Below are 52,261 nucleotides of genomic sequence, written 5' to 3'. Positions count from 1 at the left end.
TGCGTCCGCCGAGGATGCGCACGACTGGGTGACGCGCTTCGTGGATTGGTACAACACCGAGCACCTTCACTCCGCCATCCGCTTCGTCACGCCTGACGACAGGCACTTCGGTCGCGAGGCCTCGCTGATGGCTCGACGCCACCGGGTGTACCAGCGCGCCCAATCCCGTCACCCGGAGCGATGGAGCCGCGTCACGCGCAACTGGACTCCCGCGGGCTCCGTCCGCCTGGGCCCCTCGCCCAGCCTCATCCCGGCCGTGCAGGAGATGAAGCGCATCGGCTGAACCCTCTCACGCGACATCTACCTTGACGCTCACCGGTTTGACCGCCTGCGGCAACGTGGCTCCACCGGACGAGGTACAGAGCAGTACTCGCCAGGATGAGGTGGTCGCAGAGGCTGTGCCACTCCCGCTCCCTCTCGGCTGTCTCCTGACCTCACTGGATACAGACCAGGATGGCGTCTGCGACATCGTGGAGGTAGTGTTTGGCACCAATCCGAACAACGCTGACACGGACGGGGACCGCCTCAGCGACTACGTGGAGTTGTTCGGCTTCGGCGGCGTGGATTTGAGTGCCCTCGGCGCCAACCCGCGCAAGAAGGATATCTTCGTGGAAGTGGACTACCTTCCCGGCCTCCTGCCGACCCAGGACACGCTGAACAGCGTCATCACGGCTTTCGCCAAAGCGCCGGTGAGCAACCCGAATGGGTCCACGGGCATCACGCTGCACCTGGTGGTGAGTCAGGAGATCGCCGCCGCGGACGTGGACCTGGACTTGAGTCCTGTCTGGACCGACTTCGACAAGATCAAGGCCAAGTACTTCGCCGCGAGCCGCGCGCCGTACTTCCATTACATGCTGTTCGCGCACAGATACAACGGGGGCAACTCCAGCGGCATCTCGCGCGGGCTGCCTGCCCAGGACTTCGTGGTGTCACTGGGCTTTTGGGGCGGCGTACCGAACGTGGCGGTGGCTGGCACCCTGATGCACGAGTTGGGACACAACATCGGCCTGGACCACGGTGGCAATGACGGTGCCAACTACAAGCCCAACTACCTGAGCATCATGAACTACGAATACCAGTTTCATGGGTTCGTCATTGACAACATTGGCGGCGTGCTCGACTACTCGCGTGTGCGGGTTGCTGCCTTCAGTGAGCAGAATATCCTTGAGACTTCTGCGTTCGCGCCTATTGCGCCTACCACGGAAGCGGACCTTGACCGCATCGGCGGAGTGCGCGTCAACGGCGTCAATATTTTTGGCCATGCAGGCAACTTCCTCGACTTCAACAACAACGTCCAAGTCGACAACGGCGCCTATTCGTTGGATTTCAACCGCAACGGCTTCGCTGGGGATGTATTCCCCGCGGCGCAGAATGACTGGTTGGCCCTGATCTACGACGGCGGCGGCCAGATTGGCTTCGCCACGCCGGGCATCTCCCGGCACCTGGACCGCGAGGCGCCTTTCCTCGTGACCCCCGAGAAGATGGAGCCCTGCCTCACCGTGGACCTGGCGCGCGCTCCGTAAGTCCGCCTCCTGTCGCGGAAGAGTCGAATCCCACCGCCGGGGCGCCTGCACGGGCCCCGGCGGGTGTGTCTGCCTGGGAGCATCGAGGAGCGGACGCAACGGGCCCGCCACGGAGGTGGATGACCTGCCCCGCGGTTTTCGGACCCTCTGAAGCTCGCGAGGATGCCGTCTCCCGTCCCCACGGAGGCAGTCAGTCGACCTTCCACAGACGGAGGGCTTCCTCCGCGATGATGTCGGGGTTCTCCTCCTGGAAGAACAGCTTCCCGCCCGGCACGAAGCGAATCCCCCGGGAGCCGGGGAACGTGCGGTCGAGGTAGTGCGCGTCCTCGTTCGAGAAGATGTCGTCGCTTGCGCCCCAGACGATGCGGACCGGGATGTGGGCGCCAAGGAGCTTCGCCTCGATTCCCGCCAGCGGGTTGGGGAGAAACGCCTGGTGGAAGGCGTGGTACTGGGCCTGCCGCTTCGGCGAGCTCACGACGGGCGAGGCGTAGGTTTCGATGACCTCGTTGGTGAGGGTGTTGGGGTTCTGGAAGACAGCCGCGCCGAACGTCGCGCGAGCCATGGCGGGGTCGGTGAGCCACGCGGCGGTGTCGGCCGCGAGCGTCCCTGCGCGAGCCAGCTCGATGGCCGGCATGACCTTGGGTGGAGGGCTGTTCGGCTCGGTGTCGCAGTTCGTCAGGAGGAGTGTCCGTACCCGCGCTGGGAACTTGACCAGGAAGAGCTGGGCGACCGCGCCTCCGCTGTCACTGGCGACGATGTCGACCTGAGAGGCGCCGAGCGAGTCGAGCAGGGCCGCGAGCATGTCCACCTGGGCAGCGGCGGCCAGTGACTGGTGCTCGGGGACCTCCGAGTAGCCCAGGCCCATGAAGTCAGGAGCGATGCAGCGCCGGAGGTCGCACAGCCGGTCGAACGCGCCGCGCCACTGGAAGCCATTGAGGGGAGCGCCGTGGAGGAACAGGGCGACATCACCCGAGCCTCGCTCCACATAGGCAATCTTTCCGAACGAGAGCGGGGCGAAGCGTCGCGCCGCGCGCCAGGTCGCCGCGTCCGTCACCTGGACCGCCGTGACGCCAGCCGTGGTGGAGTGGGACTCCGGGTGGGATGCACAAGCGCCGAGCGTGCTGGCCGCGAGGGTCATGGCCGCGAACTTGAGGAAGAACCGACGTCTCATGGGGAAAACTCCAGTGGGAGAGAACGTGTCAATGATTGCAGTGAGCTCGCGTCGGCGCGCGCATTCCTGGCCGTTCTCGAGCACAAACGGATGATCTTCCGTGTTGCGGCACGGCAGCCCCAAGGAGATGTTTCCCGGGATGACTGATCGACCCTCGTGCTACCCAAGCCTTCCGGCCGCGCTGCTGAAGAGCCACGGTCCGGGGCGCACGCCGTTGCTCGACGTGCTCACGTCTCCGGTTCCGTCGGGTCGGTTCGACTCGCCGGTGGATGACCGCCATGTCCTCTGTCTGCATGTGGGGGAGCCGGTGCCGGTGACGTATCGCGTGGGGAAGGCCGAGCGTCAGGCGGCACGCATCCACGGTCAGTTCTGCGTGGTTCCGGCGGGGTCGAGCACCCGGTGGACGTTGTCGGGCCCGGCGCGGTCGTTGCTCCTGCGGCTGACGCCCGCGCTGATGAGGGAGGCCGCGGAGGCCAGGGGGTTGGGGGCGCAAGGGGCGGAACTGGATCCGGCCATCCACATCCGGGACGCGCAGGTCGAGCGCATCGGCTGGATGATGCAGGCCGAGGACCACGATGGATATCCGGGGGGGAGGCTCTTCGTGGACAGCCTGGCGACGGCGCTCGCCGCACGGCTGTTCGCGTTGCAGTCTCCCACGGAGGACTCGGCGCCCAGGCGTCGCCATGCATTGCCGGCGTGGCGGCTGCGGCAGGTGGTCGAATACATCGAGGCGCACCTGGACGAGGAGCTGACGCTGGTGGAACTGGCGGGGGTGGCGGGGTTCAGCCTGTCTCACTTCAAGCCGCTGTTCAAACAGGCCACGGGACTGCCTGTTCATCGATTCGTGCTGGAGCGTCGCGTGGAGCGCGCGCGGCTGCGCTTGATGGAAGGGCGCAAGAGCCTGACGGAGATTGCGATGGAGGCGGGCTTCTCACACCCAAGCCACATGGCTCGCTGCCTGCGCCGCTTCCTGGGCATGAGCCCGACGGAGATAGCCCGGGCGTCACAGTGAGGTCGCGGGAGAACGAGCGAAAGAGCCAGCGCTTCCGGAGGTCGCCACCCCGCAGGGAATGGCGCGGCTGCTCTCCGGGTGAATGTGGAGGAGCGTCAGGAGTGAGCAAGGACTCCCTGGAGAGCCTCCGTCGAGAAGCAGACAGGCCGCCACGCAGGCAGGGAGTTCCTGGCCCTTTGCTGCGAGAATGAGCGCACTGCTCTTCTTCCCTGGGGGGTTGAATGCAAGCCAGTCTGAAGCTTCATCCAACGCGGTTCTCCTCCGTGTCGCCTCGTTCCTTGCTGCTGGCGGGGACGGTGCTGGGGCTGTTGACGATGCCGTCCGTCGCGCACGCGCTCTTGCTCATCACCTGTCCGGCCGGAACGACGCAGATGACCTATTCGCCCGGATTGACGTATACGTCGAAGCTCATCCAATACATGGGAAGTGAGCTGTCAGGGGTTTGCACTGGAGTGGGGCTGCCCGCGGGCGTGAGCTCTTTCACGACCACCTTCACGGGCGAGACCACGGCGTCATGTGTGACGTTATTGGCCACCGATGAGGGTGACCAGACCTTTGTGTGGAACAACGGAGCAATCAGTACCTGGCATTTCACGACCATTGTGGGAACCAGCGCGAGTGGCCAACGCGTCCTTACCCTGAAAGGGCCCATCACGTCTGGGCTGTTTCAGGGGGCGCAGGTGACGCAGGTGGCGACCTTTCTGAACCTGGACCTGGCGGCATGTAGCACGGAGGAGGGACTCACCTCCGCGAGCGGGCCGTCGACGTATCTCTTCACGGCCCTGTAGCGACGCCGGGCCAGGCCCCGAACCATGTGGAGTGGGTTCGGAGAGGACGACTCAGGCCTGACGCCTGCTCCCGCCGCGCGAGCTGGCCGCGTCAGCGTGGCGTCGGGACGGGGTATGGCGAACGCTGATGTGAAACCCGTTGGACGTACGCTCCGCTGGCTGCGAGGGACAAGGTGCGGTAGGTATCGCAGTCCATCAATACGCGCTGGTCGGGACCGGTTGGCACCGGCGCATGACGCGGTGAATGGTGACCATGTCTTTGAATGCCTACGAACTCTCTGCTGGCCTGTTTGTCCGAGGACTGACCAACTTGAAAGCGCAGTTGGCGAAGGCCGAAGAACATGCCGCGGCCAGTGGCAGCGGTGAAGCGGTGTTGCTGGACGCGCGGATCTCCGCGGAAGGGCGCATGCACGGCGATGCGAGTAACTCGCCAGCGGACCTGCACATGTACACGCTCGCCGCTCAAGTCCACTGGGCCGCGGAGGGAGCCAGGTTGGCGATCGCGCAGTTGCTGGGCGCGCAACGGGGGCCGGCCGCGAACGATGCAAAGAGCTTCGCGGAGCTGCACCAGCGGCTCGATGCGACGATTGCGTATCTGCGAGAGCTCGCGCCAGGCGACCTCGAAGCCGGCCTCGAACGAGAGGTCGTGATTGAGCACCGCCGTGGCTCGATGCGCTCCAGTGGCCACCAGTTTCTGATCGCCTTCGCGATCCCTCACTTTTTCTATCACGTCACCACCGCCTACGGCATCTTGCGCAACCAAGGCGTGCGACTCACCATGGGCGACTTCTTGGGCAATTGGGGGGCGAGTTGAGTTGAACTCCGCCCTCGCGGCCCGCTGCCCTCGAACTCCTCGGCGCCCTCGAACCACTCCTGCGTCTCAACCCACTTCGACATTAAGGCCAGGGTCCACGACAGGTTCCGCAGGCGCCTTGCGGCCTCGGGACCACGGCGCTGTGGTTGTAGGGCCACGCTTCTCGTGCATGAGGTGCCCCCTTCGGCGTGGCACAGGCATCGCAAGGGTACCAGTTCATGGGCATTCCAAAGACAGGGTGGCGAGGAGCGTGTCTCGCCCTGGTCATCACCGTTGCCGCTGGCGCCCGCGCAGCGGCTGAGACGCCGTGCGCAGTGCCCGGCAATCCCTCGACGTTGGTCTGTCAGTCGAATCCCTCGTACCCCCGCTCCGTGTGCCAGGAGGTCTGTACGCAGGGGTTCTGCATCCGCACGGATGAGCAGCAGTTCCAGGCCGGGAAGCGCGGGCTGTGTGTGCTCGCGCTCGATGCCCGGACGCGAGCGGTGACCGGCTCCTGGTCGCTGGGCCCCGGAAGCTTCGGTCGCCCGGGCCTGGACGTGTCGGCGTCGGGCATGGTGGACCTGACCGTGCTCGTCGGTGGTGCTGTCGGCCATGTCCGGCTCATCCGCACCCAGGAAGGGAAGCTCCAAGCCTCGGAGTCCCTCACGTTCCGTCCGCCGCTCGAGGGCCCGCCGCGTCCACCGCCCGAGGGCCATTGCACCGTTCCGGGTCGCCGGCAGGAGGTCTTTGCCTGCACGGGCAGGGCGCCGTCCCCCGAAGTCGTCGACAAGGCCCGCGCCGCCTGCACGAGTCCCGAGCGCCCCGCATCGATACAGAAGCCGCCACAGGGCGCGTGCTCCGCACAGGGGTGTCTGACGGTCGTGCCCGTCAAGAGCGGCGCGCTGGATGCGGGCGAGTGGTGCCTGGTCTGGGTGGATGTGAAGGGGCCCGTTCATCGGCTCTCGCAACCTCTCGTGTATGGGAACGCCTTTCAATGGGACGTGCGGGGAGAGACGCTCTGCGCGCACGTGGACGGGGGCTGCACGAACCGGGAGGCCTGCCTGCGGGAGCTTTGCTACGCGGCGGTCCCACCTCACCGACTGCTGCTGCCGAACCAGGGCTCGCCGCTGGAGTCGGACGGGGTGTACTTCGTGGGCCCCGCGGTGTCTCCGGTGCGGGTGGATGGGACGCTCGATGACCCAGCGTGGGCCCAGGCTCGCGAGGTGGTGGCCGAGACGCGGGCCCACCTCCTGTACGGTCAGCGCGCGTGGCGCGGTCCTGAGGACTCTTCCGTCCGGCTCAAGCTGCTGCATGACGCGGACGGCATGCTCCTCGCCGCCCGTGTCCGGGACGACCGGGTGGTTCCGCTGGCGCAGGGCGTCCCAGCCGTCGGGACGGACCACCTGGAGCTCGACTTCGGCCGCAATGGAATCGAGGCCCCCCGGTACGCGCTGTTGCTGGGCGCGGACCGGAAGGTGTCCCTGCGGCAGTGGCGGGACCGGAGGGGACGTGAGGTCGACTGGCCCCTCGAGTCCCAGTGCGTCTGGGCCTCCGAGGACGGGGGCTATGCGGTCGAGTGCCGCATCCCGAATGGCGTCATCTTCTTCATCCCCGCGGTGCCCGGTCCGTCGTGGTTCTCCGTCTGGGTCTCGGACGCTGACCAGCCCGGGACGCAGGAGACGCTGATGGGACCGCTGCTGACTGAAAACTTCGTGAGCGAGGTGCCACCGACCCTTCAGGAGGCGCGCTCCATCGAGCAGCAGAAGCGGGCGAGGCTTCCATGAGTGGACAGCGAAGAATGGCGTTGCACTTCGCGCTGATGGGGTTCGTTGTCGTGGCTTCGCGCGCCTCCGCGGGCGAGGCCTGCCGCGACGTGGGCGAGGTGTCCGACGTGGTGTCGTGCATGACGGACCCCGAGGACTGGGAACACCTCTCATGTGACACGCGCTGCAAGAAGGACTACTGCGTCGCCCTGCGCAATGACTCCCCGCTGCCCGGCATGCCCGCGGACTGGTGCCTGGTGGTGACAGACCGGAAGGGCACGGTGACAGGGAGCCTGGCGCTCACTGGGACCGAGGACGCGAAGGTCACCCGGGCGAGCGAGGCGGGGGGCATCGACGTGCGGGGACGGGACGAAGCGCGTCGCACGTTCGTGCTGCGCTCGAAGCGCCGGAAGGACGGCTCTCTCGTGGAGCTGGCTCGGACGACCGAGCGCGGGCCCACGACGGCTCTCACGCCCCTACCCGAGCCGAGACCGCAGCCGAAGTCGAAGCCGCAGGAGGCCTACTGCTCCATCGAGCCGTCCAATAGCGAGCCCACGCTGGCGCCTCCCACCTGCACGGGGCGAAAGCCGGCGGCGAGCTTCCTCCAGGAGGCGGCGAAGCTCTGTGCCACGTCGGCGGGCGCGGGCGAGCAGCCGGTGTCCGCGGTGGGCTCCTGCTCGGCGTCGGCGTGCATCGCGCTCGGGGCCGATGAGGGGGTGTGGGAGTGCGTGGTGGGGCAGTCGGACGGAGGCGCTCCGCATGTCCTCAAGTTCGCGGAGGTGTTGGGGTCCTCTGGCCTGACCGGAGTCGCGCTGACGGGCACGACGGTGTGCGCGACCTTCGTCCAGGGCGGCGGGAGCGGTGGCGACATCGTCTCGAGCGCCTGTGTCCTCATCGGCTCGCCGGACCGCCTTGTGCTGCCGGCTCCGCCGTCACGGGTCGCCTTCCTGGACGAGGAGGGCTACCACACCGTCCCCATGAAGGCCGAGCCCACGGTGGATGGGGACATCGCGGGCGACGCGGCGTGGGGGCCGGTCCAGCCGCTCCCGGCGCTCACCGACTCGAATGTCATCCATGGCCTGGGTGCGTGGGAGGGTCCTTTGGATGCGTCCGTCACGTGGCGGCTGGCACAGGGGGCCGACGCGCTGTACCTGGCCGCGCAGGTGGGCGACGACCGGGTGACGCCGGCTCGGCCTGGCTTGAGTCCCGTCTTCGCGGACCACCTGGAGCTCCGTCCGTACTACGCGGTCGTCCTGGAGCCGGAGGGCCACGCGTCCCTGCGCCAGTGGAGGGACTTCCGGGGGACCCGTGTGGACTGGCCCGTACGCGGCGCACGGTGCCGGTGGCGGGCGCGGCAGGGAGGCCAGGACATCGAGTGCCGGCTTCCCTTCGGCGCGGTCGGTGCCCTTGCCGTGCCTCCGTCGCGCCAGGACCTCCTGCTGGTGTTCTCGGATGGGGACGGCGAGCCGCGCCAGAAGTCCCTGGTGGGGACGCGGGTCGATCTGTGGCTCTGGAAGGAATTGCCGCCCTCGGTGGAGGACGCCATCTTCCTGAAGCAGACCTACCCGTGAGCCTCAGGTCGCGGGGGTGGGGACCGTGGAGTTGCCCCTGTCAAAACACCAGGGCAATGGCGGCCCGGTTCGAGGCGCCGGACCGCATCGCCGGGTGTCGTCGGTGTGCTCGCTACTTCGAGCAGACCGTCACCTTGAACTCATCTTCGATGCCCGAGGAGTAGGAGAGCGGGGCATAGGTCCCCCCGCCCTTGTAGGTCCCCGAGAAGCCCACGTCGTCGTAGAGCCGGCAGAACCCGCCGTCGCTCGCGACGCGCACGAGCGCCGCGCCACGGGTCGACTGCGCGAGCGGGATGCCGAGGTCGTTCTTCTCGACCATCATCGTGCCGGAGGTGCGGAGCTTCGCCAGCGTACCGCCGAAGGACTTGACCTGTCCGGAGACCGAGCCGTTGAGCTTCGCGTCGCTCGTGGACCAGGCCTTGGGGAAGCGATCAACCCGGCTCGCGGCGGCCAGTACCTCCTTGAACTTCTTCGCCTGGGTCTCAAGCGGCTTGAAGTGCTCGGCGCCGAGAGTCACTCCCACCGAGGCGGTGAGTTCGGCGAACTCGCTGGCGACCTGCCTGACATGCGCGGCGGGATCCTTGAAGCGCGCGAGCCAGACGCTGGAGAGCGCGCCATGCTGCTCGAGTGCGGTGAGCGCCTCCTGGTCGACCTTGAGCTGATCCTCGAGGCGCGCCTTCGCCGCGAGCGACACGTAGGTTTCGGCGACCTTCTGATGGTTGCCGGCGAGTTCGCAGACCACCTTCGGCTGCTTCGCGCGCCCTTCGTCCTCGTAGTACTTCTGAATCGTCGGGTACTGGCGGTCCTCACACTCCTCGGCGAGGGCGGGGAGCGCGAGGATTGCCTCCATGTCCTCCCGGACATGGCCAAGCGCGCCGCGCACCTGTCCGTCGAGGGCCATGAGCCCGGCCTGGATGGCGGCGCCGTGGCGATCACCGATGGTCGTGAACCGGGCGCGGCGCTCCAGGTCGAGCTGCGCCTCGCCGCGGGTCGCGTTCACCTCCTCGCTCGCCTTCTTCCACTTCGCGCTGGACTCCGAGAAGAAGGTCTCGAAGCTCGAGGTGTCCCAGTCCTTGTCCTTCTCCTTGATGCGAGCGATGCGGGTCTCGACGTCATCGAGCATCTTCGCGATCTCGTCGAGCGTGTTGGAGTTCTTCCAGTCCGACTTCTCGAACTTCTTGGTGATGCTCTTCATCTTGACTTCGACCGTCTGGATGTCGACCTTGGCGGGGCTCTTGTTCGCGAGCGAAGGCGCGGCGAACGCCGTGCTCGCCGTCGCCAGGTGCATGACGACAGCAACAACAAGGGCGGCGCGCGCGCTTCGGCTGGCGCGGCGCAGCTCGGAAGAGGGACGGAAGTTGGATCGCTCGAGCGACGGGGTCGACAAGTAGGGACTCCTGCTGGTTGGAATGGCGAGGGGCCGGGGGGCAGCGAACCAGCGCTTTCGCGCCCACGTCGTCGCTGTGGCGCAGTCGTACGAACCCGGTGCTGGCCGTGGCGGAGATTAGCCACGGGGGCCCCGCGCGCCAGCGAAATCCGTACTCTGAGTACAAAGAACCCAGGAAGGCTCCTCCGAGGAGACTTCTTCCCTGATACAGGGTGGGGGCGGCCCACGATCGGCTCACGGCCCGGTGATGAGGTGGATGCCGCGTTCCCGTATCAAGGCGCTCTGGGCCTCTGCGGAAACCGCGGTTCCGCGCAGGTCGAGTTCCCGCAGGCGTGACAGTCTGAGCAGCTCCGGGAGGCCCGCGTCAGTGACTTTCGTGCGCGTCAGATAGAGGGTTCGGAGCGAACTGGGAAGGTGGCCGAGTATCTCGTCCCCGGTTTGGGCGCCGGCGAGGCTCAGCCAGACGAGTTTTGTGAATTCATGAAGCGCTTTCTGGCCCTCTGCGTCCAGCCTGGTCGCGCCGAGGTCGAGCGTCGTGAGTCGCGCAAGGGTGTGCAGGCTCGCGAGGCCGGTACCCCTGATGAGCGTCCCCGCGACATGGATTGCCTCCAGCTCTGTCAAGTGAGCGAACTGGCCCAGCCCCACGTCCGTCAGGAGGGTGCGTTCGGCTTTCAGTGAATGGAGGCCGGGAAAGGCCTGGCGTATGGCGGGCACCCATTCGTCAGTGAACCGGGTCTTGCTCAAGTCCAGGTGTCTCAGGCGTGGGCGGGCCCCCAGGTTGTTCAGCGCGTCCAATCCAATCGGCGTGTGGCTGAGCGCGAGCCGCGTCAGTTGGCTGAGGGGCGCGAGTGCCGTGAAGGACTCGTCAGTCAGCGCGAGCCCAGAGAGCCAGAGGGATTCGAGCGCCACCAAGGCACTCAACTCCTGAAGTCCCGTGCCCGTCACGAGCGTGTGCGAGAGGTCAAGCTCTCTCAACTCATTGAGTCCTCGAAGATGGCGCAGCGCTGAATCGCCCACGAGAGTGTCGTCGAGGTGAAGCGCTTCCAGTCGAGAGCTGCCTGCGAGGTGGCGAAGGCCTGGGCCTCGGATTCGCGCCTTGCTGAGGACCAGCGCACGAAGCGCGGGCAGCTTCGCGAGGTGGAGCAACCCAGCGTCCGTCACCCGCGTGCTGCCCAGGTGGAGGGCTTCCAGTTCACGTCGCCCCCCGACATGCACGAGGCTGGCGTTCGAGGCAGCAGTACGCGCGAGGCCCAGCCGCCTGAGGGAGGGCATGGCGTCAATGCAGCGGAGACCGGCATCCGAGACTTTCGTGCCGCTGAGGTTGAGCGTATGCAACGAAGCGCCCGGCAACAATGCGAGGACGGCGTCGTCCGCTGCGGTATCAGACAGGTCGAGTTCCTCCAGCCCCGGTTGCCTCGCGAGGAATCCAAGTCCTTGGGAGGTTACGGCCGTTCCGGCGAGGGATACTCGACGCAGGGTGGTGTGCTCCCAGAGCGACGCAAGGCCTGCGTCCGAGACGGACGTTTCGTCCAGCCGCAGCACCGCCAGTTGTCGCATTCGTTTGAGAGGAGCCAGCCCCGTGTTGGTGACCTGGGTGGCATTGAGGTACAGGGCCTCGAGTCGAGTCTCGTTTTCCAACGAGGCGAGGTGCGCATTGCCGAAGTCCGTGCCAGACAACTGAAGCGCGACGACGCCGGACCCTTGGAGAAGGGCCGCGAGCAGCCCGGGGGCTGGAACGCCGACCGAGCCAAAGCCCAATTCGGGCACTCGGTACTCACGCAACACGGCGGCGATTTCGCGAGCGTCCGCGTCGGTACGCACGGGGAGCAAGGGTTCTGCGTACCAGGTGCCTGTGTCAGGTGGGGTGAAGCCTTCGGGCCCTGGTGGTAACCGCCCGAACTCAGCGCTTGTCCCATCCGGTTCATGGCGGAACACCGTGAGCAGCGGCCTGGGAACCGTCACCACGACGGGACTCAAGAAAGGGGCGGGAATGACAGGCACGGGACGGGGCGCACAGGCCGCCATGACGAGAAGCAATCCTGCGAATCCGAGGATTCCCAAATGGACGTGAAGCGGCGGGCAAGGAAAGAGGTGTACCAGCCACCTTACTTCGCGCGGGCCCCCCGCGGCCATCCGCCGCTCTCGAGCTCCGCGAACACCGCCGGGACACTCCCACCGAGCGCTCCCCCTTCTTCGCGAAGCCAAGGTCATCTCCCAGCCACCTGGCTCCCGTCTGATGAGCGCCCCTGGAACTCCCGCGTCACTGACGCGCGGGGCGAGCGCCTACTCCGGAGCGGGGCCCGGAGGACACGCGAGGTCGGCGGGCAGGGACCACAACTGGGGCTCGAACGTGTCGTCCTTCGCGCTGAAGTAGACCCGCTCCCCGACGCGGGCGAAGCCCTGGGGAGACGCGCCTCCCCCTCCGATGTCCGCGGCCTGTCCCGTGGACATGGCCGTGCCCCGCGTCACCCAGGGCTCGTTGTAGGAGAGGGGCGACGTGTCCCCGCCGAAGAGCACCGCGCCCATGCCCGTGGCGTAGAGAGGGGACCAGTAGTACTCCGAGATGCTCAGCTCCACGGGGAGCTGCACGGTCCCCTCGGCGGTGCCATCCGTCACCCAGAGGCCCACGCGCAGCGCGGCGGGGCCCGGGAAGGGGCTGCCGATGGCCACGGACAAGTAGAGCCGCCCGCCGGAGCTGGCCGTGTCCTGCAGGTAGGGCGTCGTCCCTTCCATGTCCGCGTAGGGATTGGGCAGCACCTTGACGGTGCTCTTGCCTCCGCCAGCGAGGGACAGGCGATACAGTCCCATGCGCCGCGTGGTTGTATCCGCCGACGTCAGATACACCGACGAACCCAGCGCTCCGAGCAACCGCATACTCCGGCCGAACGTGTCCAGGCGCACCGTGCCGGTCGGGCTGCCATCCGTCTTCCACACCTCCGTGTTGGGGCCGTCGAGCAGCGTGAACAATCCCGGGGCTCCGCTGTCGGGGCTCCGCACGTCACCCAGGGGCACCACGTCGGCGTCCAGCCGCTTGACGAAGGATGTCCCGGAGGCCGTGCCATCGGTCCGCCACAGCGCGGTGCCGCTGCCGGGCCCGACGAGGAAGAAGAGCAGGGCGTCGCCCCCCCTCAGGCTCTGCCCCTGGAGCGCGGCGAGCACCCCGAAGTTCACGACCTGCACCGTGCCCGAGTCCGTCCCATCCGAGCGCCACAACTCCACCTGTGTCCCCGCCGCCACCGGGGTGAGCCGGAAGAACGACAGCGCGCCGTCCAGCGCGGTGGGAAGGCGCAGGGAGGAGTCCGCCGTCCCCGGCATCAGGTCCGCCACCAGGTGCGTGCCGGCCTCCGTGCCGTCGCTCACCCAGAGCTCCTTGCCGGTGTCGGGGTTCCACACCTGGAAGAAGACCTGGCTGCCCACAGGGACCAGTCCGCCGAGGCCCCTGTTCCGCCGGGGTGTCACCGCCGGGAAGGACTTCACCGGGAAGGTGCCCGCATCCGAGCCGTCGCTGCGCCACAGCGCGCTGCGGCCATCGCGGAAGTTCACGGCGAAGTAGAGGGTCCCCTGGGCGTCCACCAGATTCACGGGTGCGGGCTCGTCCCAGGGCGGGTCGTCGCCCGGAGGCATGACGACCTTCACCCGCTGGGCCACGCCCGGCGCGCAGGCCTGGGCCTTGACGGTATCCGGCGCTGAGTCTGGTTCCGCGCACCCCATCAACCCCAGACACACCAGGGCAAAGCCATACTTCGAGTGCATGCCGCTCCCTCCAGGGCCAGGAGGACAACGGTGGGAGCCACCAGGATGCGCAGCAACTGCCTTGGAGCGCATGTCGCCGCGCGAAGGCAGACATTCCCAGGGCCGGCCGGAGTCGCTGACGCCGGGAGGGGGAACTGCCCGCGAGCGCCGAGTCCCAGATGGCGTCGTTCCAGTTCAGCTCGCTTGGGATGACGGCGAAGACGAGGCCGCTGCGGATGTCCTCGCAGCCACCGTTGGCCGTACTGGGAGTCGCCCAGTTCCGTGGACACCCGAGATGTGATGGACGGAGCACGGGCGGTCCGCGAACGAAGAGAAGCTGAACAAGCCCCGCGGACCTCGCCGAGAGTTTTCGGAAAGTTCAAGGCCGAGGGGCGCAGAGCTGGCCAGGCGTCAAGCGGCGCGGGTCGCCCGGGCATGCGCGTCTTCTCAATGATCGAGGTTATCAGGGAGGCACAGGGGCTGAAGTCCGGACGAGCCTCAAGTGCTGTTCCTCGGCTCTCCGTGGTCTGGCGACCCGCGGGCTGCCGGCGTCAGGTCGAGTGAATTGGTTTCCTCTGCGACTTGCGCCTCCGGGCCCCGTTATGGGGGCAGCACCCCTCTGGGTTTCTCGGGAAGGGGGGCTTCTTTCTCTGAGGGGCATGGTGGCGTATCAACTCGTTCGTTTGTACCTGAGCCTCACTTCCGTACGGTGGCCGCGGCAATTCGCCTGCACCCCAGGATTCTTCCCCGGCATCCGGGGCTCCGTCCTTTTTGTCTCCGTGGCCCTCGCCGCCTGTGGAGGAGGGGAGAAGCCCCCTCCGTCCAACGTGGCCCCGTCCGCACGCGAGGACCTGGCGACGCTCTACGAGGACACCGTCCTGGTGATTCCAGGCGCGTCGCTCGTCTCCAACGATTTCGACGCGGACGGCGATTCGCTCACGCTCACCTCCGTTGGCACGGCGACCCATGGCAGCGTGACGTGGGTCGGCGGCACCGCCACCTTCATCCCGGAGGCGGACTTCTCCGGAACCGCGACGTTCGAGTACTCGGTGTGGGATGGACGCCTGACTGACACCGGGATGGTGAGCGTCCAGGTCAACCCCGTGCACGACGCACCCGCAGCGGTCGCCGATACCCTGGCCACCCCCGAGGATTCCGTGCTGTCCCCATCGCCTCAAGTCCCGACGATGTCCCGTCCTGACAACTCGAGATTCCCATCAACACGAACAATAACCAGACGGCCTTCGACGCTGCGGCCGTGTACCGACGACGTGGCTGCATGGACCCCTTCCAGTGCAATGACTCAGGGCTTCTGGCGCAGGGGCATGGAGCTGCCTGGGGCGTCGATGTCGTCCGCGCTCGAAGAGAGACCTCGTGGCCACGATGAACCAACGCTTCACGGACGAGGAGTTCATGTGTCTGTATTTTCGTTGTTGAAATGCCGATGCAATTCAGTATCACTTGATAGGCATTCTGGACTATGTTGTTCCCTGAGGTCGGCTCGAGACTGCTTGCGCATCCATCTGACGTAACAGGACACGCGGTCAGTCGACGGCCTGCCTCGATTGCAGGGACCCATCACGGGCGTCGCTGGTGCGGCCGCCCGATACACGAGGACTCATGAATACGAGAGTAAACCCGCTGGTTGTCACACTGGTTGTCATGGCGATGTCTTCGGGCACGAGCGTCGCCGCCACCTCTGCCGCGGGGGCTGTGTGTGCGGAGCAGGGCTTGCCGCCGTCCGGCTTCCCGAGTTGTGTGTGGTCGATTCCGGTGGCGGGTGGCGAGGTGCTGCTCGACACAGTGGGCAGCGCCAGCGCGTCGGAAGTCCGCCAGGCGCTGGCCGAGGGGCGAGCCCCGAATCTCGCCCCCCACGTCGTGAGTGACGAGGAAGGCGCGCTCGCGGTCGAGGCGTTGGTGCTCGCGACGAGTTCGCTCTCCGACGTCATCGTCGGCGAACTGCCAACCTACGAGCTACCAAACGGCGATGTGCAGGTGTCGGTGCTGGCTGGCACGCTCACGGGCCCGTGGGGCCCGACGGGCCAGGAGGCCATGCTCAAGATTTATTTCTACAACTGGGGCCACGGTCACTGGACGATCATCATCGAGTTCAGCGAGCACAACGGCGTTGGGTACGACAGCAAGGGCGGCTGGTTCAATCTTCAATAACGTACCTGATGACCTCTCGCGCTGGGCGGGGGACGTCGGGGCGTTGAATGGCCACGAGCGTCCGGAACCGCGGCGCGCGGCACTCCCGCGGCAGACTGGGCCACGGAGAGTTGCTTGACGAAGTCCAGTGCCGCCGGGCGCCGAGCACCCTGAACCAACGACCGTGGTTCCCACATGACCTCAGGCGGTGCGCCTGAGGTCGGCTCGGCGCGGGCATGGGCGACCGGATTTGGGGAGGCACAGGACCTGTGCGCCGCGCGCCTGACGCTTCCGCTGCCGCGCGTGATTGCGTAGCGTGAGGTCCCCGAGTCGCGAGGTACGCTCATGGCCAAGAAAGTCGCAGCCAAGAAGGCGCCAGTCAAAACGCAGAAGAACAAGGCCTCCGTCGCCGAATTCATCGCCGCGGTCGATGACGACGCCCGGCGCGCGGACGCCAAGGCGATTGACAAGATGCTGCGCGCGGTCACCGGCGAAAAGCCCGCCATGTGGGGGCCGTCGATCATCGGCTATGGCTCATACAAATACACGAACACGATGGGTGAGGCGGATTGGCCGAAGATCGGCTTCAGCCCACGCAAGGGCGCGACCGTGCTCTACATCGTGCCAGGCTTCCTCGCGTCCGAACCGCTGATGAAAAAGCTGGGGAAGTACAAGAACGGAAAGAGCTGCCTCTACATCAACAAACTCGCCGACGTGGATCAGCAGGTGCTGCGCGAACTGGCCACGCGTTCGTGGGCGCACATGAGCGAGAAGTACGGGTAGGAAAAGGGGAGCCCGGCACACTCTGTCGCGTGAGAGGGGTCAGCCGATGCGCTTCAGCTCCTGCACGGCCGGAGTGGGCTTCCCTTCGCCATGGGTGCGGCGCGCTTGACCTGGGCTCCTGGATGGAGTCTGGAGATTGCAATCGATTCACGGGCCGTACATAGGGGCTTCGTGTCCTCCACACCCGTCCTTGGATTTGGTCGCTATCTCGGCACACCGCTCCAGCGCCTGGAGGTGGCGGGGCTCGTCTTGACGGAGAGCACCTATCCTCCCGACGTCGTCCTCCCTCTTCACCGGCACCGGCACGCGGGCTTCCGGCTCACGCTGGAAGGCGGCTTCACCGACGTGTTGGAAGGACGCGCCCGGCAATGTCCTCCCAGGTCGGTGGCCTTCCAGGCACCCGAGGTCGCCCACGAGCAGCGCATCGCCGGTCGGCTCACCCGCACCTTCAACGTCGACTTCTCCGAGGAGGTCTGGCGGTCGCGCTACCCCCTCGTCTCCCGGCTCGACAGCCGGATGGAGCTTGCGTCGGCGCGACTGTCCACGCTGACCGCGCGCCTCTATCAGGAGTTCCGCCACGGGGATGACATGACGGCGCTGGCCATCGAAGGGCTGGCGTTGGAGCTGCTGGCTGAGGCCGTGCGCGCCACGACGCCCCCGAAGGCGTCGGCCCCTCCCGCGTGGCTCGCACGGGTGCGGGAGTTGCTTGATGCGGTCCGGGGTCCGCCTCCCACGCTCGCGCAACTGGCTCGCGAGGCGGGGGTGAGCCCCACGCAACTGGGCCGCGGCTTCCGCCAGTTCTTCCAATGCACTCCCGTCGACTACCTGCGCCGCTCCCGACTGGAGCGCGCCAGCCGGGCACTGCGAGAGACGGCGCACCCCATCAGCGACATCGCGCTGGAGGCGGGCTACTGCGACCAGAGTCACATGACGCGCGAATTCAGCCGCCGACTCCACCTGGCACCGGCCGAGTACCGGCGCCTGCTCGCGGGCCGTTCGTTTCGTCCAACGGGATGAGTTCCGTCCAAGACATCCTCGCGCGGACGCGGTCAGCTTTAGCGCCATGACTCCGGACCCGCTCGCCTCCACCGTCCCCGTTTCCTCCCCGACCTCCGACGCCCGCCGGGGAGTACCCACAGTGGCCCTCGTCGCCACGCTGTGGCTGGCATCCGCCAGCTGCGCCTCACGGCAGGAGGTCCCCACATCTCCCGCGCCGGCCATCACCCGCGTGGAGGCCGGGCGCACGCACTGGGTGCTGCGTCCCTCCGAGGCCTACGACGCCCTCTGTCTGCTGAACCTGCTCCGGGGCGACGCGTTCTACACGAAGTACTATCCCGTGGAGTTTCAGCGCTTCTCCGTTCTCCTCGAGCCCAGGGAGAAGGCCGCTCTCGCGCACCTCACCGAGCGGATGGGAAAGCAGGCCGGGAAGATGGTGGGTCCCCACCTGACGCTCGTCTTCTCCGTCACGGGTGCCACCACCGTGGAAGACCTGGCCAGGACGGTGTCGGACGATGCCGCCTGGAAGGCGATGCGCCGGGACTTCGAGGCGACGAGTTACAGCGAGGACTCCGACTTCACCGAGATGGAGGACGTGCGCCAGGACCTGGGGGTGCTGTTCGCCTTCCTCCAGCGCATCGGCTTCTCGCGCATCTGGCGCGCGGAGTACCTGCCCCAGGTGGAACAGGCCATCGCGCGATTCGGCGTCCAACTGACGCCCCATGACGTGGTGGGCTGGGACGAGGACGTCCTCGGCCGGGTGCTCCACGTGGAGACGCTCAACGCCCACGTGCTGAAGTTCGTCAAACCCCACGGCATCCGGGTGACGGGCTGGAACTTTCTCACCGACCTCACCTATCCGCTGAGCGTCACGGTGAAGACCGCCGTGCATGAGATGCTCCACCCGCCGTTCAAGCGCGAGGGTGCCATTGACGCGCGGTTGACAGCCCTGGAGGCGGACCCGTACTTCCAGCGACTGGTGCGCGAGCATGACCCGGCGTTCGGCTACACCACCGCCCAGGGGCTGACGGAGGAGGACTGCGCCGAGGCCATCGACGTCTTCGTCAGCGAGCGACAGGGCTTGCTCCGCGCGAGGGACGGCAAGCCGCTCACGGGCGCGGCCTTCTTCCGCGACCACGACGATGGAATGCACGTGTTGGCCTATGTGCTCTATGAGGAGCTCCGGCGCGCGGACTTCTCCCAATGGACGACGTACGAGGGCTTCCTGCTGAAGTTGTTCGACACGGGCGTGCTCGTGCCCGGGAAGCTGGAGCAGCGATTTCGTTCCTACACCGGCAACTATCCCGTGAAGGCATTGAAAGAATAGGCCCTCAGGCGCGCGCGGCCCCGGGCATCGGCGTGTCGGGAGAAGCCTTCCGTGCGGCCCGTGCCTCGAAGATGGAGATGCCCGGGGACGGTGCGGGAGTTGGACTGGCATCAGCGGAAGGGCGACGCGGGGTTCCTCGAGTGGCTCGCCCCTCCGCATCTGGGCTGCGTGACGCGGAGGCTCGGCGTGGAGGTGGATGGGGCGCTCGCGTTGGCGGGCATGTCGCCGCCTGTGCGGAGGCTGGAAATCTTCAAGCGGTATACGCTGGCGACGTGACCGAGGCCCTGCACAGCTACCTGGAGCGCGCGGCGGAGTGCTTCGCGCGGCAGGAGGAGGAAGAGGCCTTCGGCGCCGTGATGGATGCGTGGCGCGAGTGTCGCGCGAGCGAGCTGGTCCTGTTCGCCCAGGAGCTCGAGGCGCGTCTCGACTCGACGCATGCGGGGCGGGAGGGGGCGTCCGCGGAGGCTCGTCGCGCGGCGCGGGACCTGGCTCGCGGGCTGGGGGCGCAGGGGCAGCCGCGCGAGGTGGAGGCGCGGCTCGATGCCCTGCTCGACTGCCTGCCCGACCCCCGGTACATCCCCGGGTTGCTCGCCATCGCGCGACTCCCCTCGGCGGAGGAGCCTCAGCGGGTGTTGAGGCTGTGCGCGGCGCTCCGGCACGTGGGGCCGCCCTTCGACGTCGAGCCCCTCGAGGCACTGTATGAGCGGATGAGGCCGGAGGCTTGGGCCTCGGCCGCGCGACTGTCTTTCGTCATCAGCCTGGGGCGTGACTGGGTGCCGCGGGAGCTCGACGCGAAGGCGGGGGAGCTGCTCGCGGCGCTGTGGGAGGCCCTGCGTGTTCGCGCGGAGAAGGAGTCGCGAAACGCCAGCATCCGGGAGACGTGGTTGCCCCGTGTCTATGCCAACCCCGAGGACGACGACGTGCGGCTGGTGATGGCGGACCAGTTGCTGGAGACGGGCGACCCCCTGGGTGAGTTCATCGTGCTCCAGTGCTCGCCCACTCCGGACGAGGAGCGCATCGACGAGTTGCTCGCGACGCACCTCCGGAGCTGGGAGATGCCGCTGGGTGGCCACATCGATAGTGGGGCGACCCGCTTCGAGCGGGGCTTTCCCGTGGCGGTGCGGATGGCGAAGGAGGCGGCCTCTCTGATTCTCCCCGAGCCGGGACCGGCCTGGAGCACGGTGCGGGAGATCGACTGGGCGACGGTGGCCTGGTCGGTGGTCCACGCGCAGTGGCTCGCGCATCCGCATCTTCGGGGCGTGACGCGGATGCGACGGGTGGAGCCGTACTGGGCCCGGTTGATGGGGCAGCCGCCCTCCGTCAGTCGGCTGGAGCTGTGGGGGTCTGTCGCGGCCCAAGTGTTCCGCACGCCCGCGCTGGGGGATGTGTTCGACAGGCTGGCCCTGTGGCCGAACCTGACGTGGCTGGAGTTGCACGCCGGGCACGAGGAGGACGTGAGCCTGTGCGCGACCTCCACGCTGGCGACGAAGCTGGAGCGCTTCGATGCCACCCTTCCGGGAGTCTGGATGCTCACGGTGCGCCCGGGCGACAAGGTGCCCATCGAGGTGACGCTGGCGAGCGCCCGGGCCGTCGAGTCGTTCTGGGGGCTCCTTTCCGCGGCGGAGGGTTTCGGGAAGCGGGGCCTGCGGGTGCGCTGTCATCGCGACGTCGACGCCGCGAGACTCAATGCCGATCGGTGGAGCATGTCTCGCTTCTCCCACGTCGAATGGGTGAGCATGTCCGCCTTGCGGTAGAATGGCGACGTGGATGACAACGTGTACGCTCACCTGGAGCACGCCGCGGAGGCCTTTGCCCGGCACGACGAAGAGCAGACGCTCGCCGAACTGTTGGTCGCATGGCGGGCGTGCCGCTCACCGGCTGCGGCTCCCGGAATTTCGGGTCCAGTGCCCCGGTGCGTCAGTAAGCGCGTCCATTGCATGCATGGAATTGAGATGAGGATGGCGTGGCGTTTGCTCGGGCTGCGTTCGCCAAGATTGGCATCACCTTCCCGCAATGAGGTGCATGATGGAACCCAAACAGCTCACGGTGCGACGCTGGTCCGAACTCTCCAGCAAACCACTCTCGGAAGAGAGTGTGCGTGCCCTGCACTTGCCCGCGAGGAAATATCGGGTGAGCGTTTATCGGTATTCGCCGGGGGAGGATTTCGCTGGCGCAATGCGGGCCGGTACGTGCTACGTGTTGGCCGGGCAATGCCAGATTGAATTCGGCACGCAGGTCGCCCAGCTCGCCGCTGGGGATGTCGCAGAGTTTCCTGGATGCAGGTATCGCGTGGTGGTGAGTCGCGAAGCTGGGTGTGTTGTTGTTTTTGCTTGGGAGCTTCCAAAGGAGTTTGCTCAATAGGAGAAGGTCGGACTCTGCGTTGCGGAGTCCTTCCAACTCAGTGCCCAGGTGTCAGCCTGGGCACATGTAGAACCTGGGCCACCTCGCGCAAGCTGCGTCCCGTGGTGGATTGCCCCGCCACGGGACGCATGCTCACGTTCCGCCTGGGGCGGCCCCATCCCCAGCGGCTCCACCGGCCGGTTGGAGGTGATGAGGGTCGAGGCGCTCCGTCACCGCTACCACGGCGGTAGGAGGGAGCGCTGCGCCCCACCGGGGGCCAGCGCAGACTGTCAGGGTTCGCCGTATGTGGTGCAGGAGCTGAAGCGCATCGGCTGAACCCTCTCACGCGACAACTACCTTGACGCTCACCGCTTCCCTCGGGAGCGGCGGCTAAACCGGAAGCGGATGCCTCCCAAAGACAGCGCAAAGGCGGCGCCTTCCGAGGCGCCTCCTGCGCGAACATTGCCCGGTTACGCTGGATTCGCCTGCGCGCTCAGCTCGCGCTGCTGCACTGGGGAGCGCTCGCACTGCTGGGGTTCAGGTTGCTCCTTCAGAAGCTGTTGCTGGCCGGTGATGGAATCACCACCGCTACTGCAGTCATCCAAGCAGAGGGCGTGCTCTGCTACGCATACGGCGGGGTCTGACGTGTGTGCCAAACAGTCTTTGTAAGCCCGAACGCAGATGTTTTGGCACGACGCCTCTGCTGCCTGAGCCAGCACCAGGCCGCCCACCAACCCGCAGGTCGTAGCGATCTGCCTCAATCGACTGTTCATGCTCGAACTCCTTCTGACGGGGTCCCCTGCGCTCCAAAATTTAGCACGGGGCATGTCTGTGCGGCAAATGGCCCGCCGCGATGAGCAAATTCAGAGGCAGGCCACCCCGGGGCGGCCTTCGTGCGACACAGACGCCAGTCCTCCGCCCGAATGAAGTCTGCCGGAGTGGCGTGTTGGCCAAGGTAGGAGTGCTGACATGCAACGGTTCGAACTGCAGCAGGCGGATAGGGAGTGACCTCCTGTCCTTGGTTCTGATCCTCTCGGCGCCCGCTTCACAAAGAGTGCGTGGTGGCGGTGGGCGTGGGCTCGCGGGCAAAGCATGGGGTAGGTGAGGGTCGCTTGGCCTCGACGCGCGCGGGACCTGGAACGAGCGAGGCCCTGTCCTGGGGCTCCTGTGGCCAATCGCGGCCCGCCCGGCTGGCGTCCACCGCCTGCGAGGGCAGTCCCCCGCAGGCGGTGTCGAGTCGGCCGCGTGCAGCGGCAGGTTGCTTTGCCCCAAGGCCCTATCCCCAATGCTCCACCGCCCCTCTCTACCGCTCCAGGAACTCGGTGACCCCATAGGCGCTGCGCTTACCTACCTTTGACGTATGCATGACGCAGCGATCAAACTTTGGGTACGCACAGGGGCGCGTTACAGGTCCTTCACGGCGTCATACAGGCTGCCCGCCGTGTCGTAGCTGAAGTAGGGGCCCTGCCACTTGTTGACCATGGTGGGGTCCGAGTCCCAGAACATCCAGCTGTTCACCGAGTACAGATAGGCCCAGTAGTTCTGACCATAGCTTTCCAACCAGGGCCCGCCGCTGGCGCCGCCGGTCATGTTGCAGGAGATGGAGGGAAAGCCGCCCTCGTTCCACGTGCCGCCCTGGCAGAAGAGCAGTTGGGAGCCGTTGAAGGGCGGGGCCGCGGGGTAGCCGAACTGGTAGATGTACGCACCGTAGGGAGCTCCCCACTTGATGCCTTGTCCCCCCACGGCATCGACGATGCGCGTGCCATTACGGTCGTTCATCACCGCGGCCCCCACGTCGTAGGCCCGGTCCCCGTTGTTGGTCCACCCGTTCTTCGACCAAAGGCTGGTGGACGTCCAGGTGCCGTGGGGGGAACCCGAGTGGTAGTTGGGGACGAAGGCCCAGTTGCTGAACCAGTTGCGACCGGAGCCGCCACCATGCACACAGTGTCCCGCGGTGAAGACGACCCGTCTGCCATTGCTGTACACCGTGCTGCCCGAACACACGTAGTTCTGCCCGCCGTCCGTATAGAAGACCTTCCCGCTCATCGTATGAATGTCGGCCAGCGGCGCGAGGCCGCCTCGCGGCTCGGCGCCGTCCACGGTGCGGCTCACGTTCTCCGGCGCGACAGGCTTGAGGCTGATGGGCGCCTTGCCGGACGTCGTGGGGGGCACCGCGGGAATTGCCGAGGCCATCCGTTCCGGAGTCCAGTAGGCGAGGATGCGAGCCTCATCCAGCGCTGACGCGAGCGTGGAGGAACTCATGTTGTCCGCCGGGTCGGCGGTGGGCGCGGCTCGCGTGGAGGGGACCGCGCCCAGGAATCCAAACACCGCGACGGCAAGAGCGACTCGACTCCGCGACACGAATGGCATCGGCCAGCCTTTCCAATGACGACTGCGGGTGAGGACCGCCATTGTCATGGTTGGCAGGGGAACGACTCAATACGCGGAACCTCGTAATGAGAGGAAATAGACCGGGGAGGCCGCGCTCCTTCTTGGGCCCGGACGTCGGCGGAGCAGGGCGTGTCAGCCGCCCCCTGTGTCAGGGAGTTTGTCGCCTCTGCCGTGCGCGCCTCGCTCACTCGCAGTGACGCACGGTTCGACAAGGCCGTGACGCGCTCAGGACGCAGCGGCCGAGGTTGGGTCGGCACGGGTAGGAAAGAAGTGCATCGGAGTGTCGTGAAACGGTCTCGCTCGCGTATCCTTGCTTCATGGGCCTCTTCAATCGTCTCTTCGGTCGCGCGGGCAGGCCGGCACCCACCTCGCCCGAGGCTGTGCGCGAGCTGCTCTTCGATGCTGTGCAATCACAGAATGACGCCGCGCTCATCCGGCTCTGTGCCGAGCACGAAGCCCTGCTCCTCGAGCACTACCCTGCCTGGTTGACGGTTCCCGAGAGCGTCCGCAAGGAGCCGACACACCTCCAGCGCTATGGCCAGGGGCTCATCGGCATCGCTCAGTGCCTCGCGGAGACTCGGAACCGGCCCGAAATGTTCCAGCGGATGATGGGGACTCCCGCCGATAACCCCATCGTGCGCTGGCAGGAGACACGGGAGCGCGCCAACACGCTCATGCGCGGGCTGGACTTCGAAGGTGCGCTATCGCTGCTCACTCCCGAGGCGGAGCGAATCCAGGGCCTGTCGGGAGGAAGCGCCGAGACCATGAAGGCCATGACCTTCGGGCAGATGGCTGCGTGTCATTTCCAGGAGGGCCGGGCGGAGACCGCGCTTCCGCTCTTCCGGCAGGCGATTGACCTGTGCCGGAGAGCCGGTGACGACGAGGGCGTCGTCGCCTACCTGGAAAACAGCTTCGAGGCGCACCGCTACCTGGGACAGGGAGTGGATGCTGCAGGCGTGGCCATGGAACTCGCGGTGGCGCTGGAGCAGGTGGGCCAGGATTCGCGGGCCCGCCGCATCCGGAAGGTTGCCGAAATCGTCCGGGCCGGTGAGCCGCTCAATCGGGTGGTGGCGGAACTCGACAGCGTCACCCTCGAACTGGACGAGCTGCCCGCGCTCATTGAGGGGAAGCTGCAATTCATCTTCTGCCGCAATCGACTCGACCTCGCGCGCACCACGGCCCTGGTCGAGCGAGGCCGTGTGCTGGGCGGGGAGGGCCGCTACGGGGAGGCGCTTGCGCTCTTCGAGGAGGCACGGCGTATCGACGCCTACTCGCCCGAGCCCCGCTACGAAGGGGCCGTCACGCTCCTCCTCCTCCAGCGCGCGAGCGAGGCCGTGTCCTGGTACGACGAGGTGGAGGCGCTTGCTCCGGGCTGGTACCGGTGTCGCGCCGAGCGCTGGCTGGCCGCTGGAATTGCCGCCGGAAGGATTCCGTACCTGGCCTTCACCGTGATGCGTACGCTCGAGCTTCCGAACCTGGGCGCGGAGGACCGGTTGCGACTCACGCGCCAGGCCATCGGCGAGGCACCGGGAGTGCCCGAGCTTCAACTGCAACTGGGCCGGCAGCTCACGGCGCTCGACCGGAAGGACGAGGCACGGGCGGCGCTCGAGGTGGGGTTGGCACAGGCGGAGGAGCCAGACATCCGCTCGCGTCTGCTGATCGAGTCCGCGGCCGATGCCGCGCCTTCGGCGGACCGGGACAGGATGCTCCACGAGGCCATGGAGCCTGGGGGAAACCTGGTCGCCGCGGCAATGGCGCGGGTCCTACTCCACTCGGGAACCGGCCAGCACCTGGTTCACTGAGCCGCAGTCGAGTGCCACGAGCCCGCCTCGCGCATTGCCGACCCAGGAAAAACGATGACGGCGCGCGCCTCGCTCGCTCGCCTTGACGCGCTGCTTGACGGGGTCTTGACGCACTCATGCTGCAGCGACCGAGTTTTGGGTAGGCACAGCCGAGCAACGCAAGACAGATGGGGGCGCGACGTGTCCGTTCGAAAGGGCGGCTACGCCGCGGAGCCGAAGTCGCGGGCCCAGTGAGCCCTCAGGACTTTCGCGAAGCTCTCACGCTGCCTTGCCCCAGAACGACGCAGGGTGTCCTGCGCGGAGATCCAGAACGGATCGAGCCGCCTTGGATCCTCGCTCACCACGTCGACGAGCGCCTCGAGGAAGTTCCGGACACGCTCCGGCTCCGGTCGCGCGGAGGGGGGCACTGCATCCCACTCTCGTTCCAGCACGTCGCGGATGCTGCCGTCTTCATAGATGATGACCCGGAACGTGATGGCGAGTGCGTCGTCTGGGCCCTGTTGTGTGTCCAACCAGTGGAGGGACGTGGAGTCTGTCCCGAGCGTTGGCAGTCCCTCGAGCCAGTCCTGCAGTTCCTTGGCCGAGAGCTCCTTGCCGGGAAGGAGGGGTTCATCGACAGTCTCTTCAGGCAAGAGGTCGAGCGCCCGCAGGTCGGGCGTGCCCGTCTGCGAAAAGACGACGGAGCAGAGCCGTTTGCCGTCGTCCCCGACACATGTCGAGAACGCGTCGAGCCGACGTGCTTCCAGGTCGAAGACGTAGACGTAGGCCACCATTCCGGTCTCGTCCGGGGCGACTCGCGGGCCGGCGTTCTCCTCGGAGATGCGGTCGCCCTCCGGTGCGTCGGGTCCTGGCATGCAGTGGGACCAGCCCCAGGGGGCCTCATCGATGAGCTGGCGCACCACGGACTGCATATCGCCTTGCGCGCGCTGAACGCGGGCCATGAGGTGTTGCCCGAGGCCAGACGGATAGCCATCCCAGTGCTGATAGACCCCACGCCAGGGGCGCTCGGAGACGTGCTCGGGGACCCCCGAGCCCGACGTGTACACAGCGATTGCGCCTGGAGTCGACATAGGATTGCAAGTGTAGCGCTCGAGGTCTCCAGGTTGTTGAAGAATCGCGAACTCCGAGGAGAACACATGCATCGCAGCCCGTTGCTCACCTGTGTGGCGCTGTTGCTGTGGGTGACCCCGCCCGGCGCGCAAGCCCAGACCGCGCCCGCGAGTTCGCTCGTGCCATCGCCCAAGCTGCACCTTGCGCGATTCAAGTCGCGGACCGCTGGCACCTGCTGCTCAATGGCAGGCAGCTGTTGGACCGCTGGTTGGTGACGGCCTATCCTCGACTTCGACAGCTTGCCCCCGTGCCTCGGCAGGCGACAGCGCCACCGCATCGCTTGACGAGCTTCCCTCGCACGCGAGTGGAGGCCCAATCGCGGGAAGAGGCCCGGACTTGGAGGCTCGCCAGCTATGAAGCCGTCCGTCGCGGGCAGCGTGTCGGCCATTCGCTCCATCGCATCAGTCAGGATTTGGGCCTCTCCGTCCCCACGGTGCTCAAGTACGCCTCCGCGACGAGTGCCTCAGCATGGAATGGTTTCGTTCCAGGGTAGAGGCGAAGGTTGTCATCGAGGCGTGGCGGCAGCACTACAACCTGGTCCGGCCACACTCGAGCCTCGGCTTCCTCACGCCTCTGGAATTTCGACGGCAGTGCGAAGCAATGGTACCCAACCCATCCCGGCCGGCACCTCTCTCGTAATCAGTGGTCCGAAGGATCCAGGCAGGTCAGCACGCGCTGCCCGGTGCTGTGACGGGGCTGACGCGCGCGTGATGCAGCGACCGAATTCTGGAGAGCCACAGGTCCAAGCGATTGAGGCTTCTTGCGAGCTACACCGGGTGTGTGGTGACTTCCCGCGCAACAGCGGGATGGGCCGCCCGGACGGAGGCCGCCGTGAGGAAGGCCTGAATGAGCGGATGGGGCTGGCCGGTGCTCGCGGTGAGTTCGGGCTGGAACAGGGTGGCCATGAAGAAGGGGTGCTCCATGAGTTCCAGGACGCGCACTTCGCCCGCTTCGTCCTCTCCGGTGATGCGCAGCGCGGTGCCGTCGAGCATGTGCCGGTAGCGTGCGTTCAGCCCGTAGTTGCAGTGGTAGGATTCGGTGGACCGGGTGCGACCGAAGGCCCGAGCCACATGTGAGCCCTGGGTCAGGGTCACTTGCCCTTGGACGCCGACAAGGGAGCAGGAGAGTGCGGCGACCAGGGGCATCACGGCGTCCGGATTGGACTCGGCATGGTCCGCGTCGTTGAGTCCGAGGACGTGGCGTGCGAATTCGATGAGCGTGTGTTGGAAGCCGCCGCAGGTACCGAGGAACGGGATGCCTTGTTCACGCGCCACGCGAATCGCCCCGAGCGCGCCGTCCATGCTCTCATATGGGCTGCCAGGCACGCACCAGATGCCGGCGAACGAGGGAAGCGTCTGCGCGAGTGTGCCGTCGAGTTCGCGTGTGCTCAGCCACGTTGGCTCGGTCACCACACCGAGCACTTTGCTCGCGAGGTCGAGGGCCACGGGAATGGCGCCATGCGCACGCACTGCAGGACTGCGGTCTCCCACGAGACCGATGCGGACGACGGGGGATTTCAAGATGTCTCCTGACGGTTTGACCGCTCCAGATTCGCGACATCAGCGCGAGCGGGATACGCCAGGGACCTGACGGATAGCAGCTCGGCCTGCGCGCGACAAGGAACCAGTGCCTGAGCGGCAAGCCGAGGGCTCGTTGGAGGACCGCTCCGGTACGCGCGCGCCGTCCGCGCGAGTGCCGTCCATGGCTTCCTCAGCGCGATGCTGGCGCGCGGCGCGAAGCTGCCACGCTCCAACGTTGAGGCGCAGATGCCGATGCTCGCCGGCTGGGTGCAGAGCCATCTGCGTGCGGAGACGGAGAGCCGCTACTGGCTGGACGGCCAGGCGCGCGCGGCCCGAACTCGTGCGGGCGTGAGCCGTCCTGCTACATCTGCGGCAATGGTGGTGGTACTTCCGAGGGAGGCTGAGCCGTCACCGTTGAGCGAGCCTGCCCGCGGCGACCTGTCGAGCGCGCCCTCGAAGCGTGTTCGCGGGCGGGACGCTCCGGGGCGCGGGCCGTGCGTGCAAAACGGATGGGATGCCGTACTGCCAGCGCGACACCCGGCGCGGAGAGTGGCCTTCGCGCCGGGGGCCGAGCGTCAGTCCAGCCCGTGGAACAGGGGCAGGTTGGCGGGGGCGGGATAGATGGCCACGCCGTGGGTGACGCCGAGGTCGGCGCTGGAGATGAGAGTCTGGGGCGTCGGCGCACCGGTGGCGGCGAGCTGGCCCGGGCTCAAGCGGGCGATGTCGCCGGAATCGTAGCCGAGCCAGAGCCCGCCCTCCTCGTCGAAGGCGAGCTCCCTAGGCCCCCCGACGTCGAGCCACACCGCGGGCGTGACGGTCCGTGGGCCCGCGTCGCCCTGCTCCCTGGGGGTGAGCCGGGCGACGATGCCACTCGCGACATAGGCGACCCACAGGTTGCCTTCCTCGTCGAAGGCGAGCCCCGAGGGGCCGGAGAAGCTGACGCCATCCGGAGTGGGCTTGGCGTCGATGCTCGTCTCGGGAGTCACCGTGCCCGACGTGCCCAGGCGCACGCTACCCACCCGGTGCACGCGGGAGCCGGTGCTGGCGCTGTCCGCCACCCACAGGTTGTCCTCGGCGTCGAACGCCAGGGCGCTCGGCTCGCCGAGCCCCGAGAGCTCCACCTCGGGCGTGGGCGAGCCGCTGGCGGTGAGCTGGGCGGCGCCGAAGCGCAGCACCTTGTCGCTGAAGCCGACGGAGACCCAGAGGTTCCCCATCCTGTCGAAGGCGAGGGCAATGGGGCCCGGGACGCCTCCGCGCAGGGCGCTGCCCGTCAGGGTGACGTCGGGCGCGCGGACACCCGAGGCGCCGAGGTCCCGGGCGGGATAGCGCCGGATTTCCCCCGAGCCGAGCGCCACCCAGAGGTTGCCTCGTCGGTCGAACGCGAGCCCTGAGGCGCGGGGAATGGCCGGGGTGGAGTCGAGCAACACCGTGGCCGAGGGGCTCCCGGAGGCGCCGAGGCTCTCCGCGGAGAAGGCCTCGAGTTCGGCGGCGCCATTGCTCGTGGACAGCCACAGCTTCTGGCTGCTGGGGACGAGCGCATAGTCGACAGTGGCGGTGGCCGTCTGCCCGTCGCGGACGCAGACCTGGGAGGTCGGTGCGTCATAGGCCGTGCGAATCAGCGGCCCGCTCCCGCCGGTGGGCTCGGGAAGGAGGTTCCACGTGCCCGCGGAGAGCCCCTCCAGCCTGCGCGAGGCATCGATGATCCGCAGCCCGTTCCCGTTGCGCAGGGTGACGATGGAGGCGGTGGAGGAGGGGAGCCCGCGGATGGTGACCTCCAGCGTGCCCTGGCCCGTGGTGGGACAGTCGTTCGGTTCTTCGGAATCCCCGGAGTCACCACACCCCAGCAAGAGCGGCGCGCCGAGCGCGAGGACGATGAGGCCAGTTCGCATGGGAGCATCTCCTTATCATGGCTGACTGGGTTCAACGCGAGAGGCTGGGTTCCTTCGCACCCGCGCGGAAAAAAGTGGCCGGCTCGAGGTTCCATCTGCCTGCCCGGTCATCCAGGCCAGTCTCACAGCTCATCCCAGAAGAGAGGGTCCTCGGGGGGCGTCGTGAGCACCAACGACTCGTAGCGACCGTTCCTCACGAACACGCGACTCCACAGCTCCGTCAGACAATGCGGGCACGCATCGACGCCATAGGCCCAGAAGCTGCCGCTTCGAAGCTCGTATCGAGGTGCATGGACGGGGTGCTTCTTGTTCGTCTCGCGGCCGAAGACGTCTTCCCCCCGCTCGAAGACCTGGTCGTCCAACAAACCGACATGGGACCGGAAGATGACCCTGACCTCGACATGGCAACTCGGACACGTACCCTCCCAAGCAAAGCCGTTGGTCTCACTCACGGCGCCTCCGGCACGGGCAGGTCGTGAAGCCCATTCACCCTCGCCGTCCTTCCGGGGAGCCCCTTCGTCCGAGTGCCAGCCGGATGGCCTGTTCCTCGGCGGCGCCGGAGACAGCCCGGTCTTCTTCCAGAGGAAGGCTCGACCCTCGTCCGCCACTCCGCTGGAAGGGCCCGGCCAGTCGGATGATGCCGTCGTGGATGTACCGCTGGAGGTCGGCTTCGCTCAGCACGGACATGGAGGGCTCTCCGAGTGCGGGGCGCCAGGGCGGGTGCTTCTGGATGAGATTGTCACAGGCGTCCTGGAACGGTGCTCTGTATGGAGTGCGGCTGGAGGTGGAGGGACTCGCTCATCGTATCAGCCCGCACCAGGGGCTGTTTTCTTCGCGAAAGATGAACAGTGTTTGTGGGTCGAGGTGTTTCCTGGAAATGCGGCCTTTGGGTTGCTCGACCCTGCTCCCGTCTACTCCGATGCGTGGAGCATGCGGTGTGCGCACTCCCGGAGGTTGTGGCCACCGAAAATTCGAATCCAGTGCCACGCGTGCGTCAGCGAACGCTTCATTTCATGCACGGTACTTCGAATGGGTCCCCAAGAGTGCGGGGCTCCCAATGCATGCGGAGGGCAGAAGGGATGGAGGTGGGTGAGCGTGCACGGCTGTCTATGTGGCAGCAGGCGGTGCGTGATAGGGCGTGGCAGAACTCTGGCCTGCCAGCTACAGTCGGCAAGAATGGCAAGATGCGGGTCTTCGTGAAGACGCTGGTCGAGACGATGCGCTCGGCCCTGCGGAGCCGTTCGGAGCTGGCGCTGGAGAACCTGGCTCTTCGCCAGCAACTCGCAGTCTTCCGTGAGAAGCGCCCGTTCCCGAGGCTTGCCCGGGGCGACCGCATCTTCTGGGTCGTTCTCCAACGCCTCTGGCAGGGTTGGCGGAGGCCACTGTGCCTGGTTCAGCCGGCGACAGTGGTGAAGTGGCATCGGATGGGCTTTCGGCTCTTTTGGCGCTGGAAGTCCCGGAGTCGGGTGGGGCGGCCTCGGGCAACTCCGGAGCTGCGCGCGTTGATTCGGCGCATGGCTGAATCCAACCCGACATGGGGTGCCCCGCGCATTCATGGGGAGTTGTTGAAGCTGGGGATGGAAGTAGGCCAGACAACGGTCGCTCGGTACATGCCCAGACCGGGAAGGGGAGCGCCGAAACCGTCACCAACATGGTGGAACTTCTTGCGCTTGCCTCTGGCGGAGTCCGCGGGGATGGATTTCTTTGTCATTCCGACTGCGACGTTTGGAATGCTGTTGGGATTTGTGGTTGTGAGTCGCCGAGACAGGCGAATCCTCCACCTCAATGTGACAGCGCACCCGACGGAAGAATGGACGAAGCAGCAGATGCGAGAGGCCTTTCCCTGGACCAGTGCTCCGAGGTACTTGCACCGAGATAGGGACAAGCTCTACTCGGAGGGTGTTCGCGCCACGCTTACCCATTTGGGGATTCGCGAGGTGCCGAGTGCAGCATGGTGTCCGTGGCAGAATCCCTATTCGGAGAGAGTCATCGGCTCGATACGTAGGGAGCTGCTGGACCATGTCGTCGTCCTGAACGAAGCCCACGCTCGGCGCCTGCTGCGCGAGTACCAGTGCTACGACAATGCGAGCCGGACTCACCTGTCGCTCGGGAAAGATGCGCCCGAGACGCGTAAGGTGCAGGGCCCGGAGCATGGAGCCAAGGTGATAGAGCTACGGGAGGTCTTCGGGCTCCACCACAGGTACGAGCGCCGCGCTGCGTAGAGTCGCGATCTTTCCAACAACACCCTCGTAGACCCGCGCGTGCTGCACCAGCCTACCTGCGTTCGCAGGAGGGTTGGGGAGTGTCCACACGCAGGCAGAGAGGAGTTGAGGCGTCTGCGCCGGGCATAATTCCGACCCCTATCAAACGGAAGGGAGGCCCCAGCGGCTCGTCATGCGCATCGCTCGCGTCATGACGCACGTTTGACGCAGCCTTGACGCACTCATGACGCAGCGACTGAATTTTGGGTAGGCACGGGCGTTGGCGTCGCCCTGCCGACCATTACTCAGCTCCGCCAAGTTGCTGCCTTGATGGAGCGACACCGCCACGTCATCCGCGGGCCGCTTCGACATCTTCTTGCCGCAGGTAACTTTCTCTGGTGCACGCTCGTGCTTGAGGTCAGCGATCACCGTGTGGATGGAGAACAGGTATCGCCGTACGTCACTGGAGACGTCGCCTCGGGCTCCCCAGGGGAAGATTGGGCGTACGCGCCCCTCGTGGAGAAGTGGAGTGGGGCGGGAGCAGAAGCAGCAAGGGCGCGTGTCGGCGGGCGCGCTTGGCAGCTCCTGCCTCGCCTCTTGGTCCACGCCGTCCCGCCCGTTGCTGCTGGACCATTCACCCGCTCAGCTCTCCTTCGGGAGGGAGAACGCTCCGCCCAGGCCGGTCGTCCCTCTTCGGCTTCCTAACGAGAAGAAGCGGCTCAATCAGCTCCAACTGTTCGTCGGTCAGGTCCACCGGTCAGCTTCGAGCATGTCCATCCCTCTCATGTCGATTAGCTCCCCAGCTTCCGCTCCCAGACTTGCTCGCTCAATTTCGAGACCAGTTCTATGGTGTTCGCTCCAATACTCATTCGGCGCCACACCCACCACCCGCCCGTGATCGAGGTCCATGAGCCTTCCATTCGTCGTCCTCGGCTCGATGCTGTTGACTGCGCCGCTTCTGGCTCAGAGCACCCCAGCTCCTGCCGCATCCGCACGACTTCCCGATGTCGCATTGCCGCCTGCGCTGGACCGCGTGCTGCGCGACTACGAGCGTGCATGGCGCGCAGGCGACGCGGCCGCACTGGCCTCGCTGTTCGCGGAGGATGGGTTCGTACTCCAGAGCAATCGCCCGCCTGTCCGTGGTCGTGCGGCCATCCGGGCCGCCTATGAGGGGCAAGGAGGCGGTCTATTGCAGCTACGTGCGCTCGCGTTTGCCACCGAAGGCACGAGCGGCTACATCATCGGCGCATACGGTTATGGCAACAGAGCCGACGACACGGGAAAATTCACCCTCACCCTGCGTCGTGCACCCGGTGGGCCGTGGCTGATCGTCTCGGACATGGACAACGCGAACGCACCGCCACGGCAGGGGTAAAGCCACGCCGCCCCTGTGTCAGGGAAGGTGTCTCCTCGGTCTGCGGAGCGGAGAGCCGAGAGCGCCCTCTGCAGCACCGCGAGGCAGAATCACTTGGGACTCAGGGGCTTCGTCACGAAGGCCCCGCGATTTTCATCGAGAGGCCCGAGAAAAACAAAAAGGCCCCGCCAGAAACTGGCAGGGCCTTCGTTCTTCAGCTCCCCGAATGAAGCCCTGCGCGAACTCGTTCTCGGCTTTTCTCTCAGAGGACTCAAACTCTCTGAGGGCCGAAAGCCGAGCAATATTCAGTGGTTTCAAGGAGGGGCTGCTGGAGCCCTTCAATCGGGGACCGATTGAATCTCCGCGAACTACACTGCCGGTGACCCCTCGTCAACGGTGCCGATCTGATGGTGGCGTGCGAGCCGGAGAACGGGCAGGGTCACACCCAGAGTGAGGAGGGAGTGGCCCAGATTGATCCAGGGATGGCCATGTGGCATCGTGAGCGTGCTGGCGTCGTCTACGCCTGACCTTCTCTGGCTCTCCGTGCGGAGCCGACATTACGAGGGCGAAGGGACTCAGTCCCAAGATGCTGTACCTCCGAATGGACTGCGGGGCGAGGTGCACGGACCATCGGCCTTGCCTTGTCCAGACGAGGTACTACATGAGCAGCACAGGTAAGTTGAAGCGTCGCGCCAGAGAGCGGGCGGCCCGCAATGGGGAGTCGTATCAGTCCGCCCTGCAGCACCTCCGCAACGCCCATTCGTCCGATCTGGGGTACGTCGACCGGAAGCCGGAACCTGCAGAGGCTGCGGGCCAGCAGCCTTCGGTGGTAACCGCGGACGGCGAGAGGTTGGAGGCAGCATCCGCCGCGGGTCAGGAGCCTTCAGCAGCGGCGCCTGCGGTGATGTCGGAAGCACCCATCAGTCCGGAGGCAGGGGTGACCTGGCTGTCGGAGGCCATCCGCGCCGAGAGGGAGCTGACGGAGAGCTTCCGGGACCCGGGCGGCCTGCGAGCCACGAGGGAGCTGTTCGAGCGTTTTCGGGACCCAGGTGGCGTGCGGGCCATGAAGGCGGTGCTGGAGAACATCCGCGACCCGGGTGGCATGCGAGCCGCGCAGGCGGTGCTGGAGAACATCCGCGACCCCGGTGGCCTGCGAGCCGCGCAGGCGGTGCTGGAGAACGTCCGCGACCCGGGCGGCCTGCGAGCCGCGCAGGCGGTGCTGGAGAACGTCCGCGACCCGGGCGGCCTGCGAGCCGCGCAGGCGGTGCTGGAGAGCATCCGGGACCCAGGAGGCATGCGCGCCGCGAAGGAGATGATGCAGAGCATCCGCGACCCCGGTGGCATGCGGGCCATGAAGGAGATGATGCAGAGCATCCGCGACCCTGGCGGCATGCGCGCCATGAGGGAGATGATGCAGAGCATCCGCGACCCGCTGGGGCGGCGCCGCTCTTGATGGATCTCCGGTAGGGCTAACTGGGGAGACCCGTGCCGAGGTCTCCCCAGTTGGTTACGGGCCGCCTCCTGATTAAGGAGCTTGGTCTGCACGTTCGTGTGCTGCGTCCGTGCGCGGAGAAGGGACAGCTCCGTCCCGAATGCGTCCGAAGCCACGAACTTCCATCTAGCCGCTCCCCACCTATTCTCAAGGCGAGGATTGAAGTGGGTGAGTGCCGCGACCACATGGAGGTTCGTCCTTGGCGACCAAGATGCTTAAGCGCGCGTTGATGGCTGTGGCGGGCCTCCACGCAAGGATGCCCACAACGGAGCGCTTGGTGCTGGCTCCGGACGTCTATCTCGCGACGGCCTGGCCGCTCGCTCCTGTTGACATCCCTCCGAGCTTCTCCAGGCAGTACAGCCCGGAGGCGCTGGAGCCCCTGGAGTCACCAATCTTCGTTGTGTGGGCCGAGCAGGAAGTCGACGACAAGGTCATTGGCGCGGTAGACGTTGAACTCGAACGCAAGCTCGGACTCGTGGACATCGCCCTTTCGATGGTGTCCGGATGGGGCATGGCTCACCGGGTCATTACGGTCGAACTCCACGAGCCGGATGGCCAGCGTTCCCTCCAGGGCATTACTTCCCTGGAGCCATGGTCAGCACGTGAGGGGTGGCGTCGGCTGCGCTTCGATATCGACAAGGTGCCCGCCATCACCTCTCGCCTCCTCAAACTGACGGCGGAGGACTGGAGGGAGCGCGGGTATGACTACTTTCTGCGTGGAGTCCGGTCCTTTTTTCGAGCATGCCATCAGGACGTTGTTGATGACCGATACGAGCTGTTCTGCCGCGCGATTGAGACCGTGGTCCAAACCGGGCAAGGCGGAGGCGCACGGCAGTTTGCCGAGGCAGTCCTTGAGCAACAAGGTCGACTGATACCGGATAGGTCGCACCGGAATCATGCATACGAAGCGCACTATCGCCGACGGAACGAAGTGGTTCATGGCCACCGATTCCTTGAGGAAAAGAAGGATCGCCGAGCTATCGCGTTGATGGAATCAACTGCGAGAGGGTACTTTCAACAGCTCCTCTCGGATCCGGCATTCTTTGAATCAGCTTTGGCGAGCCAGCGAGCTCGCGTCGAAGCGCGGGATTCCGAGTCACTACGCCGTCAAGTTCGAGCCGCGAATAGGGGACAAGAAGGCGCACCGCCACGTCCGGCCAGAAGGCCCCGCAGCAGTACCTGATGCGTATGTGGCGGCCAGCCTCGACGGAGAGATTTTCTACGTCATCAGGAATGAACAGGGCCGAGAGGTCGACCCACCCGTGGAGTCGCTGAGCGTTTTGTGGCGGCGGTTCATGGCGTAGCACCATCCCGGATGGAGCCTCCTTCCCCCTCGCTCAGGAAGGATGCCGCCTCGGTAGACAGGCTGTTCGGACGAGGCCCTCCGCGCGCCTGTCTCTCCTGAGTGGATGCCATCCTACACCCCCGCGGCGCGCGCCCGTGCGTCAAATGCCCCGAGTTCTGGGAACAGGTCGAGCTTTCCGGTCTCCCTCGCTCGGCGATGGGCCCAATTTCTGAGCACCAGAATGTTTCTAACGAAGGCTATCGCGCTGTAGGCCAAATCGAGAACGAGGTGCTTCTTGGCTGCCTCGTGTGAGGCGGGCAGGCTGTCCTCTGCGGAGCCGGGAGTTGGATTGATGAGTCGCTCAGAATGGAGCGGGCCTGTGTATAGCTGTGCCTCGGCCAGTTGCTTGAACGTGAACCCGGCGACAACGTTTACTCCGTTTGCTTTGAACACCTGTACCGAGCGCTCCGGATACGGCTTTCCAATGATCGCAACCAGCTTGTCGTAGAAGCTCCTGAACTCGCCATCGTCGCCTAACAGGGAAACAATCTCCCGACGCACGTCCTTAAAGAAAAAGAGTTCGCCGTCCGACAGGAACTGCCTAAGCCTACCTAACAGGCTCTCGAGGTGGAACACATCGAAGTTGACCTCTACCGTGTCGGGCCCATCCTCTGGGAAAGAGGCTTCAAGTCGGAGGGTCGAACCTCCCGCATGCGCTGCGTAGAAGGGGTGCGCTTCGAGTCCGTCGCAGAACTTGAAGAACTGTTGCAGCCTTTCCTCTGGGGATGGAGTGGACCGGGACCTGGTCATTTGACCCTCCTTTCGCTGGGGCAGGCGAGCGGTGAACTCGCAGGCGGCAGCATACACACATCCTCTAAAGTCGAGCCTTGTCCTCCGCTGGCCTCTACCTCCCTCGGGCTATTGCCGCCGCCCTCGCGCCAAGCGCCTATTGCTGACGGAGGCCCCCCATGCGGATGCGGCTGACGCGGGATGTGGAGCAGGAGGCCGACGGCCAGCGGGAACTGACGGTGGAGGTGTTCGTCCACGAGCGGCGGGGCGGCGTCGCTGAGCTCCAGCCCGCGGGCGCTGAGTGGCGCGTGCGGTGGCTGCGTGGAACGGCGGACCTCAGCAGCCAGGGCAACGGCACGGCCACGGTGCGGGTGACGGCACCGGGGCTGTACCGCGTGCGGAGCGTCGCGAGTGCCCGGCGCACGCGGGACGCCTACGTCGAGGTGTCGGACGCGGAGGGTGCCCTCCATGCCACCGTCCTTGGGGTGGATGAGCAGGTGCCGCGCACGACAGGGCCCATGCTCCAGGTCCTCGAAGAACGATTCGGCATCACCTCCGCCCGGGCCGCACAACCAGCCCAGCAGCGTGACTAAGCTGACGCGCTCGTAGCGCAGGGACCGAATTTCAAGTGGTTAGACGTCCCTGCCGCCAGTGGGACGGCCACCCATCAGGAAAAACGAGAGGCGGCGGAGCCCCTGTCAGATTCGAACGGGTGGGGGGCTACGGTCGCCGTATGGACCACGACAACTCACTCCTTGGCACCCTGTGGCGCCACCTTGAGGCCTCCGGCTTCCAGACTGCCATCCAGCAGCACTTGCCGCCGGGAACAGACCTTCAGCAGGGCTTCCAGGAGTTCAAGCTACTCGCAGCCAAGCTCGGATTGGAGGCCTACGAGGCTGAGGTCCGCGGAGTCCCCCTGTGTACGGCCGTGGGGGACGAGCAGAACTTTCCAACTCTCTTCCGCATCCATGTGGGCCTGCGTGACGTGTTCACGCTGGAGATTCCAAAGGAACTCCAGGGATGGGCCGAGCAGTCCATGGCACTTGGCGCGTCCTCCAGCGACGAGTTTCAGAAGCACCTCGGGAGGATGGCGACTGATTCGACTCTCGCGGCTGGAGAGCGCGCTCTCGCGCGCTTTGCTCTATTTGAGCTTCTCTGTGCAAGCTTGTTCTTCGCGGATTACGCAGAGCGCGGACAACTTGCTGCGTTTGGCGTTGAGCGTTGCGACCTCGAGGCACTCGCCCAAAAGAATCTGACGCTGTGGCTCCAACTACCGGCGGAGCAGGCCGTGGAGGTTCGGCCGCTCAACATCATGCTTGCTGGTGCGATGGAGAGCCTCATGGTCAGGGGCGAAATCATACAGCAGCAGGTCCTCACATGGAACGTCGACATGGTTGCCGAAGCTCAACAGCGGAAGATTCTTGAACGGCGCCTGCAGGAGATGAATACGCCCGACGCGCTCCTTATTCGCAATGCTGTGGCGGGCCTAGGTCTGCTTGATGAGCAATACGTCACCATCGAGACCTTGCAGGAACAGCACTCCATTGTGCTCGGCGGCACGAAACGGAACACGCTCGACCAACGATTCAAGCGAATCAAGGTCAGCATCGCCGATGGCAAATGGCCCAAGCGAAAGTCAAAGGCCATCATTGACCTTGCTCTTCCGCAGTTTCCGACGGAGGACGAAGAATGAAGCCGCTAACTTGGCTTGCCGTGGCGAAACTGCTGTCCAGCCAACCGCCTGGTTCGAAACTGCGCCTGCGGCGCTCCCTTACCCAGCACCCCAAAGATGGAGGGCTGGTGCCCACACTGGGGTTTCCCGTAGGCCAGAGAGCCGACTACCGCCTCGACTACGGCGGCGAGCAACTTCTCTACATCCAGGACTTTGGAACGCACCTTGAAGCACGGCTGGAGCAACGCCGCCCTCCCGTTGCCCGGGCAGTTACTGAGACCTCGGCTGAAGCACCTGATGTGGATGCAGTGCTCGGAGCAGCCGCTGTTGGTGGACTCATTGGGCTTTTGTTCGGGCGTAGCAGCAGCTCAGTGGTCACCGGCCTCGTGTTGGGGGCCGTGGCTGGCCTCGCCGCGAATGCAGCGGAGTCAGCACGTGGGACGATGACCGCGATGCCAAAGGGAGCTGGGGTGCTTCCGTCGGCAAAGGTGGGCCTCGCGAGGGGCACACCGAGTTTCGCATTCCCAGCTACGAGGGCCCTGTCAGAAATGGGCAGGACGTCTGGTACTCCTCTTTTGGCCAAGGCGAGCTTGGTGAGAACCGCCCCGACCGAATCAAACCCGCTGAAGAGGGCGCTGTCAGAAGCAAGGAAGGTAGCTGGTACACCTCAAAGCACCAACATCGGCTCAGCAGCGAAAGTAACGAGCACAAAGGGTTCGGAAAAGAAGGGGCTGTCAGAAACGGCGAGGCCAGTCGGTAAAATCGATGTTGTCGGGCGAACCTCGAAAACGAAGTCTCAACTGAAGGTCCCTGGGCAACCAGGAAAGAAAGGTCCCAAACCATGAAGCTTTACAGTCAGATCAGCACGAATGCCCTTGTGCCTGCCGGCGGCCTGCTGCCGGGGCAGGTCAACACCATCGTCGCAAAGAGGCTGTACCAACTCGGCGACCATTTGCGCTCCACGCGAGGGGTGTACACGCATCACGGTATCTACGTCGGCGAGGGCCAGGTCGTTCACTATGCTGGAGATCGCGCTAAGGACGCCGATAGCGCGCGGGTTCGGTTGGGCACCCTCGAAGAGTTCGCGGATGGGCAGCCCGTCGAGGTCGTGCCCTACGGCACGTGCCTCCCTCCGATTGAAGTCGTGATGCGCGCCCACAAACTTCTGGGCGAGGCCCGCTACAACCTTGTTCTGCGCAATTGCGAGCACCTTGCAACGCTTGCGAAGGTCGGAGTGCCGTTCAGCACCCAGGTGCGTGAGGTCCTCGCTATCGTCGGAACTCCGCTTGCCGCGAAAATGGCTGCGAGCTTTTTAGCGGGTGGTGCTGCGCTGAAGTTCGTTGGCGCCGCGAGGACGATGACGGCGCTGAGTGCTGCCGGAGGACTCATCGGTGGTGGCCCGCTTGCTGGAGTAGCCGTCACCGGAGCAGCGATTGGGGCCGCGTCCCTGACGACGCTTTTCCTGGCCTACAAGGACGACCCCTTTGCGCCGGACGCCGAGCGTCACGCCCGCGCGGACGCGCGCCGCACCGGCTGGCTGACCCTCTTGTTCGGTGCGCTCGGCACCGTAGCTCTGGTTTCTCTCCTTGGCCGAGGCCGGGGCGCCGCGCTGGTGAGCAGCGGACTCAAGAGCGTCGGCAAGGTTGTTGGTGGCGGCATGGCGGCTGGCGCCGTTGTCTGCGCTGGTGCGCCACTGGTCCTGGCGGCCGTGGGCGCGAAGACGGCCTACTCCCGCTCGAAGAAGAAAGGCGCGAAGGGGCCTGCGGAACCCTAGGCATCATCTGGTGTAGTGCGTGAGGTAGCATCCACCCGCGCGCGCAGGCCGACGAATCGCGACCGGCAATGGCTGCATCACCCAGCGCGCGTGGAGTCGACGCTGCGGCTTGCTGCCACGAACGAAGAAGGAGGGACTGGGGCATGAGCATCAGAACGCCAGAGCCTGCGGTAACAGAAGCTGCAACAGGTGCGAGGGAAGCTCCTGCCAGGATCGAGAGCGGCCTGTCATGGCGCATGCTTCTCTCCGAGCTTGGGGTAGCGGGCCCGACCTGCCCAAGTTGCGGCCATGGGTTCGAGAAGATGCCGCAGCGAAAGCGGGCCTGTCCGAAGTGCAGCGTCATTCTATATTCGCGTAAGCGAGCGTTCGACGGCGCCAAGTCACTGCTTACGGAGACGCAGGCCCGCGACGATGCGGCGCAAGGTTCGCTTCGCTCCTTCGTTCAAATTGGCGGGATGCCGGAGCCCGAGGTTGATGCGCTCCTCCTTTTTCTCCATGGGCAGCTTGGTCGAGTCCCCACTGCACACGAGGTGGTGGCAGAAATCCTGATGCGTCAGGCCGCGACGCATGCCGAAGCATGGAACTGGGGTTTGTACCGTAACGCTCGTTTCAACTTGGCTGAAGCGCTTGTCCGCCAGGGGCGACGTGAAGACGCATTGAACCTCTTCCTTGAGGTACTCCTGCTTGACCTGAATGGGCCGCGCAACATGGGGACCAAAGACCCAGAGGTCGTTCGACTTTTCCCCCCCTTTGACCCGTCAACTGCCTTCCTCGCCCCGGGCGCCATTGGCCGTGCCGTCGATGTCATGGCCGACCTCAGTCTTTCATCGGATGAAGTGGAAAAACGGTTCATCTCGCTGGATGGTTCTACTGAGCCCCTGCGGGGGCTGCCGCGCTCGGCTGTCGATGCCTGGCGAGACCTCAAGAGGGTTTTCGCGAATGGTCGTCGATGAGAGTGCTGGCTCGGGAGGCGCCCGTGGGCAACCTGCCCGTGTCATTGTTGCTCTAAAGGCAGATGGAGTGGTGTGGCACCCGAATTCGAACTCTTCTTGCGTCTCCCCTGTATGCGAAATAGCCATCCCCATATGATTGATTTCGTTGTCCGTCGTGACCCCAATCGCGATCTTGAGCGTGCTCTCATTCCTGGGGCAAAACCCGCGCACCTGATGAAGGCCACGGGCAAGATCGTCCCCGATGAGTTGGCTCGAAGCTTGACGCTCATTCATGAGTCGGCCCACGCAGTGCTCGCTACCGTGTTGCGCGGGTCGTTATGCACGCGCGTCTCTGTCAACCCTCGAAGCCCGGCGACTGAAACTGTTTCAAACGCGCGGGATGCCGTGGCCGGAAATGAAGACCTGATTGACCTTGCTGGGCTCTATGCCGAGATTCGCGTTGCGGAAGGCGAGCTTGGGTATTCCCACCAGCACATCCAGAACGCCATGCATGATCTGGAGAAAGCACGGGCACGGCTTAATGCGAGCGAAGATGAAGAGCGTCGGTGGGGGGACTGCTACCGTCCCCTTGCTATGGCGGCCATTGAGCATTTCTGGCGAGCTATCGAGAGGGTCGCCAATGCACTTGCCGACAAAGCCGAGCTGACTGGCGCGGAGGTTGAAGCCTTGGTGAAAGGGGAGCTACCGACGACTCCGCTTCCCGATGCTCTCCAAGGCAGGCTGAAGCCAGGTTTCTGAAAGTCCTCCTGGTCTGTGCCTCAGTTCCAGGACCAAATTAAAGGGACGAATCGTCTGGGGCTTCGCCCGCGTCAGTCTCGTGCTCGACTTCCTGTGGGCGCTCATCCGCTCCCTCGACGTTCGAAGCCGCCTTCTCCCTGTCGCCCGCTGTTGCCGAGCACGCTTTTTGATGGTTCCACGGCGTTCCACGGACCGGCTCGTTGATGGGCACCTCCAGCAAGCGCGCGAAACCACTGGAGTCCATCACGAGCGCGCGCGACCAGGTGTCACCGCCGATGATGGCCTCTTCTTGAGGCGATTCCCTTTGGGGAATCGACGGTTGCAGCTTGAGCCGGAGCACGAGGCGGCTCAAGGCTGCCCGGAGGGCACCGCCGCCAGGCGGCCGTAGGGCCTTGAACCGACTCGGGATTCCGGCGTCCATCATCCAGCCGGCTCACCCGTCCATCAACAAACGTGCTCGGCAACACCCGCGAAGGCGCCGACGGTGATGTGGCCGCCCCGCGACTGCGTCCAGCACGTTCACCACTGCCGCCTACCTCCCTCGGGGTATTGCCTCGCCCGTGCGCCCGACGCCTACTGCTGTCGGAGGAGGCCCTCCATGCGGCTACGGCTGACGCAGGATGTGGATCAGGAGGCAGATGGCCGGCGGGAGCTGACGGTGGAGGTATTCGTCCACGAGCGGCGGGGCGGCGTCGCTGAGCTCCAGCCCGCGGGCGCTGAATGGCGCGTGCGGTGGCTGCGTGGGACGGCGGACCTCAACCGCCAGGGTAGCGGCACGGCCACGGTGCGGGTGACGGCGCCGGGGCTGTACCGCGTGCGGAGCGTCGCGAGTGCTCGGCGTGCCCGGGACGCCTACGTCGAGGTGTCGGACGCGGAGGGTGCCCTCCACGCCACCGTCCTCGGGGTGGATGAGCAGGTGCCGCGCATGACAGGGCCTACGCTCCAGGTACTGGAAGAGCGATTCGGCATCACCTCGGCCCGGGCCGCACGCGCGTCCCAGCGGCGTGATTCGGCTGACGCGCTCGCGGACCAGCTCGAGGCGGGCTGTGTCCACGTCATCCTGCCGCACGTGGTCCTCACAGTGGAGGGGCTGGAGGTGCCGCCCCTCCAGGCCGTCAGCGACAAGCAGCTCTCCTACGCGCGCGCCGTCCGTGCGAGTGCCGTCCATGGTTTCCTCAGTGCGATACTGGCGCGCGGCGCGAAGACTCCACGCTCCAACGTCGAGGAGCAGATGCCGATGCTCGCCGGCTGGGTGCAGAGCCACCTGCGAGCGGAGACGGAGAGCCGTTACTGGCTGGACGGCCAGGCGCGCGCGTCCCCGGACATCGGCGTGTTGGGCGAGGCTTTCCGTGCAGCACGAGCCGCGAAGGTGGAAATGCCTGCGGACCCGCTTCTCCACATCGAGCTGGGGTGGCCATGAGCCTGATGATGATTTAGGGCCTCCTTGCCAAGCTGGCCCCAAACGCCTCCGCCTCCCGCATGATGCGGACCATCTGCTCCTCGGTAAGCCTGCTCTTCCTCACGACCGACCTACCTCCTGGCCGCGAGGACTCTCTCACTCTTCAACTGGTCCGAAAATTAGGGAGCAGACCAGGGGCGGCCCTGCCCGGGGCGCCCCTAATTGTCCGAGTCCTAATGGACACCCATGTTCAAGGGGCGAATGACTTGCGCCTGAAGAGCGCTCATGCTGGCTTTCGGCTCTGATCTAGTTGGGGGGCATCTGCCATGCAGGGACCGAGGATTCTTGGCGTGGAGGAGCGCATCGCTCTCCTGGAGGAGGTGCTCAGGAACGAGGTGTTGCTAGGGGGGCGCGTTGAGGGCCGAACTGGTGTCTCCGCCACGATCTTTGCGCGCGGTAGGCGCGTGACGCTCTCCATCGGCGAGTCCGGCCAGGTCCTCGTAGACGGAAAACCTGCGAAGCCTGCGCCGGGTGTGGCACCCGTTGGCCCTCCACAGCCCGTTCCTCGCGGGATGAGCATGGATGAGCGAAAAGCCATCCTGGACCGAGTACTTCAGAATGAATCGTCGCTCGGCACTATCATCGAGAGTCAGGACGGAGTCTCCGCGCGGCTTGCGCGTGGGCCTCTGCGTGTCGTCCTCTCGATTGACGAGTTCGGCCAGGTCCTCGTTGATGGGCGACCTGCACGCCCTGCGGCTCCGGTTGGTCCAGGGCAGGGGCCTTCACTTGATTCCCGCTCTGCTTCGCCTGAGCGGGCCCATAGCGGCCTCTTCGGTCTTGTCGAGCGCAACCGCCCCGTGCTGTTGCTGTTGGGCCTCATCCTTTTCGTGGGAGTTGCTGCGATTCTGACGCCTTCGCAGACGCCGAGCGCGCGTTCCACGCAGATGGCACGAGACCACGAAATTGAGGCCAGCGAGTTCTTGCCACAGAGTGCCGGGCCGCTGACGCGCGAGACGATTCGGAAGGCACCGAGGGGCAACTCGGCTTGGGCGAAGTATCTGGCGGCTAGTCACCCTGGAATAGAGATTGAGGTCCAGGCCAGGTGGGAGGGGCCAGAGTTCGACCAGATGATTTCGGCGGGTGGTACGCCCGACGAGGTTGCGGGACGGCGCGTCTACATGAGTGGCCCAAATGTGTACGACCAGTTCAAGATTCGCTGGGCCGACAATGGGTGGCAGTTCTATGTGCGCGCGGCGTATCAGAATGACGCCCAACGTGCTGGGGCGGAGAGTGTTGCTCGCTCGGTGGCGGCCGACATCATCACCCGGGGCTCAAGGCTCAAAAGCTTTATGGATTGATTGATGGTTCCGGATTGAGGTTGTTTGCCCGGGATGCGAGGCAGGAGGCCGACGGCCGGCGGGAGCTGATGGTGGAGGTGTTCGTCCACGAGCGGCGGGGCGGCGTCGCCGAGCTACCCGGGCGCGGAGTGGTGAGTGCGATGGCTTCGGGGGACGGCGGACCTCACCCGCCAAGGCAGCGGCACTGCCACGGTGCGGGTGACGGCGGCGGGGCTGTACCGCGGATGGAGCGTCGCGAGTGCCCGGCGTGCCCGGGACGCCTAGGTCGAGGTGGCGGAGCCTCATGGTGCGCTCCGTGCTTCTGTTCTCGAGATGGGCGAGGCGGCGCGCCGCAGGGCGGGGACCACGCTCAGGCCATGGAAAAGCGATTCGGTATCACCTCTGCCCGGGCCGCACGTGCGGCCTCGCTGCGTAAAGCATCAGGCGCGCGCACCCCCCATGGCTTACCTCTGGAGGCGCTCTCTGAATGTGCGTATCCTTTCACGCATGTCGCGTACAACTTCGCTTGCCCGTGCCGAACTGCTTCCCATTCTCAGAGGACGGCTTGAAAAGGCCCGCGCCTATGGATGTCTCTACGTCCCCGCCGAGCCCGGCGAGATTGATGCCCTCTGCGAGAAGGCGATCACGTACTGGAGAACAGCCGGCGCCAAGGTTCCTTGGAAGATGCACTATGGCTTGGCTCAGTCGTTGATGAATGAGTCGGGAGAAGAGGCGCCGCACCGCTACCTACGCCTCCCCCATTTTCTGACGATGGCCATTCTCTTTGTTGATCCGCTTCAGGAACGATTCCCGCGCTTCAGTCTTGCGAACTACGATCTGCGAGCGTTTGAGCGCGAGGTCACGGTGGTCGAGGCGGAACTTGTTGAGCGGCTCGAAGCCGCGCAACGCAAAGTTGGTGAGCTTCAGCTTCGTCTCGACGAGCTTGAGCGTGAAATGCAGCCGGCCAAGACACGTCTTCGGCGTTCGACGAGATGAGCCCTGGTTAGTGCCCGGACCACCAGCTCTGTGCCTGTGGCAGGTGGGACGAGTGCAAGGACGGCTTGAGCGCGCCTGCCGCAGCTCAGCGCATTCTTGCGGTTGGGGCCGGCCTGCGGCTTCGAAGACGGCCTTGAAGGACTCGCCGGGCGCCCTAATGGAGGGCCTCGAAGCGCCTGCCTACGTTACGCATGGATGCCGACGAATTCGGAGGTGGCATGGTCGACGGCGATGAAGCCGGCGGCCTGGTCCTCTCGCGTCGTCACCATGCAGGTGGCGTTGGTGACCTACATGGCGTCGGGCATGTCGGTGGTAATCGTGCCGTCGTGGTGACGCGAGCCCAGCACCGGGCGGGCACGTCTAGGGGCCAGCAGCTTCGCTTCGCTCATCAGCCGAAGGCAGCGGGCCTTCGAGGTGCGCACGCCCTGCGCGCGCAGCCATGCAGGGCGTAGCCCAGCCGTTCCGATGCCCCGTTATGACGGCGGTACCGCTGCTTCATCCCGCTTCGTCGTCGAGGTCTTCGAGCTGGCCTTGTGCAGTCTCTCGATAGAGGGGAACTACCTCCACCGCCAGCACGTCGCGCATTTCCTGCCGGGCGCTGTCAAAGTCTCCGGCCTCCTTGTGCTTGTACATCCGGTGTAGCGCGTTCACGAGCCTGCTGGAGCCCTCCTTGATGCGGCGCGCCGACTCTCGCAGGAGTTCCAACGCCCCCGCTTCTGTCGTGAGTGCGCGCTCTGCCTCGCTGTCGCTGATTCCCACCTCGGGTGCAGTGCGTTTCAGAAGGTCACGCACTTCGGCGGTAAGGGCGAAAGGTTCGTCCTCTTGCAGTACACGGCGGGCGAGGGCGCGAATGGGGTCCCAATCGATTTCGTCCGTCACGTGCTATTCCCCTTTCTTCTTGGGGCGACACTTGTTGATGGGCCATTCATGCTGCCCCTTGCAGTAATCGAAGCAGGCGGAGCAGTCGCCTTTCCAGCCCTTGTTCTGGCAGTCGCCATAGGCGCGGATGCACTCCCGTCTCCACTCCGGCAGATGGCTATTGTGTGAGTCGTCCCATTCCTCGGTGTCTGATGCAGCGTCCGTGACTGCCTTCGCACCTCCCATGAGCACGGCGGCTTCGCTGGTGCTGAAACCGCACGCCTCCGGACCGAATCGCTGAATGCAGCATGTTGCGCTGTCCATGCAGGTGGTTTGCGCGTAGGTGGCGCTACGCTTGCCCTTGCGGCTGACGCTGCCGGTGGTGCTGCTTGAGCAGCCAAGGGCCAGGACGGAGACGACGCAGAAGAACAAAGTCCGCAAGTCATGCTTTCGCATGAAATCCGATTAATCATGAGTTGCCCCGGTGCGTCTAGCCTCCTTGTGCGGGGCGTGGGTGAGTCGTACATGCCCCACGGTATTCACATATGGGGACTGAGGGACATCGAATCGCTTGGCCCCTGCTCCGTGCCAGTCACGCCGGGACATTCAGCGAGTTCGAGAGCAGCGAGAACGCCATGGGGAGTCCTCTGACGCGCTGTGTCGATTGTTGGGGTGGCTCGTGGCAAAGGGGGTTTCTGTGGGGGCATGTCAGACGCATCTGCTAGGTAGCCGCCCTGGCAGGTAGCTCAACCCACTGCGCTTGGGGGCTGGCATGAAGGGTATCCGTCGTTCGACTGGCAGGGGCCGAAGCAGCAAGAAGAAGAGCCAATTCCAGGCCGTGGCGCGCGATGCCCACGGACCGAGTCACTTCGAGGCCGAGGTCATCTCCGTTCGAAGCGGAGACCATGGTTACTGCTTCCTGTGGCTCCTGCGGACGAGCGATGACGTCAACATCAACGCAATGCTCTCCTCACACCTTGCTCTTCCGCAGGAAGGCGACATGGTCCTGGTTTGGGGGGGCTTCGAGGAGAACCCAAAAGCGAAGACCCTCCCGAAGCCGGTCCGCCTGCGCGTTACATCCATCACGCAGCTTGGAAGGAAGTCCGCCCGCCACAACGAGTGGAGCGATGCCCTCAAGAGCGTGCTGGTTGGGCACGTGCCCATGAAGGAAACGCGTACCATTCGCCGCCCCGTCATCGTCACTGGCCGCAACACGGCCGGAGAGACGGACATCCGGAATGAGCTGAAGGGGGCGGAGTCACTCGACCCTGGCTTCCCTATGTTCGAGTATGTGGATTTGAACGCACCGGAGAGCATCGCAGCAGGAGTGCGCCAAGCAGCCCGTGTGTCCGATGTTCGCGCCATCGTCCTGGCTCGCGGCGGGACGTCGGAGAAATGGCAGCTCCTCCCGTTCAGCCACCCTGCAGTGGTTCGAGCTGTTGCGGAGGTGGCGAAATTCATCCCCGTTGTTGTCGCGATTGGGCATGCGGATGATCACCCGCTCTGCGAACAGAGTGCCTCATTCACCGTTACCGCTCCGTCGGCGGTGGGGTCGCTGTTTCGCATTCTGAACCAGGAGCGAGAGGACCGGCTTCGCCGTGACGCCGTGGAGAAGGCGCATGCACGGCCTGGCTATGAGGGCGCTGCTCGAGGAGCCAATGCGCCCGCTCAGTCTCAGCTTCGTAGCGAGGACGCTGGTCGCGAAGCCAACGTGCCTGTCCAGACACCTTCCGATTCGAGGGGGGCGGTGCCAGATGCTCCCAGAACGACTTCATGGCGCCGTCATCGATGGAAGTTAGCTCTCACTGGCCTCGTCGCACTGTCGGCCGTGGTAGGGATGGCGACATGGGGGTTGTCCAATGAGGCGCCCACGGAGGCTCCGCCTCCTCATGCTCCGGCTGCAGTGGTGACCACCGTCGCCCCCGTACAGCCTGCGCCTCCGAAGCGAAAGAAGACGAAGCCGAAAGCCAAACCCATCAAAGAGGTTCCGGCCGGGGACCGCGGAACTGCGGATGCTGGCCGCGAATCGTCCCCAGCGGCAACCGAGGCCCCGCAGGCCCTGAACCCGATAGATGTGTTTGAATGAGGCGGGGCTCCTTGGGGTGTGCTCCGCTCTCGTGGATATGTTGGCACGGACCGCCACTTTCTAACTCGGCTGGCGCCGTGGGTCCGAGGTGTGCCCCGCACCGGGCAGGGGCCCGGCTCTATTTGGCACTTCTTCCTCCATCCCCAGGGACCGGGGGAGCCTGCGCGAAAGGGGGGGCGAGGGCGGCGCCTGACCATCAGGGGCCGGCGGGTCCTCGTGAATCCGCCTTGCGCAGCGCCGACGCAGGCGGATCGTTGGCAGCGCACTCGCTCACTGGCATTGACACGCGTGCGATGTAGTGGCCAAGTCTTGCGAAGCACATGTGCCCAGCCAGTGGACTCATGGGCCGTGGTAGTCTTCGATGAAGTCGGGGTGGTACCACTCCTCGACAGGCATGAACTTGAACCCCTCTGCCTCCCACCCTCGAAGCCGGTCCACCAGGGACGAGTGGAGGAGGATGGTGTAGAGGAGTTCGCCCAGTCGGAAGATGAGCCGTCTCTCCAGGGGAATGGCTGCGAGCGCATGCTCATCGAGCACGAGCTTGCCAATCGCCAACATCTCCCGAGGGGAGTAGAACAGGCCCTTCGTGCGCTTCTTGTCGACGCAATAAATCGAGCGACAGACATGGAGCCACCAGAACCTCTGGACTTCCCCGCTCTCGAAGGAGACCTCAGCCGGGAGAAACTGAAGGTGGCTGATGGCGAGAGGCTCAAGGAGGGACTTGGCCTGGGCGGAGAGCAGGGGCGTACAGGAGCCCTCATACGCAGGGAAGGGTTCTTTCGGGAGCACTCCCGTACGGATGCGCAGTTTGATGGGGTTCGCCACGAAGACAGGGCGCTGTCGCCAGTTTACTCCTACGAGTTGCTTCTCGGGGGGAGGACCTTCGCGCGTCATCCATTGGTTGAGCGAATCGCCCATGAGCATGAAGTAGTCGTTCTGCATGTCGGCGTGTGGCTCGTGTGGCTCGTCGAATCCATCGAGCTTGCCGCCGTGACTTGCGTCAAGCAATTCAGAGGTAGGGGGCTTGATGTGGTGGGTCCGGTGACTTGATCTGTTGGGTTAAGTTTGGCTCCCAATGGGAGCTTTCTCGCCGAAGTAAGTTGCTGCCTTCGGGCGGGCGTAGCTGTGCTGCGGCCCTCCATGTCCGACTTCCGCGAGGCCCTTGAATCGATTTCGGAAGCCCAGTGCTCGGAGCACCCAGGTTTCTCCGCTGACGGTGCATGTACTCGTTGCGGCACCTTCGTCTGTGCCTTCTGCGCGTTGTCCTGGGCGGGCCGGTGCTTCAAGTGCGTTCATGCCGCTCCCGAACTCGCGACGCGCAGGGCCCGGCTCGCGGCAAGCCTTGTTGATGGTGCCGCGCTCCTGCTCCCGTGCCTACTCCTGGGCGTCCTTCGGTGTCTGGCCATTCCGGACGAGGCGGCGATGAATGCTCCAGCAGTCTACGCACCGGCACTCCTCGTGCTGTTCGTGCAGGTGAGCCTGATTCGGGGCACGGGGGCGAGCCTCGGCAAGAGGCTCCTGGGGATCCGCGTCGTCCGAAGAGATGGCCGTCCGGCGGAGGTGTGGCGCATTGCTCTGCTGAGGAACGTGCTCCCGCTGGCGCTTTGCGGCTACTTCGGCTGGCTCGGCCTCGTGGACGCGCTCTTCATCGTTGGAGAGGAGCGGCGATGCCTCCACGACTGGGTGGCCGGCACTCGCGTCGTGAAGGCACCTCGAGCGCAGCGCTCCTTCGCTGCGCGGCTCGTGACTGGCTGAAGCGTTGGGTTCGGAGTCCCTTCACAGCGAAGGGAGAATGCGAGGCGATGACATGGAGGGAGAAGTGCGGTCGGGGCGTCCCCGCTGGCTGGCTGGGCTCGTGTGCGCGCTGGTGTCGCTGTCCCTGGGGTGTGCCCGGCAGACGTGGAAGCGGGAGGACGTCATGTCGTGGGAGGGCTGCTGCCAAGGGGCTGGCGCGTGCCTTGCGCTGCTGCTGCAGGAAGTCCACGGCCCAGACTCCGGAGAGCGATGGCTTCCGCCGGAGCAGGAGTGCGCTGCCTGGAAGCTGGGGCGCGAGGGGGAGGACGTCGTCCCCCGGCTGGTTCCACTTCTCCACCATGCGGACCGTCGCGTCCGCGGCGGAGCGGCACGGGCGCTGGCGGCCATGGAAGAGAAGGCCAGGCGGGCGGTACCTGCGCTCCTCGCTGCGTATGAACGGGAGCCCGGTGGGATGGCCTTGCACGCGCTCTCCTCGCTCGACGACGCGCGAGCAGCGCCAGCCATTGTGCGAAACCTCCTGAAGTCGCCCACGTCGACGCTGGAGCACCTTGGGCCGACCTTGGCTCCGGTGCTGCTGGAGGTGCTGGAGAGTCCGGAGGCGAGCTGGGAGGCGCTGGTGCGGGTGCGCTATGTGCTCGCCCGGCGCGCCGTCACGCACACGGAGACTTTCGTTCCGCGCCTGCGGTCGCTCCTCGCGCGGGAGCTGGCGGAGCCCACGCTCCTGCGCCCACCAGGGACGTCCTGCCAGCCGGCTCCAGCGTCAGGCTGCGCGGCTGTCTTCGACGGGTGCACTCCGCGAGCGGCCTATGTGGCGTCGGTGTTGGCCGCCTACGAGCGCGAGGGGCGGGAGGCGGCCCCCGAGGTGCTCCAGGCGCTCCAGCGGGCGGACGTGCGCCTCACGCCCGTGGCGCTGCAGGCGCTGGTGGCCTTCGACAACCCCGCTGCGGTGCCCGAGGTCCTCCGGCAACTCGCCGCGCCGGAGTGCCGTGCGCGAGCCCTCACGAGCCTCGCGTCCCTGGGGCCGGTGGCCCGTCCGGCCGCGACGGAGCCGCTGCTGCGCGTGCTGGCCACGGGGAAAGAGGGGTGGGAGCGCGCGCGGGCGGCGGAGGCCCTTGGACGGCTGGGCGACCCAGTTGCCCTCAAGGCACTGCGCCAGGCGGTGTACGAGCCGCACAGCGAAGTCCAGGCCGCAGCCGTCCGGGCACTGAGCAGCTACGGCTTCCGTGCCCATGGGGAAGAATTGGAGCCGCTGTTCCAGCAGGTGCTGACGACGCATGCTTCCCCCGTGGCGCGGAGCCACGCGAGGTGGGCCCTGCAGGCTCTCTCCGGGGAGGAGGTGCGGCCTGCGTCGCCTTCCGCGCCCGCCAGTGTCCTTCCAGGGCCCGGCCCGGATTGGCAGATGTGCCAGGGCCCCACGTCCACCCAGTTGCACTGGGACAAGCCGAGGGCGCCCTCGCGAGAGGGGCCCTGTGCGGATGTACCTGACGCGGACTCAGCGTCCGTCCTCGAGGCCATGGGAGAGGCTT

44 protein-coding genes and 2 pseudogenes are annotated in these 52,261 nt (G+C 65.8%); 31 read left to right on the top strand and 15 right to left on the bottom strand.

The window, feature by feature from the left end:
• Positions 1-283 (top strand): annotated as a pseudogene (locus tag FJV41_RS52260) (hypothetical protein); the annotation flags it as partial.
• A 22-nt stretch (positions 284-305) separates the two neighbouring features.
• A complete protein-coding gene (locus tag FJV41_RS16300) occupies positions 306-1,523 on the top strand; it encodes a zinc metalloprotease (protein ID WP_220137866.1) in 1,218 nt (405 codons plus the stop codon).
• A gap of 190 nt (positions 1,524-1,713) precedes the next feature.
• Here FJV41_RS16300 and FJV41_RS16295 read toward each other — a convergent pair whose 3' ends face one another.
• Positions 1,714-2,694 carry an alpha/beta fold hydrolase gene (locus tag FJV41_RS16295; protein WP_141643404.1) on the bottom strand — a complete coding sequence of 327 codons (981 nt, stop codon included), beginning with the start codon at positions 2,692-2,694 and terminating at the stop codon, positions 1,714-1,716.
• Between the two features lie 139 nt (positions 2,695-2,833).
• Between FJV41_RS16295 and FJV41_RS16290 the strand changes: the two genes are divergently transcribed.
• From FJV41_RS16290 to FJV41_RS16275, 4 genes are all read left to right on the top strand, one after another.
• The gene (locus FJV41_RS16290) at positions 2,834-3,706 is read left to right on the top strand and encodes an AraC family transcriptional regulator (RefSeq protein WP_141643403.1); all 873 of its coding nucleotides are present in this window, start codon (positions 2,834-2,836) and stop codon (positions 3,704-3,706) included.
• 1,041 nt (positions 3,707-4,747) lie between these two features.
• A complete protein-coding gene (locus FJV41_RS16285; RefSeq protein WP_141643410.1) occupies positions 4,748-5,308 on the top strand; it encodes a DUF1993 domain-containing protein in 561 nt (186 codons plus the stop codon).
• Positions 5,309-5,622: 314 nt separating this feature from the next.
• On the top strand, positions 5,623-7,071 hold the full coding sequence (locus FJV41_RS16280) for a DOMON domain-containing protein (RefSeq protein WP_141643402.1): 1,449 nt from the start codon (positions 5,623-5,625) through the stop codon (positions 7,069-7,071).
• Positions 7,072-7,085: 14 nt separating this feature from the next.
• Positions 7,086-8,621 (top strand): DOMON domain-containing protein, encoded by a 1,536-nt coding sequence (locus FJV41_RS16275; protein ID WP_141643401.1) that lies wholly within the window; start codon positions 7,086-7,088, stop codon positions 8,619-8,621.
• Between the two features lie 112 nt (positions 8,622-8,733).
• On the opposite strand, the gene FJV41_RS16270 is transcribed toward FJV41_RS16275, so the two are convergent.
• From FJV41_RS16270 to FJV41_RS16260, 3 genes are all read right to left on the bottom strand, one after another.
• Positions 8,734-10,008, bottom strand: a complete 1,275-nt coding sequence (locus FJV41_RS16270; protein ID WP_246137236.1) for a hypothetical protein — start codon at positions 10,006-10,008, stop codon at positions 8,734-8,736.
• Positions 10,009-10,242: 234 nt separating this feature from the next.
• Positions 10,243-11,829: a hypothetical protein gene (locus tag FJV41_RS16265; protein ID WP_246137235.1), complete on the bottom strand. Its 1,587-nt coding sequence runs from the start codon at positions 11,827-11,829 to the stop codon at positions 10,243-10,245.
• 462 nt (positions 11,830-12,291) lie between these two features.
• The gene (locus FJV41_RS16260) at positions 12,292-13,761 is read right to left on the bottom strand and encodes a hypothetical protein (RefSeq protein ID WP_141643399.1); all 1,470 of its coding nucleotides are present in this window, start codon (positions 13,759-13,761) and stop codon (positions 12,292-12,294) included.
• Between the two features lie 581 nt (positions 13,762-14,342).
• Between FJV41_RS16260 and FJV41_RS54945 the strand changes: the two genes are divergently transcribed.
• The 7 genes from FJV41_RS54945 to FJV41_RS16230 all read left to right on the top strand — a co-directional run bounded on the left by FJV41_RS54945 (position 14,343) and on the right by FJV41_RS16230 (position 20,748).
• Positions 14,343-15,272: a cadherin-like domain-containing protein gene (locus tag FJV41_RS54945; protein ID WP_368773769.1), complete on the top strand. Its 930-nt coding sequence runs from the start codon at positions 14,343-14,345 to the stop codon at positions 15,270-15,272.
• A 130-nt stretch (positions 15,273-15,402) separates the two neighbouring features.
• Positions 15,403-15,909 (top strand): hypothetical protein, encoded by a 507-nt coding sequence (locus FJV41_RS16250; protein ID WP_141643397.1) that lies wholly within the window; start codon positions 15,403-15,405, stop codon positions 15,907-15,909.
• Positions 15,910-16,233: 324 nt separating this feature from the next.
• Positions 16,234-16,671 carry a DUF1801 domain-containing protein gene (locus tag FJV41_RS16245; RefSeq protein ID WP_141643396.1) on the top strand — a complete coding sequence of 146 codons (438 nt, stop codon included), beginning with the start codon at positions 16,234-16,236 and terminating at the stop codon, positions 16,669-16,671.
• Positions 16,672-16,842: 171 nt separating this feature from the next.
• Complete coding sequence (locus FJV41_RS16240; protein ID WP_141643395.1) at positions 16,843-17,688, top strand: helix-turn-helix transcriptional regulator; 846 nt, start codon at positions 16,843-16,845, stop codon at positions 17,686-17,688.
• A 121-nt stretch (positions 17,689-17,809) separates the two neighbouring features.
• A complete protein-coding gene (locus tag FJV41_RS16235; RefSeq protein WP_246137234.1) occupies positions 17,810-18,994 on the top strand; it encodes a hypothetical protein in 1,185 nt (394 codons plus the stop codon).
• A 90-nt stretch (positions 18,995-19,084) separates the two neighbouring features.
• Complete coding sequence (locus FJV41_RS52250; protein ID WP_181790684.1) at positions 19,085-19,270, top strand: hypothetical protein; 186 nt, start codon at positions 19,085-19,087, stop codon at positions 19,268-19,270.
• The gene (locus FJV41_RS16230) at positions 19,267-20,748 is read left to right on the top strand and encodes a TIGR02996 domain-containing protein (RefSeq protein WP_181790682.1); all 1,482 of its coding nucleotides are present in this window, start codon (positions 19,267-19,269) and stop codon (positions 20,746-20,748) included. Before FJV41_RS52250 ends, FJV41_RS16230 begins: the two co-directional genes overlap by 4 nt.
• Positions 20,749-22,738: 1,990 nt before the next feature.
• Here FJV41_RS16230 and FJV41_RS16220 read toward each other — a convergent pair.
• Positions 22,739-23,596 carry a trypsin-like serine peptidase gene (locus tag FJV41_RS16220; RefSeq protein ID WP_141643391.1) on the bottom strand — a complete coding sequence of 286 codons (858 nt, stop codon included), beginning with the start codon at positions 23,594-23,596 and terminating at the stop codon, positions 22,739-22,741.
• A gap of 446 nt (positions 23,597-24,042) precedes the next feature.
• Here FJV41_RS16220 and FJV41_RS16215 point away from each other — a divergent pair, with 446 nt between their 5' ends.
• Positions 24,043-25,527 carry a tetratricopeptide repeat protein gene (locus tag FJV41_RS16215; protein WP_141643390.1) on the top strand — a complete coding sequence of 495 codons (1,485 nt, stop codon included), beginning with the start codon at positions 24,043-24,045 and terminating at the stop codon, positions 25,525-25,527.
• Positions 25,528-25,727: 200 nt separating this feature from the next.
• On the opposite strand, the gene FJV41_RS16210 is transcribed toward FJV41_RS16215, so the two are convergent.
• Positions 25,728-26,468, bottom strand: coding sequence for a hypothetical protein (locus FJV41_RS16210; RefSeq protein WP_246137233.1), 741 nt, complete (start codon positions 26,466-26,468; stop codon positions 25,728-25,730).
• 613 nt (positions 26,469-27,081) lie between these two features.
• Between FJV41_RS16210 and FJV41_RS16205 the strand changes: the two are divergent.
• Positions 27,082-27,276, top strand: a pseudogene (locus tag FJV41_RS16205) (integrase core domain-containing protein); the annotation flags it as partial.
• 128 nt (positions 27,277-27,404) lie between these two features.
• Here the strand turns inward: FJV41_RS16205 and FJV41_RS16200 are convergent.
• The 4 genes from FJV41_RS16200 to FJV41_RS16185 form a co-directional block, all read right to left on the bottom strand.
• Positions 27,405-28,157 carry a CTP synthase C-terminal region-related (seleno)protein gene (locus tag FJV41_RS16200; RefSeq protein WP_141643388.1) on the bottom strand — a complete coding sequence of 251 codons (753 nt, stop codon included), beginning with the start codon at positions 28,155-28,157 and terminating at the stop codon, positions 27,405-27,407.
• 575 nt (positions 28,158-28,732) lie between these two features.
• Entirely contained in the window at positions 28,733-30,046 is a 1,314-nt protein-coding gene (locus FJV41_RS16195; protein ID WP_141643387.1) for a Vgb family protein, read from the bottom strand.
• Between the two features lie 122 nt (positions 30,047-30,168).
• Complete coding sequence (locus FJV41_RS16190) at positions 30,169-30,498, bottom strand: hypothetical protein (RefSeq protein ID WP_141643386.1); 330 nt, start codon at positions 30,496-30,498, stop codon at positions 30,169-30,171.
• A 34-nt stretch (positions 30,499-30,532) separates the two neighbouring features.
• Positions 30,533-30,733 carry a hypothetical protein gene (locus FJV41_RS16185; RefSeq protein WP_141643385.1) on the bottom strand — a complete coding sequence of 67 codons (201 nt, stop codon included), beginning with the start codon at positions 30,731-30,733 and terminating at the stop codon, positions 30,533-30,535.
• Positions 30,734-31,059: 326 nt separating this feature from the next.
• On the opposite strand from FJV41_RS16185, the gene FJV41_RS54845 reads away from it, so the two are divergent.
• The 4 genes from FJV41_RS54845 (at position 31,060) to FJV41_RS16165 (ending at position 36,276) form a co-directional block, all read left to right on the top strand.
• Positions 31,060-32,268 (top strand): IS3 family transposase, encoded by a 1,209-nt coding sequence (locus tag FJV41_RS54845; protein ID WP_306440884.1) that lies wholly within the window; start codon positions 31,060-31,062, stop codon positions 32,266-32,268.
• Positions 32,269-33,154: 886 nt separating this feature from the next.
• Positions 33,155-33,622 (top strand): YybH family protein, encoded by a 468-nt coding sequence (locus tag FJV41_RS16175; RefSeq protein WP_220137864.1) that lies wholly within the window; start codon positions 33,155-33,157, stop codon positions 33,620-33,622.
• Positions 33,623-34,538: 916 nt separating this feature from the next.
• A complete protein-coding gene (locus FJV41_RS16170) occupies positions 34,539-35,054 on the top strand; it encodes a hypothetical protein (RefSeq protein ID WP_246137232.1) in 516 nt (171 codons plus the stop codon).
• Between the two features lie 238 nt (positions 35,055-35,292).
• Positions 35,293-36,276, top strand: a complete 984-nt coding sequence (locus FJV41_RS16165; protein WP_141643383.1) for a hypothetical protein — start codon at positions 35,293-35,295, stop codon at positions 36,274-36,276.
• A 234-nt stretch (positions 36,277-36,510) separates the two neighbouring features.
• On the opposite strand, the gene FJV41_RS16160 is transcribed toward FJV41_RS16165, so the two are convergent.
• Positions 36,511-37,188, bottom strand: a complete 678-nt coding sequence (locus FJV41_RS16160; RefSeq protein ID WP_141643382.1) for a hypothetical protein — start codon at positions 37,186-37,188, stop codon at positions 36,511-36,513.
• 158 nt (positions 37,189-37,346) lie between these two features.
• On the opposite strand from FJV41_RS16160, the gene FJV41_RS53680 reads away from it, so the two are divergent.
• From FJV41_RS53680 to FJV41_RS16130, 5 genes are all read left to right on the top strand, one after another.
• Positions 37,347-37,760 (top strand): hypothetical protein, encoded by a 414-nt coding sequence (locus tag FJV41_RS53680; protein WP_246137231.1) that lies wholly within the window; start codon positions 37,347-37,349, stop codon positions 37,758-37,760.
• 140 nt (positions 37,761-37,900) lie between these two features.
• Positions 37,901-38,860, top strand: coding sequence for a hypothetical protein (locus FJV41_RS16150; RefSeq protein WP_141643381.1), 960 nt, complete (start codon positions 37,901-37,903; stop codon positions 38,858-38,860).
• A gap of 820 nt (positions 38,861-39,680) precedes the next feature.
• The gene (locus FJV41_RS16140) at positions 39,681-40,613 is read left to right on the top strand and encodes a lecithin retinol acyltransferase family protein (protein WP_141643379.1); all 933 of its coding nucleotides are present in this window, start codon (positions 39,681-39,683) and stop codon (positions 40,611-40,613) included.
• Between the two features lie 143 nt (positions 40,614-40,756).
• Positions 40,757-41,566, top strand: a complete 810-nt coding sequence (locus tag FJV41_RS16135; protein WP_141643378.1) for a hypothetical protein — start codon at positions 40,757-40,759, stop codon at positions 41,564-41,566.
• 132 nt (positions 41,567-41,698) lie between these two features.
• Complete coding sequence (locus FJV41_RS16130) at positions 41,699-42,304, top strand: hypothetical protein (protein ID WP_141643377.1); 606 nt, start codon at positions 41,699-41,701, stop codon at positions 42,302-42,304.
• A gap of 37 nt (positions 42,305-42,341) precedes the next feature.
• Here the strand turns inward: FJV41_RS16130 and FJV41_RS16125 are convergent, their stop codons facing one another.
• A complete protein-coding gene (locus tag FJV41_RS16125) occupies positions 42,342-42,644 on the bottom strand; it encodes a hypothetical protein (RefSeq protein WP_141643376.1) in 303 nt (100 codons plus the stop codon).
• Between the two features lie 258 nt (positions 42,645-42,902).
• Between FJV41_RS16125 and FJV41_RS53675 the strand changes: the two genes are divergently transcribed.
• From FJV41_RS53675 to FJV41_RS52240, 4 genes are all read left to right on the top strand, one after another.
• Positions 42,903-43,724: a hypothetical protein gene (locus FJV41_RS53675; protein WP_246137230.1), complete on the top strand. Its 822-nt coding sequence runs from the start codon at positions 42,903-42,905 to the stop codon at positions 43,722-43,724.
• A gap of 836 nt (positions 43,725-44,560) precedes the next feature.
• Positions 44,561-45,061 carry a hypothetical protein gene (locus tag FJV41_RS52245; protein ID WP_181790678.1) on the top strand — a complete coding sequence of 167 codons (501 nt, stop codon included), beginning with the start codon at positions 44,561-44,563 and terminating at the stop codon, positions 45,059-45,061.
• A 438-nt stretch (positions 45,062-45,499) separates the two neighbouring features.
• Positions 45,500-46,036: a hypothetical protein gene (locus FJV41_RS16100; RefSeq protein WP_141643374.1), complete on the top strand. Its 537-nt coding sequence runs from the start codon at positions 45,500-45,502 to the stop codon at positions 46,034-46,036.
• Between the two features lie 195 nt (positions 46,037-46,231).
• Entirely contained in the window at positions 46,232-46,369 is a 138-nt protein-coding gene (locus tag FJV41_RS52240) for a hypothetical protein (RefSeq protein ID WP_181790676.1), read from the top strand.
• Positions 46,370-46,531: 162 nt separating this feature from the next.
• Here FJV41_RS52240 and FJV41_RS16095 read toward each other — a convergent pair whose 3' ends face one another.
• Together FJV41_RS16095 and FJV41_RS16090 are read right to left on the bottom strand one after the other, a co-directional pair.
• Positions 46,532-46,915, bottom strand: coding sequence for a DUSAM domain-containing protein (locus tag FJV41_RS16095; RefSeq protein ID WP_141643373.1), 384 nt, complete (start codon positions 46,913-46,915; stop codon positions 46,532-46,534).
• A gap of 3 nt (positions 46,916-46,918) precedes the next feature.
• Positions 46,919-47,350 (bottom strand): hypothetical protein, encoded by a 432-nt coding sequence (locus FJV41_RS16090; protein ID WP_181790674.1) that lies wholly within the window; start codon positions 47,348-47,350, stop codon positions 46,919-46,921.
• Positions 47,351-47,666: 316 nt separating this feature from the next.
• Here FJV41_RS16090 and FJV41_RS16085 point away from each other — a divergent pair, with 316 nt between their 5' ends.
• Complete coding sequence (locus FJV41_RS16085) at positions 47,667-48,980, top strand: exodeoxyribonuclease VII large subunit (RefSeq protein WP_141643372.1); 1,314 nt, start codon at positions 47,667-47,669, stop codon at positions 48,978-48,980.
• A gap of 339 nt (positions 48,981-49,319) precedes the next feature.
• Here the strand turns inward: FJV41_RS16085 and FJV41_RS16080 are convergent, their stop codons facing one another.
• Positions 49,320-49,922, bottom strand: coding sequence for an imm11 family protein (locus FJV41_RS16080; protein ID WP_141643371.1), 603 nt, complete (start codon positions 49,920-49,922; stop codon positions 49,320-49,322).
• A gap of 198 nt (positions 49,923-50,120) precedes the next feature.
• Between FJV41_RS16080 and FJV41_RS16075 the strand changes: the two genes are divergently transcribed.
• Entirely contained in the window at positions 50,121-50,735 is a 615-nt protein-coding gene (locus FJV41_RS16075) for an RDD family protein (protein WP_141643370.1), read from the top strand.
• 52 nt (positions 50,736-50,787) lie between these two features.
• Positions 50,788-52,261, top strand: a 1,474-nt coding sequence (locus FJV41_RS16070) for a HEAT repeat domain-containing protein (protein ID WP_141643405.1), incomplete at its 3' end; no start/stop codon positions are given.

Origin of the sequence: Myxococcus llanfairpwllgwyngyllgogerychwyrndrobwllllantysiliogogogochensis (genome assembly GCF_006636215.1) — a bacterium.
Lineage (GTDB): Bacteria > Myxococcota > Myxococcia > Myxococcales > Myxococcaceae > Myxococcus > Myxococcus llanfairpwllgwyngyllgogerychwyrndrobwllllantysiliogogogochensis.
The sequence above is the reverse complement of the archived record's forward strand: the minus strand, read 5'-3'. Positions and strand labels throughout refer to the sequence as shown.

What these genes read in the sequence shown, in the direction of transcription:
- FJV41_RS16295 (WP_141643404.1), bottom strand. Translation starts at nt 2,694, where the DNA reads ATGAGACGTCGGTTCTTCCTCAAGTTCGCGGCCATGACCCTCGCGGCC.
- FJV41_RS16290 (WP_141643403.1), top strand. Translation starts at nt 2,834, where the DNA reads ATGACTGATCGACCCTCGTGCTACCCAAGCCTTCCGGCCGCGCTGCTG.
- FJV41_RS16285 (WP_141643410.1), top strand. Translation starts at nt 4,748, where the DNA reads ATGTCTTTGAATGCCTACGAACTCTCTGCTGGCCTGTTTGTCCGAGGA.
- FJV41_RS16275 (WP_141643401.1), top strand. Translation starts at nt 7,086, where the DNA reads ATGGCGTTGCACTTCGCGCTGATGGGGTTCGTTGTCGTGGCTTCGCGC.
- FJV41_RS16260 (WP_141643399.1), bottom strand. Translation starts at nt 13,761, where the DNA reads ATGCACTCGAAGTATGGCTTTGCCCTGGTGTGTCTGGGGTTGATGGGG.
- FJV41_RS54945 (WP_368773769.1), top strand. Translation starts at nt 14,343, where the DNA reads ATGGGGGCAGCACCCCTCTGGGTTTCTCGGGAAGGGGGGCTTCTTTCT.
- FJV41_RS16250 (WP_141643397.1), top strand. Translation starts at nt 15,403, where the DNA reads ATGGCGATGTCTTCGGGCACGAGCGTCGCCGCCACCTCTGCCGCGGGG.
- FJV41_RS16245 (WP_141643396.1), top strand. Translation starts at nt 16,234, where the DNA reads ATGGCCAAGAAAGTCGCAGCCAAGAAGGCGCCAGTCAAAACGCAGAAG.
- FJV41_RS16220 (WP_141643391.1), bottom strand. Translation starts at nt 23,596, where the DNA reads ATGAGTTCCTCCACGCTCGCGTCAGCGCTGGATGAGGCTCGCATCCTC.
- FJV41_RS16215 (WP_141643390.1), top strand. Translation starts at nt 24,043, where the DNA reads ATGGGCCTCTTCAATCGTCTCTTCGGTCGCGCGGGCAGGCCGGCACCC.
- FJV41_RS16210 (WP_246137233.1), bottom strand. Translation starts at nt 26,468, where the DNA reads ATGGCCCGCGTTCAGCGCGCGCAAGGCGATATGCAGTCCGTGGTGCGC.
- FJV41_RS16195 (WP_141643387.1), bottom strand. Translation starts at nt 30,046, where the DNA reads ATGCGAACTGGCCTCATCGTCCTCGCGCTCGGCGCGCCGCTCTTGCTG.
- FJV41_RS16185 (WP_141643385.1), bottom strand. Translation starts at nt 30,733, where the DNA reads ATGTCCGTGCTGAGCGAAGCCGACCTCCAGCGGTACATCCACGACGGC.
- FJV41_RS54845 (WP_306440884.1), top strand. Translation starts at nt 31,060, where the DNA reads ATGCACGGTACTTCGAATGGGTCCCCAAGAGTGCGGGGCTCCCAATGC.
- FJV41_RS16175 (WP_220137864.1), top strand. Translation starts at nt 33,155, where the DNA reads ATGAGCCTTCCATTCGTCGTCCTCGGCTCGATGCTGTTGACTGCGCCG.
- FJV41_RS16160 (WP_141643382.1), bottom strand. Translation starts at nt 37,188, where the DNA reads ATGACCAGGTCCCGGTCCACTCCATCCCCAGAGGAAAGGCTGCAACAG.
- FJV41_RS53680 (WP_246137231.1), top strand. Translation starts at nt 37,347, where the DNA reads ATGCGGATGCGGCTGACGCGGGATGTGGAGCAGGAGGCCGACGGCCAG.
- FJV41_RS16150 (WP_141643381.1), top strand. Translation starts at nt 37,901, where the DNA reads ATGGACCACGACAACTCACTCCTTGGCACCCTGTGGCGCCACCTTGAG.
- FJV41_RS16140 (WP_141643379.1), top strand. Translation starts at nt 39,681, where the DNA reads ATGAAGCTTTACAGTCAGATCAGCACGAATGCCCTTGTGCCTGCCGGC.
- FJV41_RS16135 (WP_141643378.1), top strand. Translation starts at nt 40,757, where the DNA reads ATGAGCATCAGAACGCCAGAGCCTGCGGTAACAGAAGCTGCAACAGGT.
- FJV41_RS16130 (WP_141643377.1), top strand. Translation starts at nt 41,699, where the DNA reads ATGATTGATTTCGTTGTCCGTCGTGACCCCAATCGCGATCTTGAGCGT.
- FJV41_RS53675 (WP_246137230.1), top strand. Translation starts at nt 42,903, where the DNA reads ATGCGGCTACGGCTGACGCAGGATGTGGATCAGGAGGCAGATGGCCGG.
- FJV41_RS16100 (WP_141643374.1), top strand. Translation starts at nt 45,500, where the DNA reads ATGGCTTACCTCTGGAGGCGCTCTCTGAATGTGCGTATCCTTTCACGC.
- FJV41_RS52240 (WP_181790676.1), top strand. Translation starts at nt 46,232, where the DNA reads ATGCCGACGAATTCGGAGGTGGCATGGTCGACGGCGATGAAGCCGGCG.
- FJV41_RS16090 (WP_181790674.1), bottom strand. Translation starts at nt 47,350, where the DNA reads ATGCGAAAGCATGACTTGCGGACTTTGTTCTTCTGCGTCGTCTCCGTC.
- FJV41_RS16085 (WP_141643372.1), top strand. Translation starts at nt 47,667, where the DNA reads ATGAAGGGTATCCGTCGTTCGACTGGCAGGGGCCGAAGCAGCAAGAAG.
- FJV41_RS16080 (WP_141643371.1), bottom strand. Translation starts at nt 49,922, where the DNA reads ATGCAGAACGACTACTTCATGCTCATGGGCGATTCGCTCAACCAATGG.
- FJV41_RS16075 (WP_141643370.1), top strand. Translation starts at nt 50,121, where the DNA reads ATGTCCGACTTCCGCGAGGCCCTTGAATCGATTTCGGAAGCCCAGTGC.